The 57,098-nt window shown below is 75.5% G+C and carries 54 protein-coding genes and 3 pseudogenes (1 of these 57 running past the window's edge); 29 read left to right on the top strand and 28 right to left on the bottom strand.

The window, feature by feature from the left end:
* The 4 genes from LN037_RS13670 to LN037_RS13655 form a co-directional block, all read right to left on the bottom strand.
* Positions 1-30, bottom strand: partial view of a hypothetical protein gene (locus LN037_RS13670; RefSeq protein WP_230753333.1) — the 5' portion only. 1,179 nt of this gene lie to the left of the window's left edge; the window shows 30 of its 1,209 coding nt (coding positions 1-30); its start codon is at positions 28-30; its stop codon lies off the left edge, out of view.
* The gene (locus tag LN037_RS13665; RefSeq protein WP_230753331.1) at positions 30-635 is read right to left on the bottom strand and encodes a hypothetical protein; all 606 of its coding nucleotides are present in this window, start codon (positions 633-635) and stop codon (positions 30-32) included. The genes LN037_RS13670 and LN037_RS13665 overlap by 1 nt, the downstream gene beginning before the upstream one ends.
* Positions 632-2,860, bottom strand: coding sequence for an ArnT family glycosyltransferase (locus tag LN037_RS13660; RefSeq protein WP_230753328.1), 2,229 nt, complete (start codon positions 2,858-2,860; stop codon positions 632-634). Before LN037_RS13660 ends, LN037_RS13665 begins: the two co-directional genes overlap by 4 nt.
* Before the next feature lie 86 nt (positions 2,861-2,946).
* Positions 2,947-3,375, bottom strand: a complete 429-nt coding sequence (locus tag LN037_RS13655) for a hypothetical protein (protein WP_230753325.1) — start codon at positions 3,373-3,375, stop codon at positions 2,947-2,949.
* A 65-nt stretch (positions 3,376-3,440) separates the two neighbouring features.
* Between LN037_RS13655 and LN037_RS32525 the strand changes: the two are divergent.
* A pseudogene (locus LN037_RS32525) lies at positions 3,441-4,460 on the top strand (GNAT family N-acetyltransferase); the annotation flags it as partial.
* Positions 4,461-4,522: 62 nt separating this feature from the next.
* On the opposite strand, the gene LN037_RS13645 reads toward LN037_RS32525, so the two are convergent.
* Genes LN037_RS13645 through LN037_RS13630 form a run of 4 tightly spaced genes read right to left on the bottom strand, consistent with a single transcriptional unit; the run spans position 4,523 to position 10,134 of the window.
* Positions 4,523-5,737 carry a glycosyltransferase family 4 protein gene (locus tag LN037_RS13645; protein ID WP_230753322.1) on the bottom strand — a complete coding sequence of 405 codons (1,215 nt, stop codon included), beginning with the start codon at positions 5,735-5,737 and terminating at the stop codon, positions 4,523-4,525.
* Complete coding sequence (locus LN037_RS13640) at positions 5,734-6,771, bottom strand: GNAT family N-acetyltransferase (RefSeq protein WP_230753319.1); 1,038 nt, start codon at positions 6,769-6,771, stop codon at positions 5,734-5,736. Before LN037_RS13640 ends, LN037_RS13645 begins: the two co-directional genes overlap by 4 nt.
* Complete coding sequence (locus LN037_RS13635; RefSeq protein WP_230753317.1) at positions 6,768-8,279, bottom strand: oligosaccharide flippase family protein; 1,512 nt, start codon at positions 8,277-8,279, stop codon at positions 6,768-6,770. Before LN037_RS13635 ends, LN037_RS13640 begins: the two co-directional genes overlap by 4 nt.
* 7 nt (positions 8,280-8,286) lie before the next feature.
* The gene (locus tag LN037_RS13630) at positions 8,287-10,134 is read right to left on the bottom strand and encodes a glycosyltransferase (protein WP_230753314.1); all 1,848 of its coding nucleotides are present in this window, start codon (positions 10,132-10,134) and stop codon (positions 8,287-8,289) included.
* A gap of 182 nt (positions 10,135-10,316) precedes the next feature.
* Here LN037_RS13630 and LN037_RS13625 point away from each other — a divergent pair, with 182 nt between their 5' ends.
* From LN037_RS13625 to LN037_RS13615, 3 genes are all read left to right on the top strand, one after another.
* On the top strand, positions 10,317-11,342 hold the full coding sequence (locus tag LN037_RS13625) for a methylenetetrahydrofolate reductase C-terminal domain-containing protein (RefSeq protein ID WP_230753312.1): 1,026 nt from the start codon (positions 10,317-10,319) through the stop codon (positions 11,340-11,342).
* An 11-nt stretch (positions 11,343-11,353) separates the two neighbouring features.
* Positions 11,354-12,118: a class I SAM-dependent methyltransferase gene (locus LN037_RS13620; RefSeq protein ID WP_230753310.1), complete on the top strand. Its 765-nt coding sequence runs from the start codon at positions 11,354-11,356 to the stop codon at positions 12,116-12,118.
* Positions 12,119-12,292: 174 nt separating this feature from the next.
* A complete protein-coding gene (locus LN037_RS13615) occupies positions 12,293-12,628 on the top strand; it encodes a hypothetical protein (RefSeq protein WP_230753307.1) in 336 nt (111 codons plus the stop codon).
* 77 nt (positions 12,629-12,705) lie between these two features.
* Here the strand turns inward: LN037_RS13615 and LN037_RS13610 are convergent, their stop codons facing one another.
* Positions 12,706-14,169: a glutamate synthase subunit beta gene (locus LN037_RS13610; RefSeq protein ID WP_230753305.1), complete on the bottom strand. Its 1,464-nt coding sequence runs from the start codon at positions 14,167-14,169 to the stop codon at positions 12,706-12,708.
* Complete coding sequence (gene gltB, locus LN037_RS13605) at positions 14,162-18,844, bottom strand: glutamate synthase large subunit (RefSeq protein WP_230753303.1); 4,683 nt, start codon at positions 18,842-18,844, stop codon at positions 14,162-14,164. The genes LN037_RS13610 and gltB overlap by 8 nt, the downstream gene beginning before the upstream one ends.
* A gap of 715 nt (positions 18,845-19,559) precedes the next feature.
* Here gltB and LN037_RS13600 point away from each other — a divergent pair.
* The 14 genes and pseudogenes from LN037_RS13600 to LN037_RS13535 form a co-directional block, all read left to right on the top strand.
* A pseudogene (locus tag LN037_RS13600) lies at positions 19,560-19,739 on the top strand (DUF3072 domain-containing protein); the annotation flags it as partial.
* Positions 19,725-19,931: a DUF3072 domain-containing protein gene (locus LN037_RS13595; protein WP_372460448.1), complete on the top strand. Its 207-nt coding sequence runs from the start codon at positions 19,725-19,727 to the stop codon at positions 19,929-19,931. The pseudogene LN037_RS13600 and the gene LN037_RS13595, both read left to right, overlap by 15 nt.
* Before the next feature lie 7 nt (positions 19,932-19,938).
* A complete protein-coding gene (locus LN037_RS13590; RefSeq protein WP_230753301.1) occupies positions 19,939-20,697 on the top strand; it encodes a pyrimidine reductase family protein in 759 nt (252 codons plus the stop codon).
* A 112-nt stretch (positions 20,698-20,809) separates the two neighbouring features.
* The gene (locus tag LN037_RS13585; protein WP_230753300.1) at positions 20,810-21,295 is read left to right on the top strand and encodes an Asp23/Gls24 family envelope stress response protein; all 486 of its coding nucleotides are present in this window, start codon (positions 20,810-20,812) and stop codon (positions 21,293-21,295) included.
* The gene (locus LN037_RS13580; protein ID WP_230753297.1) at positions 21,292-21,729 is read left to right on the top strand and encodes a hypothetical protein; all 438 of its coding nucleotides are present in this window, start codon (positions 21,292-21,294) and stop codon (positions 21,727-21,729) included. The genes LN037_RS13585 and LN037_RS13580 overlap by 4 nt, the downstream gene beginning before the upstream one ends.
* Positions 21,726-22,076: a hypothetical protein gene (locus tag LN037_RS13575; RefSeq protein WP_230753295.1), complete on the top strand. Its 351-nt coding sequence runs from the start codon at positions 21,726-21,728 to the stop codon at positions 22,074-22,076. The genes LN037_RS13580 and LN037_RS13575 overlap by 4 nt, the downstream gene beginning before the upstream one ends.
* Positions 22,077-22,111: 35 nt before the next feature.
* Positions 22,112-22,291, top strand: coding sequence for a hypothetical protein (locus tag LN037_RS13570; protein ID WP_018334428.1), 180 nt, complete (start codon positions 22,112-22,114; stop codon positions 22,289-22,291).
* A complete protein-coding gene (locus LN037_RS13565; RefSeq protein ID WP_230753291.1) occupies positions 22,288-22,713 on the top strand; it encodes an Asp23/Gls24 family envelope stress response protein in 426 nt (141 codons plus the stop codon). Before LN037_RS13570 ends, LN037_RS13565 begins: the two co-directional genes overlap by 4 nt.
* Positions 22,713-23,246, top strand: a complete 534-nt coding sequence (locus LN037_RS13560; protein ID WP_230753289.1) for a DUF6286 domain-containing protein — start codon at positions 22,713-22,715, stop codon at positions 23,244-23,246. Before LN037_RS13565 ends, LN037_RS13560 begins: the two co-directional genes overlap by 1 nt.
* Positions 23,243-23,845 (top strand): Asp23/Gls24 family envelope stress response protein, encoded by a 603-nt coding sequence (locus LN037_RS13555; RefSeq protein ID WP_230753287.1) that lies wholly within the window; start codon positions 23,243-23,245, stop codon positions 23,843-23,845. Before LN037_RS13560 ends, LN037_RS13555 begins: the two co-directional genes overlap by 4 nt.
* A 27-nt stretch (positions 23,846-23,872) precedes the next feature.
* Positions 23,873-24,937 carry an ATP-dependent DNA ligase gene (locus LN037_RS13550; protein WP_230753285.1) on the top strand — a complete coding sequence of 355 codons (1,065 nt, stop codon included), beginning with the start codon at positions 23,873-23,875 and terminating at the stop codon, positions 24,935-24,937.
* A gap of 145 nt (positions 24,938-25,082) precedes the next feature.
* Positions 25,083-26,648, top strand: coding sequence for an alpha/beta hydrolase (locus LN037_RS13545; protein ID WP_230753283.1), 1,566 nt, complete (start codon positions 25,083-25,085; stop codon positions 26,646-26,648).
* Between the two features lie 47 nt (positions 26,649-26,695).
* Positions 26,696-27,688, top strand: coding sequence for an SDR family NAD(P)-dependent oxidoreductase (locus LN037_RS13540; protein WP_230753281.1), 993 nt, complete (start codon positions 26,696-26,698; stop codon positions 27,686-27,688).
* A 127-nt stretch (positions 27,689-27,815) separates the two neighbouring features.
* Positions 27,816-28,313, top strand: a complete 498-nt coding sequence (locus LN037_RS13535) for a hypothetical protein (protein ID WP_230753278.1) — start codon at positions 27,816-27,818, stop codon at positions 28,311-28,313.
* 4 nt (positions 28,314-28,317) lie between these two features.
* Here the strand turns inward: LN037_RS13535 and LN037_RS13530 are convergent, their stop codons facing one another.
* Positions 28,318-29,268, bottom strand: a complete 951-nt coding sequence (locus tag LN037_RS13530; protein ID WP_230753276.1) for an NADP-dependent oxidoreductase — start codon at positions 29,266-29,268, stop codon at positions 28,318-28,320.
* A 91-nt stretch (positions 29,269-29,359) separates the two neighbouring features.
* Here LN037_RS13530 and LN037_RS13525 point away from each other — a divergent pair, with 91 nt between their 5' ends.
* Together LN037_RS13525 and LN037_RS13520 are read left to right on the top strand one after the other, a co-directional pair.
* Positions 29,360-29,563: a hypothetical protein gene (locus LN037_RS13525; RefSeq protein ID WP_230753273.1), complete on the top strand. Its 204-nt coding sequence runs from the start codon at positions 29,360-29,362 to the stop codon at positions 29,561-29,563.
* A gap of 25 nt (positions 29,564-29,588) precedes the next feature.
* The gene (locus LN037_RS13520) at positions 29,589-30,314 is read left to right on the top strand and encodes a TetR family transcriptional regulator (protein ID WP_230753270.1); all 726 of its coding nucleotides are present in this window, start codon (positions 29,589-29,591) and stop codon (positions 30,312-30,314) included.
* 64 nt (positions 30,315-30,378) lie between these two features.
* On the opposite strand, the gene LN037_RS33565 is transcribed toward LN037_RS13520, so the two are convergent.
* Both LN037_RS33565 and LN037_RS13510 read right to left on the bottom strand, forming a co-directional pair.
* Positions 30,379-31,236 (bottom strand): DUF2127 domain-containing protein, encoded by an 858-nt coding sequence (locus LN037_RS33565; protein WP_230753268.1) that lies wholly within the window; start codon positions 31,234-31,236, stop codon positions 30,379-30,381.
* Between the two features lie 37 nt (positions 31,237-31,273).
* Positions 31,274-31,609 (bottom strand): bifunctional 3-phenylpropionate/cinnamic acid dioxygenase ferredoxin subunit, encoded by a 336-nt coding sequence (locus LN037_RS13510; protein WP_230753267.1) that lies wholly within the window; start codon positions 31,607-31,609, stop codon positions 31,274-31,276.
* A gap of 233 nt (positions 31,610-31,842) precedes the next feature.
* Here LN037_RS13510 and LN037_RS13505 point away from each other — a divergent pair, with 233 nt between their 5' ends.
* Positions 31,843-33,279 (top strand): MFS transporter, encoded by a 1,437-nt coding sequence (locus LN037_RS13505; RefSeq protein WP_230753265.1) that lies wholly within the window; start codon positions 31,843-31,845, stop codon positions 33,277-33,279.
* Between the two features lie 15 nt (positions 33,280-33,294).
* On the opposite strand, the gene LN037_RS13500 is transcribed toward LN037_RS13505, so the two are convergent.
* A complete protein-coding gene (locus LN037_RS13500; RefSeq protein ID WP_230753263.1) occupies positions 33,295-34,476 on the bottom strand; it encodes an NAD(P)/FAD-dependent oxidoreductase in 1,182 nt (393 codons plus the stop codon).
* Positions 34,477-34,803: 327 nt separating this feature from the next.
* Between LN037_RS13500 and LN037_RS13495 the strand changes: the two genes are divergently transcribed.
* On the top strand, positions 34,804-35,949 hold the full coding sequence (locus LN037_RS13495; protein ID WP_230753261.1) for an aromatic ring-hydroxylating oxygenase subunit alpha: 1,146 nt from the start codon (positions 34,804-34,806) through the stop codon (positions 35,947-35,949).
* A 41-nt stretch (positions 35,950-35,990) separates the two neighbouring features.
* Positions 35,991-36,179 (top strand): hypothetical protein, encoded by a 189-nt coding sequence (locus LN037_RS13490; RefSeq protein WP_230753259.1) that lies wholly within the window; start codon positions 35,991-35,993, stop codon positions 36,177-36,179.
* A 187-nt stretch (positions 36,180-36,366) separates the two neighbouring features.
* On the opposite strand, the gene purU is transcribed toward LN037_RS13490, so the two are convergent.
* Positions 36,367-37,215, bottom strand: a complete 849-nt coding sequence (gene purU, locus LN037_RS13485) for a formyltetrahydrofolate deformylase (RefSeq protein ID WP_230753255.1) — start codon at positions 37,213-37,215, stop codon at positions 36,367-36,369.
* A 10-nt stretch (positions 37,216-37,225) separates the two neighbouring features.
* Positions 37,226-38,599, bottom strand: a complete 1,374-nt coding sequence (locus LN037_RS13480) for an L-serine ammonia-lyase (protein ID WP_230753253.1) — start codon at positions 38,597-38,599, stop codon at positions 37,226-37,228.
* A gap of 97 nt (positions 38,600-38,696) precedes the next feature.
* Here LN037_RS13480 and LN037_RS13475 point away from each other — a divergent pair, with 97 nt between their 5' ends.
* Positions 38,697-39,365 (top strand): GntR family transcriptional regulator, encoded by a 669-nt coding sequence (locus LN037_RS13475; RefSeq protein ID WP_230753251.1) that lies wholly within the window; start codon positions 38,697-38,699, stop codon positions 39,363-39,365.
* On the opposite strand, the gene LN037_RS13470 is transcribed toward LN037_RS13475, so the two are convergent.
* From LN037_RS13470 to glyA, 7 genes are read right to left on the bottom strand one after another with little or no spacing between them, the layout of a single operon-like run.
* Complete coding sequence (locus LN037_RS13470) at positions 39,358-39,858, bottom strand: cyclodeaminase/cyclohydrolase family protein (RefSeq protein WP_230753249.1); 501 nt, start codon at positions 39,856-39,858, stop codon at positions 39,358-39,360. The two genes, LN037_RS13475 and LN037_RS13470, sit on opposite strands and share 8 nt — an antisense overlap.
* 27 nt (positions 39,859-39,885) lie before the next feature.
* Complete coding sequence (locus LN037_RS13465) at positions 39,886-42,357, bottom strand: GcvT family protein (protein WP_230753247.1); 2,472 nt, start codon at positions 42,355-42,357, stop codon at positions 39,886-39,888.
* 25 nt (positions 42,358-42,382) lie between these two features.
* The gene (locus LN037_RS13460; RefSeq protein WP_230753245.1) at positions 42,383-42,961 is read right to left on the bottom strand and encodes a sarcosine oxidase subunit gamma; all 579 of its coding nucleotides are present in this window, start codon (positions 42,959-42,961) and stop codon (positions 42,383-42,385) included.
* On the bottom strand, positions 42,954-45,719 hold the full coding sequence (locus tag LN037_RS13455) for an FAD-dependent oxidoreductase (RefSeq protein WP_230753243.1): 2,766 nt from the start codon (positions 45,717-45,719) through the stop codon (positions 42,954-42,956). Before LN037_RS13455 ends, LN037_RS13460 begins: the two co-directional genes overlap by 8 nt.
* On the bottom strand, positions 45,716-45,982 hold the full coding sequence (locus tag LN037_RS13450; RefSeq protein ID WP_230753241.1) for a sarcosine oxidase subunit delta: 267 nt from the start codon (positions 45,980-45,982) through the stop codon (positions 45,716-45,718). Before LN037_RS13450 ends, LN037_RS13455 begins: the two co-directional genes overlap by 4 nt.
* A gap of 32 nt (positions 45,983-46,014) precedes the next feature.
* Positions 46,015-47,226 (bottom strand): sarcosine oxidase subunit beta family protein, encoded by a 1,212-nt coding sequence (locus LN037_RS13445; RefSeq protein WP_230753240.1) that lies wholly within the window; start codon positions 47,224-47,226, stop codon positions 46,015-46,017.
* The gene (gene glyA / locus LN037_RS13440) at positions 47,223-48,518 is read right to left on the bottom strand and encodes a serine hydroxymethyltransferase (protein ID WP_230753238.1); all 1,296 of its coding nucleotides are present in this window, start codon (positions 48,516-48,518) and stop codon (positions 47,223-47,225) included. The genes LN037_RS13445 and glyA overlap by 4 nt, the downstream gene beginning before the upstream one ends.
* Before the next feature lie 115 nt (positions 48,519-48,633).
* Between glyA and LN037_RS13435 the strand changes: the two genes are divergently transcribed.
* Both LN037_RS13435 and LN037_RS13430 read left to right on the top strand, forming a co-directional pair.
* Positions 48,634-48,906, top strand: coding sequence for a hypothetical protein (locus LN037_RS13435; RefSeq protein WP_230753236.1), 273 nt, complete (start codon positions 48,634-48,636; stop codon positions 48,904-48,906).
* Complete coding sequence (locus tag LN037_RS13430; RefSeq protein ID WP_230753234.1) at positions 48,903-50,267, top strand: PQQ-dependent sugar dehydrogenase; 1,365 nt, start codon at positions 48,903-48,905, stop codon at positions 50,265-50,267. The genes LN037_RS13435 and LN037_RS13430 overlap by 4 nt, the downstream gene beginning before the upstream one ends.
* Here the strand turns inward: LN037_RS13430 and LN037_RS13425 are convergent.
* Positions 50,243-51,334, bottom strand: a complete 1,092-nt coding sequence (locus LN037_RS13425) for a glycerate kinase (protein ID WP_230753233.1) — start codon at positions 51,332-51,334, stop codon at positions 50,243-50,245. The genes LN037_RS13430 and LN037_RS13425 overlap by 25 nt on opposite strands.
* A 124-nt stretch (positions 51,335-51,458) precedes the next feature.
* Here LN037_RS13425 and LN037_RS13420 point away from each other — a divergent pair, with 124 nt between their 5' ends.
* Positions 51,459-52,751, top strand: coding sequence for an MFS transporter (locus LN037_RS13420; protein WP_230753231.1), 1,293 nt, complete (start codon positions 51,459-51,461; stop codon positions 52,749-52,751).
* Here LN037_RS13420 and LN037_RS13415 read toward each other — a convergent pair.
* A complete protein-coding gene (locus LN037_RS13415) occupies positions 52,655-53,359 on the bottom strand; it encodes an FAD-dependent oxidoreductase (protein WP_230753229.1) in 705 nt (234 codons plus the stop codon). The genes LN037_RS13420 and LN037_RS13415 overlap by 97 nt on opposite strands.
* Positions 53,360-53,792: 433 nt before the next feature.
* On the opposite strand from LN037_RS13415, the gene LN037_RS13410 reads away from it, so the two are divergent.
* Both LN037_RS13410 and LN037_RS13405 read left to right on the top strand, forming a co-directional pair.
* A complete protein-coding gene (locus LN037_RS13410; protein ID WP_230753228.1) occupies positions 53,793-54,176 on the top strand; it encodes a hypothetical protein in 384 nt (127 codons plus the stop codon).
* Between the two features lie 11 nt (positions 54,177-54,187).
* A complete protein-coding gene (locus LN037_RS13405; RefSeq protein ID WP_230753226.1) occupies positions 54,188-54,940 on the top strand; it encodes an MBL fold metallo-hydrolase in 753 nt (250 codons plus the stop codon).
* A gap of 131 nt (positions 54,941-55,071) precedes the next feature.
* Here the strand turns inward: LN037_RS13405 and LN037_RS34045 are convergent.
* The 3 genes and pseudogenes from LN037_RS34045 to LN037_RS13395 form a co-directional block, all read right to left on the bottom strand.
* Positions 55,072-55,938 (bottom strand): annotated as a pseudogene (locus LN037_RS34045) (hypothetical protein); the annotation flags it as partial.
* Between the two features lie 394 nt (positions 55,939-56,332).
* Complete coding sequence (locus LN037_RS13400; RefSeq protein WP_230753225.1) at positions 56,333-56,569, bottom strand: hypothetical protein; 237 nt, start codon at positions 56,567-56,569, stop codon at positions 56,333-56,335.
* Positions 56,570-56,797: 228 nt separating this feature from the next.
* Complete coding sequence (locus LN037_RS13395) at positions 56,798-56,962, bottom strand: hypothetical protein (protein WP_230753224.1); 165 nt, start codon at positions 56,960-56,962, stop codon at positions 56,798-56,800.
* Positions 56,963-57,098 lie beyond the last annotated feature (136 nt).

Here is a 57,098-nt window from a genome sequence, read left to right as displayed (position 1 = left end):
CGCGAGCAGCCCGGCGAGCAGCGGGCGCATCACCGCCCCCGCAGCCCGGCGTAGGGGCTCGCGGGCCGCGACCCGTCGACGGCGCCGGCCACCTCGGCGAGCGCGCGGCGCTGTTCGGGGGTGAGGCGAGCCGCCTCCGCCGGCGTCAGCCCGGCGGCGACGTCGGTCGCGGGGATCCCGCGCACGAGCTGCACCATGCCGGCCAGGACGGCCACCGGGCCGTCGCCGGTGTCGTCGTGCAGGAACACCGGGCCGGGCAGCCCGAGGACGGTCGCGACCTGCGCCGGGGTGGGCACCCCGTCGGCCCCGACCCCGAGCTCCACGAGACGCAGGCCGAGGGCGCGGGCGGTCGCCCGCTCCTCGACGCCCGCCCGGGTGACCGCGACGACCGTCCGGACCCCGAACGTGTCGCGCAGCAGCACCAGGTCGGACTCCCCCGGGGCCGTCGCCCGCAGCAGGCCGGGTACGACGACCGCGCCGCCGGGCATCGGGGGCGCCTCGGGCGGGGGCGAGGACAGCAGGCCGCCGGCCTTCACGACGACGACCAGGACGGCCAGGGCCGCGAGCAGCGCCCCGCGCAGCAGCACCGTGCGGCGGGGCGGGCGGGCGACGACCCCGAGGGCGGGCGGACTCACGGCTGCTCCTCCTGGCGGTGCGGTGCGGCGCCGGACGGGCGCCGGCGGGCGAGGACGACGACGGCGGGCACCCCGGCCACGCCCACGAGCAGGACCAGCAGCGCCCCGGCGAAGCCGCGCAGGCTCGACGGCTGGTCGGGGGCCGTCTCCCCCGCCAGCGGCGGCGGGGCGACGGGGACGGTCGACTCCGGCGGCAGCGCCACGAGGCCCGCACGCACGGCGAGGTCGCCGACCGGGGCCGCGCGGACGACGTCGGAGCCGGCCGCCCGGGTGAGGACGACGGCGGCGAAGGGCTGGGACACCGACCCGTCCGGACCCGTCGTCGGGGGCCCGAGCGGGGCACCGAGGCGGTTCGCGGCCGAGGTGAACGCCCCGGGTGTGCCCTCCGGGGCCCGGAGGTAGGCGGCGCGGATCGCGGGGTCGGTGAGGGCGCCGTCGTCGAGACCGCCCGGGGCGGTGACCGGGGGCAGGCCCGCGGCGGCGTACGCGGCGGGGTCGGTGGCGGCGAGCTCGCGGACGACGGGGCGGGCGCCGGCGTCGGTGAGGACGGCCCCGGCGAACACCTGGGTCGTCCCTGACGCGGAGCCGCGGGGCGGGCCGAGCACGCCCTTGCCGCCGCGCTCCTCCCACCGGGCGGCGAGGGCACCGAGGACCGGGTAGCCGCCGCAGCGCGACCCGACGGTCGTCACGAACACCCCGTCGCGGGTCGGTTCGACGTCGGCGAGCGGGTCGAACGGGTCCGCGGGGACCTCCCAGAGCTCGAGGCCGCCGTAGGTCGCGCTCGGGAAGCTCGCGAGGCGGGTGCCGTGCGCGGTGATCCACGCGGGCAGCTCCGGCAGCGCGTTCCCGACGGCGGGGTCCTTGCCGGAGACGAAGAACAGGTGCACCCCGTGGCTGGCCGCGGCCTGCCCGGTGCCGAAGTCGGTGAGCTCGCGGCCGGGCAGCAGGGGCGCCCACTTGCCGGAGTCGCCGATGCCGTTGACGACGTCGCAGGCGGGACGGGTGTCGCGCAGGTGGGCGGCCGAGCGGAACACGCCGTCGCCGTCGACGGCGTCGTTGCGGACCCAGCCGCCGAGCGAGAAGCCGACCGCGACCACGACGAGCCCCAGGGCGACCGCGCGGGCCGGGCGGGCCCGGGCGACGAGCGCGTCGCCGACGAGGACAGTCCCGACGACCGCGGCGGGCACGAGGTAGACGAAGAGGTGCTCGTTGAGGCTGCCGAACGCCACCATGTAGCCGCCGAAGCCGTAGCTGGTGAGCAGCCAGGCCAGCAGCCACCGCGCCCCGCCGTCGGGAACGCACAGGAGCAGCCGGACCAGCGCGAGGCCGCCGCCGAGCAGCACGAGGTAGGAGGTGCCGTAGTCCCGGCCGGCGATCGCGGTCGCCTCGAGCAGCGAGCGCGAGGAGAAGCCGGGGCGGTTCCAGCCCGTGGTCTGGACGATGCCGAGCAGCCGGTAGAACAGCAGCAGCTTCTCGTCGGCGAACTCCTTCCCGAGGCCGAGGCCGATCGCCCAGGCCGGGAAGGCGAGCCACACCACGCCGCCCACCGCGAGCGCGCCGAGCGACCGCTTCACGCGCGGGACGTCCCGGGCGAGGACGGCCGCCACGAGCGGGGTCGCCACGAGGAAGACCGACATCTCCTTCGTGAGCAGCGCGAGGCCGGTCGAGGTGCCGATCAGCGGGACGTACACGGCGGGCCGGTGGGCGTCGAGGCGCATCGCGACGAGGAGCACGAACAGCGAGAGGGCCACCGCGAACGGCTCGATGATCGCCATCCGCAGGTAGCGCAGCAGGATCGGGTCGGTGGCCGCCAGCGCGACGATCACCACGGTGAGCACCGCGCGACGACGCGGGGTGGCGGCGGTCATGAGGCGCCGGGCGATCAGGACCGTGAGCACGACGACGGCGACGGTCGCGAGCCCCGCGAACACCCGGGCGCCGCGCACGGAGGTCTCGAGGTCGGCGTCGGCGAGGCCCCACAGCCACTGCCAGCCCGCCTGGAGCACGAACGACAGGGGCGGGTGGACGAACACCGGCTGGTTCGACCAGGTGTAGTCCCCGCCGAGGGCGATGTTCCGCATCGCCATGACGTAGGAGACCTCGTCGAACATCGTGTCCGGCGCGGAGCCGATGTTCCACAGGACCGGCACGGCCGACACCACGGCGACCACGAGCGCGACGAGCCACTCGGGCGCGGGCCCGCGGCGTCCGAGGCTGGCGCGCACGGCGGTCAGCCTCGACGGCATCCGGCCGGTGCCGGGAGGGGGCGCACCCCCCTGTGACGGAACCGGACGCAGGGCGGTACGCGCGGTCACCGGGCACCGTCCACGACGGCGCCCGTGGAGTACGCGGGGCCGACGCTGAAGCCGACCCAGGCGGCGATCCCGCCGCCGACGAGCAGGACGGCCACGAGGAGGACGACCAGGACCGCAGTCGCGGGACGGCGGGGGCGCGCCGGCGGGGCGACCGGGAGCGGTCCCGACGGCGGGCCCCACGGCACCGGTGCGCCCGCGAGCCCCGCGGGGCCGTGCGGCGCGGCGAGCGGTGGGACCGGATAGGCGCGAGGACCGGGATAGCCGAGCGGTCGCGGGCCACCTGGAGGGAGCGGAGGGAACGGCAGGGGCGGAGCGAACGGCACCGGGCGGCGGACCGGGAGCGGCACCGTGGCCTCGGGATCCCGGACCGGCACCGACACGGTGGGCGCGTCGAGGGCGGAGGGTCGGGGGGCGATGACGGTCACGGCGGGCTCCAGGCTCCTCGGGCGGTGCGGCCCCTGAAGCGTCGCGCCGCGCGCCCTGCCGGCCGATGGTGCGGACCCTCCGACCGAGGTGGGGACGGCCCTACCCCCGCGGCGCGGTCACGCTCCTCGTCCGTCCCACCACGCACGGCAACGCCGCTGGTCAGGGGCCTGCACGGCCGCTAGCGTCCCGGCGGGTGAGCCGTGCGGTGCGTGTCCCGGACCCGGACCTCACCGCGCGCTGGGACGCCCTCGCCGTCGCGACCGGGGCGCCGCCCTTCGTCCGGCCGGGCTGGCTCGACGCCTGGACGCACGCCTTCGGCCGCGCGGACGCGTTGCGGCTGCTGACCGTCGAGCGCGACGGTGAGCTGGTCGCGGTGCTGCCCCTGACCGCCCGCCCCTGGGGGTGGCGCTCCCCCACGAACCACGAGACCGCGCGGTTCGCCCCGGTCGTCGCCGACGCGGACGCCGCCGCCGAGCTGGCCGACCGGCTCGCCCGGCTCGGCAGGCCGGTCGACCTGTCCGCCCTCCCGGCCGACGACGCCGGCACCGCGGCGCTGCGCGCCACCGGGCTGCCGACCCTCGAACGACCGGTCTGCCGGTCGCCCTGGATCGACACCACCGGCACGGCCGAGGCGTTCCTGCGCCGACTCTCGAAGAACCGGCGCCACGGGCTGCGGCGCCTGCGCCACCGGATGGCCGACGCCGGCACGGTCACGCTCGATCTCGACGACGGGTCGGGGGACCTGGCGGCGCGGCTCGACGAGGGGTTCCGCCTCGAGGCCCGCGCGTGGAAGCTCGCCGCCGGGTCGGCGATCCTGTCCTCCCCCGAGACCGTGCGGTTCTACTCCGAGGGCGCCCGCTGGGCCGCCGGAGCGGGCCTGCTGCGACTCGCGTTCCTGCGCATCGACGGGCGGGCGGTGGCCTTCGGCTACTGCCTGCGCGCCCACCGCACCCTGCACTTCCTCAAGCTCGGCATGGCCGACGACGCCGCGCGGCTCGGGCCGGGAGTGGTCCTCACCCACCACCTGGTCGACCACTGCTGCACCGACCCGGAGCTCGACGACCTCGACCTGCTCGGCGACGCCGAGTCCTACAAGGCCGACCTCGCGAGCGGGGTCCGCGCGCAGGTCCGGCTGCAGCTCTTCGGTCACCGCCTCACCGGCCCGGCCCACCGCACCGCCCTGGCCACGGCCGCCCGGGCCCGCACCGGGATCGTCGCGCGGCTGACGCCGGAGACCCGCGACCGGCTCTCGACCGCCCGCAACCGGCTCCGCTCGGCCGCGGTGCGGTCCACGAGCTCCCCCGCCAGCGCCGACCAGCGTTCCTCGGTGAACCGCCGGTCGTAGGCGAGGCTGCGCTCCCGCGCCGCCCGCCCCGCCGCGACCCGGCGCTCCGGGTCCGCGAGCAGGTCGGTGATCGCGGTCCGCAGCGCCGGCACCGAGAACGCCGGCACCGCGACCCCGGCCTCGTCGCCGATCCACCCGAGCCGGTCGAGGTCGAAGTGCACCACCGGGCGGCCGTGCGCCATCGCCTCGAGCGCGGTGAGGCAGAACGTCTCGTACCGCGAGGGCACCACCATCACCGCGCACCGGCGCAGCGCCGCCTCCTTCGCCGGCCCGTCCACCCGGCCCAGCCGCCGCACGCGCGGGTCGTCGGCGACGAGCGCGGCCAGCCGGGCCTCCTCGGCCGGGGTGCCGGTGCCCGCGATCTCGAGCCACCCGTCGTCGGGAAGGGCCTCGAGCAGCAGGTCGAGGCCCTTCTGCCGCACGTCGATCCGGCCGAGGAAGAGCAGGCCGGTCCCGACGGCGGGCGTGGTCGCGTCCGGCAGGTCGATGCCGTTGGGCAGCACGGTCACGGACGCGCGGGGCGCGGCGGCCCCGACCAGCGCGGCGTCGACGTCGTTGAGCACCACGAGGTGGCGGTAGAGCGCGAGGCCGCGGCGCTCGACGGCCTCGAACGGCAGGTGGTAGCGGCGCGCCATGTCCGCGCCGCACAGCATCTGCACCAGGCCCACCACCGGGCAGCGCGCCGTCAGCGGCAGCAGGCTCGCCGACACCGGCGGGGTGAGGCTCTCGATCCACACGTCCGGGCGCACCACGAGCGCGACCAGCGGGACGAGCAGCGAGAACACCAGCTGACCGCCGCGCGGGCCCGCCCAGCCGACGGGCAGGTGGACGTAGCGCACACCGTCGCGGCGCCCGGAGCGCGCGCCGCGGTAGGAGCCGCAGTACACGGTGACGTCGTGCCCGTCGGCGTGCAGGCGCGCCGCGATCCGGGCGACGACCACGGCCCCGCCCCCGCCGTAGTGCGGGTTGCCGACGTCGTCGTAGATCGACAGCACCACCCGCCCCGCACGGTTCACGACGCCCTCCGCCACCGCGACACCGCGCCGAGGGCCGAGCGGGCGGCCTGCTCGGCGCGGGAGAACGGCAGCCGCTCGAAGCGCAGCGCCGCGTAGGGGACGGCCACGGCGCCGAAGTAGCGCTTGAAGTGCTCGGGGCCCGACCCGGCGTCGGACTCGCCCATGTGGAACCAGCGGGCGCCCGCCGCGCAGGCGTCCCGGATGGCGAGCGAGTGCAGGAGGTAGGTCGCCAGGGTCTCGCGCGCGATGCCGGTCGTGTCCATCGCGCACATCCAGCCGAGCGCGTGGCGGGTGCCGGGCTCGTGGAGCACGACGTTGGCCGCGACCGGCTCGCCGTCGCGCAGCACCGACCAGACGACGCACCGCTCGCCGAGCGCGCGGGCCGCGGCGGCGACCTGGCCGGGCCGGTCGCGGCGGGCGGCCAGGGCGCGCGCGAGCGGGAGGGGCTGGCCGCGGTCGGCGGCCCAGCGGTCGACCGACTGCGCGTAGAGCGTGCGGAAGACGTCGAGGCCGCGGGCGTCGGGGTCGGCACCGGTCTCGCGGCGCACGTCGAGGTCGAACCGCTCGGCCTTGCGCACCGAGTTGCGGGCCTGCCGGCGGAAGCCGCGGGCCCAGAGCTCGTCCCAGCCGGGCGCGAGGTCGACGACCTGCGCGGTGTACGGGACGCGCCGGGCGTCGGCGCCGGCGGCCTCCGCCCACACGGCGCCGCGCAGCGGCATGGGGACCACCGAGCGGAGCAGGGCGGGGCGGCGGCGGAGGTCGTCGAGGACGAGCCGGGCGTCGGCGACGGTGAGCTCCCCGCCCTCGACGACCGCGCCGCCGTAGCCCCACGCGTAGGGCCACGACTCCTCGCTCAGCCCGGCGCGGCCGACCAGCGGCAGCACGAGGCGGCGGCCGTCGGGCAGCGTGTAGAGCCGTGAGACGTCGCGGTGGCCGCGGCCGGCCAGGGCGTCGGACCAGGCCGGGGACTGCGTGACGACGGCGTCCGGGTCGGCGTCGTACACCTCCTGGCGGACGGTGCGGGGGACGGTCATCGGGTCACCTCGGTCGGGCGGGTCGGGCTGCTGGTCGGGCGGGTCGGGCGGGCGAGCAGGAGCGGGAGGACGAGCAGGGCGTAGGCGAGCAGGCCCGCCACGACGACGGCGAGGGCGGCCGGGGTGGGCAGGCCGGCGGCGAGCAGGAGGACGACGACGAGGACCGCCACCGCTCCGCCCCACCGCGCCGAACCCGCTGTCGGGACCGTGGGGCGCAGCTCCCGGACCCCGACCGCGCCGAGCAGCGCGACCGTGCTCCAGGTGCCGACCGTGAAGGCCCACGCGGCGCCGAGGGCGCCGTGCGCGGGGACGAGCAGGAGCAGCGCGGCGACCTGGGCGGCGACCGCGACGGGCACGCGCCGCGCCACCGCGACCGCGTGGCCGCGGGCGAACAGCGCCTTGAGCAGCATGTCGGCGAGCAGCAGGCCGGTGGTGCCGAGGGTCAGCACGCGGACGGGGCCGGCGGCGGCCGCGTAGGCGCCGGGGAGGACGACGCCGAGCACCGGGCCCGGGGCCACGAGCAGCACGAGCTGCGCCGGGACGAGCACCAGCGGCACCCAGCGCAGGGCGCCGAGCAGGGCGCTCCGGGCGGCCGCGGCGCTGGGGGCCGCGGCGATGAACGGGAAGGCGGCGTCGGAGAGGGCGGAGCCGACGAAGAACGGGGCGCGCGCCAGCACGGCCGCGGCCTGGTAGACCCCGACGACCGCCAGCGGGACGCCGGCGGCGCCGAGCGCGAGCACGTCGAGGGTGCCCAGCAGGCCAAAGCCGGTGGTGCTGACCGCCATCGGCACGGCGGCCGCGACCACCCCGGGCCGGCGGCGGGGCGAGGCGTACCCGGCGGGACGGCGCAGCCGGTCCGCGCCGGCGACGGTCGCGACCAGCGCGGCGGCGACGGCCGCGGCGAGCAGCGCGGCGGCGACCCCGCCGACGCCGTACCCGGCGAGCCCGACCGCACCGAGGGCGGCGAGGACCTTGACCACGATCTCGGTGACCCGCGTCGCCCCGACGGCGTCGAAGCGGCGGGCGCCCTGGAGGGCGCCGACCAGTACGGCGACCACGGCGAGGACCACGATCGTGGCCGCGGCGAGCAGCGTGGGCACCGGTCCGACGCCCGGCAGGACGACGCCGGTGGTCAGCTGGACGGCGGCGAACGCGCCGGCGAGCACGGTGCCGAGGACGACGTTGCCGGTCAGGGCGGCGCGGACGGCGGCGGGGTCGGGGCCCGTGTCCGCGCCGCGGGCCGTCGCGCGGGCCAGGGCCCACGGGAAGCCGGCGGCGAGTACCGAGGTGGCGAGCAGGAGCAGGTTGAGCAGGACCCCGACGGCGCCGAAGCCCTCGGTCGGCAGGAGCCACGCCAGGGCGAGCCCGAGCCCGTAGTTCAGCGCCGCGGTGGCGGCGACGGCGCCGAGCAGGACGACGCTGCCGCCGCCCGCCCCGCGCTCCGTACGGAGCAGGCGGAGCGCGGTCGGGGTCGTGGTCGTGGTCGTGGTCGTGGTCGTGGTGGACATCGCCGTCTCACCCGGCCCGGCTCAGCGTCGGGGCGGCGGTGCGGCTGCGGCGGCCGCGGGCCCGGAGGGTGGCCGTCACGGCGGCCTCGTAGCGCTCAACGCAGGCGTCCCAGCCCAGGCCCTCGGCGCGGCGGCGGGCGCGGCGGGAGAGCACCGCGAGCCGGGCGCGGTCCCCGGCGAGGGCGAGCAGGGCGGCGCCGAGGGCGTCGGCGTCGCGGGCCGGGACCACCTCTCCGGCGTGGTCGACGAGGTCGCGGACCCCGGGCAGGTCGGACACCACCGGGACGCAGCCGGCCGCCATCCCCTCGAGCACGACGAGGCCGAACGCCTCCGCCCGGGTGACCGAGGGCAGGACGACCACGTCGTGGGTGTCGTAGGCACGGTGCAGATCGTCGTCGCTGACCCGCCCGAGGAACAGCACGTTGTCACTCGGATCGGCGAGTCGCTCGTAGTCGGCCCGATGCGCTCCGTCACCGATGAGGGTGAGCTGCAGCTCGGGGCGGCCGACCACGGCCGGGATGAGCCACTCCAGGCCCTTGTACGGGCGCATCTGGCCGACGAACAGGACCTTGAGCGGGCCCTCGGTGCGGGGACGCGCCGGCAGCGGGCGCAGGTCGACCCCCCACGGCACGACCTCCACCGGCGGTCCGCCGGGCCGGCGCTCGGCGTCCGCGTAGTACTGCGAGGTGGTGAGGATGCGGTCGGCGCGGCCGGACAGGACCCGGTGCAGGCGGTTGTAGACGTCGGACAGGGTCTCCGCGCCGCGGACGGCCAGGGCGCTGTGGTGGGTGTAGACCACCGGGACGCCGCGCCGGGCGCCGGCGAGGAGCAGGACGACGTCGCTCATCGTGGGGACCGGCCCGTGCAGGTTGACCACGTCGTACCGCGCGATCGTGCGGGACACCCGGCGCCAGTGCGCCAGCAGCGGGCTGAAGCGGTACTCGCCGAGCATCAGGCGGGGCATCTGCACCGAGGACAGGACGTCGACGGTGTGCCCGCGCCCGCGCAGGCCGACGGTGAGCCGCTCCACGCACCGCGAGATGCCGGAGACGATCGGCGGTGCCTCGCTGGTGATCACGAGGATCCGCAGGGGGCCGTCGACCGGGGCCCCGACGGCCGGGGCGCGGCGCAGGGCGGCGAGGTGGCGCAGGAAGCGCAGCCCCTCGCGGGCGGTCGACTTCGAGGCCTCGGCGTGGCGCGGCGCGAAGGTGAACGGCACCTCGGCGATGCGGGTGAGCCCGGAGCGAACGACCAGCTCGAGCAGGATCTTGTAGCCGATGGGGTCGACGGCGTCGAGGTCCAGCGCGGCCCGGCGCACCGCGAAGAAGCCCGAGAGCGGGTCGCTCATCGCGCCGACGGCCCCGCCGAGCAGCCGCGCGGCGAGCGCCTTCGACGCCCGCGACACCGCGTGCCGGTACGTCGAGCCCAGGCCCGACCCGTCGCCGTCCCCGGCGTAGCGGGTCGCGACGACGACGTCGTGGCCGGGGGCCGCGGCGAGCAGCCGGCCGATCGTCGCCGGCGGGTGCTGGAGGTCGCCGTCCATGACGACCGCCCAGTCGGCCCGCGCGGCGCGCAGGCCGACCACGACGGCGCCGCCGAGGCCGCCGGTCGGGGCCTCCCGGTGGATCACCGTGAGGCGGAACGGGACCCGGGCGGCGGCGGCGCGGGCCCGGGCGGCGGTGTCGTCGCGGGAGTCGTCGACGACGATCACCTCGGCGCCGGCGGGCAGGGCCGCGGCGAGCCGGTCCATCAGCTCGTCGACGTTGCCCGCCTCGTCGAAGGTGGGGACGACGACGGACACGACCGGGTGGCCGACGGCGGGGGTGGCGGGGTGCGGTGCGGTCGCGGTGAGCATGGTGTCGGGCCTCCTCGGTGGTCGTCGCGATCCGGCGGTGACGAGGAGAACTCTGCTGGTCAGCGGCCTGCGGGCCGATCGGGTCGACCCCCGGGCGGCCGGGGCGGGCCCCCGGATCCGAGGTAGGGACCGCCCCCTGTCGCGCAGGGGTGCGACGTGCCGGGACGGGGCACCCCCGCGCGGTGATCAGCTGTCCGAAGCGGATGCGGTTCGGGCCGTGCGGCGGGGTCCGTCCCTCCGGCGCCTGCGAGCTCGACGAGGCGCTCCCCTGCCCGTGGACCGCCGGGTCGCCGGTGCTCGCCTGGGACGGTCCGGAGCCGGACGCCCCGGCCGTCGCCGACCCGCCGCTCGTGCTCTCCGACCTCTCGGTGCCGGCCCGCGACCCCGCGACCCTGCGGGCGGTGGCCGACCGTCTCGCCACCGGCTCGGACGCCGTGCTCGTGGCCGACCTGCACGACCGCGCCGACTTCCCGCCGACGATGCTCGCCGCGCAGCTGCTCGAGGCCGACGTCCGGCCGTGGGTGACGCTCACCTGCCGGGACCGCAACCGGGTGGTGCTCGAGCAGGAGGTCGTCGGGCTCGCGGCGCTCGGCGTGGGTGGCGTGCTGTGCGTGACCGGGGACAGCCGGCCCGGCAGCGGCGCGGGCACCACGGTCGGCGCGGGCGCCACCCAGGTGTTCGACCTCGACGCGACCCGGCTCGCGCACCTCGCGGCGTCCGCCGGGCTGGTCGCGACCGTCACCGCCGCCCCGGCCGCCCCGCCCCACGCCGGACGGGCCGCGGGTCTCGCGGCCAAGCAGGCCGCCGGGGCCCGGCTCGTCGTCACGAACCACGTCGCCTCCCCGGCGGCGCTCGCCGACTTCCTGACGGCGGGTCGCGCGGCCGGGGTGGACATCCCGGTGATCGCGGGGGTCGCCGTGTTCACCGACGCCCGCACCGCCCGCGGGCTGGCCGACCTGCCCGGGCTGGACCTGGACCCGGCGGCGGTCGCGACCGTGCTCGACGCCGACGACCCCGTCGAGGCCGGTATCGCGGTGGCGGTCGCCGAGGCCCGGGCGCTGCTCGCGCTCGACGGGGTGGTCGGGGTGAATCTCTCCGGTGTCGGCTCGAGCGCGGGCTGGGTACCAGCCGCCGAACTGAAGGCCGAGGTGGGGCGCCGCGTGCGCGCGGCCCACCAGGCGGAGAGCGCGGCCCTCCGCCCCGGGTGAGGGAGCGTGGGGTGCAGGAGGCGCTGGAGGTCGAGTTCGACACCGTCGCGGCGTGGACCGAGGAGGCGGTCGCCGAGCTCGGGTCCGACTACGCGATCCCGGCCGCGTGCCGGGGGTCCGGGCGGCCCGCGGACCTCGCGTGGCTCGCGGACGGCCTCGAGCTGACCGACGGCGACCGCTTCCTGGACGCCGGCGCCGGCCTCGGCGGCCCGACGGCGTGGCTGGTCACCGAGTACTCCTGGCGCTGGCGGGGCCCGGTGCTGCTCGCCGAGCCGATGGTGCACGCCGCGACGGCCTCGGTGCAGCTCTTCGGGCACCCCGCCGTGGCGGCGTGGACCGAACAGCTGCCCCTGCCCGACGACGGCGTGGACGCCGCGTGGGCCCTCGGTGTGCTCGACACGGTCCCGGACCGGCGGGCGGTGCTCACCGAGCTGCGTCGCGTGCTGCGCCCCGGCGGGCGGCTGGGGCTCCTCGTGCCCGTGGCCCGTGGGGAGCGCGCCGCCGAGCTGGAGTCGAACACCTTCCCCACCGACGTCGACCTGCACCGCGATCTCGCCGCCACCGGCTTCCGGGTGCACGACCGGGTGGAGGCCTCGACGCTGCCCGACGCCCCGTCGCCGTGGACCGAGCGCGCCGACACCGTGGAGCGCTTCCTGGCCGACCGGCACGCCGACGACCCGGCCTGGCACCAGGCGCAGGAGCAGACGGCCGTGCTCGGGGGGCTCCTGGACTCCCGCGACGTCGTCATCGTCCTGCTGCGCTGCTCGGCGGAGTGAGGGCCGCCTCCCGCCCGGCGGTACGGCCGGTCGAGTGACCGCCGCTGGAGTGGACCGTCGGACGCGGAATCGGTTCAGCCCGGCGCGGGTACCTGCGTGTCGGCTGGCCTGCGGGGGCGTCCGGCCGTTGTGCTGGACAGGCCGCTCCCACCCCGGGGGCAGGAGGAGGAATCCGTGACGTACGACGCGGTCAGCGCCTACACCGTGCTGCTCGGGGACGGGGTCGGCCCGACCACGGTGAGCGTGCACGGCAGCGCCGTGGACGCCTGGGCGGCCCTCGCGGCCGCCGTCGGGGTGGCCCCGGCCGCGCCCCCGCGGCGCCGGTTCGGCTTCCGTCCGGCCGTGGCGGTCGTGCCGAGCGACGGGCTCGCGCAGGAGGAGGTGCACTCCGCCGCCGAGGCGTGGCGCACCGTCGACCCGGAGCGCCGGTTCTGGCAGGTCACCTCGCACCGGCTGCAGGTCACGGTGCCGGCGATCAACACCGAGCCGCTGGTCAGCCGGACCGCGTAGCCCCGGAACGGACGAACGGGCCGTCCGTCACGGTCCACCGTGAGGGACGGCCCGTTCGTGGCGGCCGGGTGAGGAGATCAGGCGAACGCCCGGTCCCCCGGGTTGATCGGGCGCGGCAGCACGGTGCGGCCGGTCAGCTTCTCGTCGACCCCGCGGGCGGCCGAGCGGCCCTCCGCGATGGCCCACACGATGAGCGACTGCCCGCGCCCGGCGTCGCCGGCCACGAACACGTCCGGCACCGAGGTCTCGTAGGACGCGTCGCGGCGCACGTTGCCGCGCTCGTCCAGCTCGACGCCGAGCGCCTCGACCAGGCCCTCGCGCTGCGGGCCGAGGAAGCCCATCGCGAGGAACACCAGGTCGGCCGGGATCTCGCGCTCGCTGCCCTCGACGGGCTCGAACCGCCCGCCGACCCGTTGCACGTCGACGAGCTTGAGCGCCCGCAGGTTCCCCTGCCCGTCGCCGAGGAACTCCTCGGTGTTGACCGAGAACAGCCGCTCGCCGCCCTCCTCGTGCGCCGAGGACACCCGGAAGATCGCCGGGTAGGTCGGCCACGGGTTGGTGGCGGGCCGCTCGGACGGCGGGATCGGCATGATCTCGAGCTGCGTCACCGACGCGGCGCCCTGGCGGTGGGCGGTGCCGACGCAGTCCGCGCCGGTGTCCCCGCCGCCGATCACGACGACGTGCTTGCCCGCCGCGTCGATGTCCGAGCGCGCGTAGTCGCCCTGCTGCACCCGGTTCGACGGGGGCAGGTACTCCATGGCCTGGTGCACGCCGTGGTTCTCCCGGCCCGGGATGGGCAGGTCGCGCCAGGCGGTCGCCCCGACGGCGAGCACGATCGCGTCGAAGCGCTCCTGCAGCTCGGCGACGGAGATGTCGTGCTCCCCCGAGCCGCCGACCTCGACGCCCGCGACGAACCGGGTGCCCTCGGCGGCCATCTGCCCGAGGCGCCGGTCGAGCCGCCGCTTCTCCATCTTGAACTCGGGGATGCCGTAGCGGAGGAGGCCGCCGATGCGGTCGGCCTTCTCGTAGACGGTGACGTCGTGCCCGGCGCGGGTCAGCTGCTGGGCGGTGGCGAGGCCCGAGGGCCCGGAGCCGATGACGGCGACCGAGAACCCGGTCTTCGTCTCGGCGGGCTGCGGGCGGACCCAGCCCTCCTCCCAGGCACGGTCGATGATCTCGATCTCGACCTGCTTGATGGTGACCGGGTCGTTGTTGATCCCGAGCACGCACGCCGCCTCGCACGGGGCGGGGCACAGCGTCCCGGTGAACTCCGGGAAGTTGTTGGTGGCGTGCAGGCGCTCGATGGCCTCCGACCAGTCGTCGCGCCAGACCAGGTCGTTCCACTCCGGGATCATGTTCCCGAGCGGACAGCCCTGGTGGCAGAACGGGATGCCGCAGTCCATGCAGCGCCCCGCCTGCTTCTTCAGCGTCGTCTCGTTGAGCTCCTCGTAGACCTCGTGCCAGTCCTTCAGGCGCAGGTCGACGGGCCGGCGGCGCGGGAGTTCGCGCCCGGTGGTCATGAATCCGCGGGGGTCAGCCACGAGCCGCCTCCATGATCGCGTCGTTGACGTCCCGGCCGTCGCGCTCGGCGTCGGCGGTCGCTTCCAGGACCCGCTTGAAGTCCACGGGCATCACCTTGGTGAACCGCATCGCCGCGGTCGCCCAGTCGGTGAGCAGCCCGTGCGCGACGGCGGAGTCGGTCGCCGCGTAGTGCTTCTCCACCAGGGCGCGCAGCTCGTCGAGGTCGGCGGCGCCCGGCACCTCCAGCTCCACCATCTGGTGGTTCACCCGCTGCTCGGGCAGGTCGAGCACGTAGGCCACGCCGCCGGACATGCCGGCCGCGAAGTTCCGCCCGATCGGCCCGAGGATCACCGCGCGGCCGCCGGTCATGTACTCGCAGCCGTGGTCGCCCACGCCCTCGACGACCGCGTGCGCCCCGGAGTTGCGGACGCAGAAGCGCTCGCCGACCTTGCCGCGCAGGAAGATCTCGCCCTCGGTGGCGCCGTAGGCGATGACGTTGCCCGCGACGATGTTCTCCTCGGCGACCAGCGGGGCGTCCGGGTGCGGCCGCACGCTGATGCGCCCGCCGGAGAGGCCCTTGCCGCAGAAGTCGTTCGTGTCGCCCACCAGACGCAGCGTCACCCCGCGTGGCAGGAAGGCGCCGAACGACTGTCCGCCGGAGCCGGTGAAGGTGACGTCGATGGTGTCGTCGGGCAGGCCCGCGCCACCCCAGCGCTTCGTCACCTCGCTGCCGAGCATCGTGCCGACGGTGCGGTTCACGTTGCGCACCGGCAGCTCGAGGCGCACCGGCGACCCGTCGGCCAGCGCGCCCTCGGCGAGCTGGATCAGGGTGTGGTCGAGCGCCTTCTCGAGGCCGTGGTCCTGGGACTTCGAGCAGTACAGCGTCTGCTCGGCGTAGGACCCGGTCAGCTCGGGGCGGTGCAGGACCGGCGCCAGGTCGAGGCCCTCGGCCTTCCAGTGCGACTCGGCCGCCCGGGTGTCGAGCACCTCGGTGTGCCCGATGGCCTCCTCGAGCGACCGGAAGCCCAGCGCCGCGAGGTGCTCGCGCACCTCCTGCGCGACGAACTCCATGAAGGCGACCACGTAGTCGGCCTTGCCGTCGAACTTCGCGCGCAGCTTGGGGTTCTGCGTCGCGACGCCGACCGGGCAGGTGTCGAGGTGGCAGACGCGCATCATGATGCAGCCCGAGACCACCAGCGGCGCCGTCGCGAAGCCGTACTCCTCGGCCCCGAGCAGCGCGGCGATCATGACGTCGCGGCCGGTCTTCAGCTGGCCGTCGGTCTGCACGACGATCCGGTCGCGCAGCCCGTTGAGCAGCAGCGTCTGCTGGGTCTCGGCGAGGCCGAGCTCCCACGGACCGCCCGCGTGCTTGATCGAGGACAGCGGCGAGGCGCCGGTCCCGCCGTCGTGCCCGGAGATGAGCACGACGTCGGCCTTGGCCTTGGACACGCCGGCCGCGACCGTCCCGACCCCGACCTGGCTGACGAGCTTCACGTGGACCCGCGCCGCCGGGTTGGCGTTCTTCAGGTCGTGGATCAGCTGGGCGATGTCCTCGATCGAGTAGATGTCGTGGTGCGGCGGCGGGCTGATCAGGCCCACACCCGGCGTCGAGAACCGGGTCTTCGCGATCCAGGGGTAGACCTTGTGGCCGGGCAGCTGCCCGCCCTCGCCGGGCTTCGCGCCCTGCGCGATCTTGATCTGGATGTCGTCGGCGTTGACGAGGTACTCGCTCGTCACGCCGAAGCGCCCGGAGGCCACCTGCTTGACGGCGGACCGGCGCGAGTCCCCGCTCGGGTCGCGGGTGAAGCGCGACGGGTCCTCCCCGCCCTCCCCGGTGTTCGAGCGGCCGCCGAGGCGGTTCATCGCGATCGCGAGGACCTCGTGCATCTCCTGCGAGATCGACCCGTAGGAGATGGCGCCGGTGTTGAACCGCTTGACGATCGCGGAGACCGGCTCGACCTCCTCGATCGGCACCGGGGTCCGCTCGCCGTCCTTGAACCCGAACAGGCCGCGCAGCGTCAGCAGCGAGCTCGACTGCTCGTCGACGGCGCGGGTGTACTCCTTGAACGTGTCGTAGTTCTGGGTGCGGGTGGAGTGCTGCAGCTTGAACACCGTGTGCGGGTTGAACACGTGCAGCTCGCCCTCGCGGCGCCACTGGTACTCGCCGCCGACCACGAGCTCGCGGTGCGCGGCGTGCACGCCGTCGGCCGGCCACGCCACCCGGTGCCGCTGCGCGACCTCCTCGGCGAGGACCTCGTAGGAGATCCCGCCCAGCCGCGAGGTGGTGCCCGCGAAGCAGTCCTCGACGACCTCGTCGCCGAGACCGATCGCCTCGAAGATCTGCGCGCCGATGTAGGACGCGACCGTCGAGACACCCATCTTGCTCATGATCTTGCGGACGCCCTTGGCCAGCGCCTCGACCACGTTGCGGGTGGCGGTGGGGACGCCGACGCCGGTGATGACGCCGCGGTCGATGAGGTCGGCGACCGAGTCGAGCGCGAGGTAGGGGTTCACCGCGGAGGCGCCGTAGCCCAGCAGCAGCGAGACGTGGTGGGTCTCGCGCACGTCGCCGGCCTCGACGACGAGGTCGACCCGGGTGCGGGTCTTCTCCCGGACGAGGTGCTGGTGCACCGCGCCGGTCAGCAGCAGCGACGGGATCGGCGCGAACCGGGCGTCGGAGTTGCGGTCCGACAGGATGATCACGCGGGCGCCCTCGGCGATCGCGGACGACACCTCGGCGCGGATCTCGGCCAGCCGGGCGCGCAGGGCGTCGCCGTCGCCGGCGACCTCGTAGAGCCCGGAGACCACGTGCGGCGCGAATCCGGGCAGGTTGCCGTCGTCGTTGATCCCGACCAGCTGCGCGAGCTCGTCGTCGTCGATCACCGGCAGCGGCAGCACCACCCGGCGACAGGACGCGGGCGAGACCTCGAGCAGGTTGGTCTCGGAGCCGAGCTGGACCTGCAGCGAGGTGACGAGCTCCTCGCGGTAGGCGTCCAGCGGCGGGTTGGTCACCTGCGCGAAGAGCTGGGTGAAGTAGTCGAACAGCGACCGGCTGCGGCTGGAGAAGGCCGCGAGCGGCGCGTCGTTGCCCATGGAGCCGGTGGCCTCGGCGCCGCCGGTGGCCATCGGGCGCAGGAGCAGGGTGAGCTCCTCGCCGGTGTAGCCGAAGGTCTGCTGGCGGCGGACCAGGACGTCGTGGTCGAACGGCACGCGGTGACGCGCCGGCAGGTCGGCCAGCTCGATCATCCCGGCGTGCAGCCACTCGCCGTACGGGTGCTCGGCGGCCAGCTCGCCCTTGATCTCGTCGTCGTCGACGATGCGCCGCCCGACGGTGTCGACGAGGAACATGCGACCCGGCTCCAGCCGACCCTTCCGGACGATCGCCGAGGGCTCGATGTCGAGGACGCCGACCTCGGAGCCGAGCACGACCAGGCCGTCCTCGGTGACCCAGTACCGCGCGGGGCGCAGGCCGTTGCGGTCGAGCACCGCGCCGATCACGGAGCCGTCGGTGAAGGCCGCGAGCGCGGGGCCGTCCCAGGCCTCCATGAGCGTGGAGTGGTACCGGTAGAAGGCCCGGCGGGCCGGGTCCATCTCGGTGTGGTTCTCCCACGCCTCCGGGATCATCATGAGCACCGCGTGCGGCAGCGAGCGCCCGCCGAGGTGCAGCAGCTCCAGGACCTCGTCGAAGCTCGCCGAGTCGCTCGCGCCGGGCGTGACGATCGGGAAGAGCCGGTCCATGTCGTACTTGGAGAACGCGCCGGTGGCGAGCATCGACTCGCGGGCCCGCATCCAGTTGCGGTTGCCGCGCAGCGTGTTGATCTCGCCGTTGTGGGCGAGGTACCGGTACGGGTGCGCGAGGCCCCACGCCGGGAACGTGTTCGTGGAGAACCGGCTGTGGACCAGGGCGATCGAGCTGGTGGTCCGCTCGTCGGTCAGGTCGGCGTAGAACGGGCCGAGCTGCTCCTCGGCGAGCATGCCCTTGTAGACCACGGTGCGGCTCGACAGCGAGGGGAAGTAGGTCTCGCAGCCCGCGGCGCGGGTCTCGTGCTCGGCGCGCTTGCGCAGCGCGAAGGCACGGCGCTCCATCGTGAGCTCGATCCCGGCCTCGTCGTCACCCGCGTTCGGGGTGTCGACGACGCTGTCCACGTCGGCCGGGAGCCCGACGAACAGCTGGCGGAAGGTCGGCATGACCTTCCGGGCGGTCGGTCCGATCCCCGCACCGTCCGGGTCGACCGGCAGGTCGCGCCAGGCGAGGACGTCGACGCCCTCCTCGGCGGCGAGCCGCTCGACGATCGCCGTCGCCGCGGCGGCCTGCTCCGGGTCGCCGGGCAGGAACGCGACGCCCGCGGCGTAGCGGCCGACCTCGGGCAGGGTGACGCCCTGCTCGGCGAGCACCGGACGGTAGAGCCCGTCCGGGAGCTGGATGAGGATGCCCGCGCCGTCACCGGTCGCGTGCTCGGCGCCGCGGGCGCCGCGGTGCTCGAGGTTGATCAGGGCGGTCAGGCCCTTCGCGACGATCCCGTGGTCCCGGCGGCCGGCGATGTCCGCGACGAAGGAGACCCCGCACGCGTCGTGCTCGTGGGCCGGGTCGTAGAGGCCCTGGGCGGTGGCGCCGCTGGTGGGGCCGGTGGCAGGGGTCGCAGGGGTCGTGGTGGCGGCGGTGCCGTCGGCGGCAGCCCCGGAGGTGATGGTCACGGCCTCGTGCCCTCCCGTCGTCGTCGTGTGGTGGTCCCGGCCCGGTCCGGGCACGGAGGATGCGGCGCCGGGGTGTCCCCGGGGTGGGTCGGTGGGCGGCACGCGTGTGCCGCCCGGCGGCGGGCGGTGGTCAGCAGGTCCGGGTGGGGTTCGGGCCGGCTCCGGCGGCCGGGACGCGTCCGTGCGGCCCGCGCCGGACGTCGTGGCCGTGTGGTGGCCGAAGCAACCTGACGTTAACGGTGGTGATCGCCCGGCGCACGCATGCGTCGCTGATTCGAATCGTGCTGATCGCCACGTTCCGGCAACGGTCCCGTCGCCCGGTGGTCCCCCGGCCGTGACGACGCTGTCACGCGGGACGGTGGTGCCTGGTGGAGGGCGGCTGCCGGCGCGCCGCGCGGGGTCACCGCGGCGGGCGGCCGGTCCCGGTCGTCCGACGGTGCCTGCCGCAGCCCGATCTGCGGGGTCCGTCGGGTATCGGGGCCCCGGTGTCGGGGTATGCCGCTACCGTGTCGAACGGGTGTTCGACCGTGCGGCGGGTCTGTGCCGACCCGCGGTGCGATCGTCGCCCGTCACCAGCCGACCACGCCGCACGACGGCCGAGACCTCGGGAGCCATCATGAGCGAGACCGACACGCGGGACAGTCTGCCGGGCGACACGCCGTCCGGCCAAGACCCCTCCCGTCACGCGGGCGTCACACCTCCGGATCCGCACGAGGTGAAGCAGCAGGGCGAGGGGTCCGCCGCGGAGAAGGACCCGGCGAACTGGGTCACCGGCGACGAGCCGATGACCGGCCCGCAGGCCAGCTACCTGGAGACACTCGCCCAGCAGGCGGGCGAGGAGCCGCCCACCGAGCTGACCAAGGCGCAGGCCTCCGACGAGATCGAGCGCCTGCAGGGCTCGGCCGACTCGGACCGCCAGGAGCGGCCCACGGGCGAGTGGGTCACCGGCGACGAGCCGATGACCGGCCCGCAGGCGAGCTACCTGGAGACGCTCGCCCAGCGGGCCGGGGAGGAGCCGCCGGCCGACCTGACGAAGTCGCAGGCCTCCCGCGCGATCGACGACCTGCAGAAGCGCACGCAGCAGTGAGGCGGGGGTGAGGCACGTCTGGCCGCCCGGCGGGCCCGACGGCGAGCTCGACCGGGACGCCCTCGCGGCCCTCTACGCGCATCCGGCGCCGACGGGCCGCCCGTTCGTCCGGGTGAACTTCGCCGCCAGCGCCGACGGCGCGGTCAGCGTCGACGGGCGCTCCGCGGGCCTGGACGCGCCCGGCGACCGCACGGTGTTCGGCCTGCTCCGGGAGCTCGCCGACGTGATCGTGGCCGGGTCGGGCACGGTGCGCGCGGAGGACTACCGCGGGGCCCGGACGTCGGAGGCGATGCGGGCACGCCGTCGTGGGCGCGGCCAGGCCGCGGTCCCGCCCGTCGCGGTGGTCACCGCCTCGCCCGCCCTCGACCCGGGGGCGGCGTTGTTCACCGACACCAGGGTCCCCCCGCTGATCGTGACGACCACCGCGGCGGCCCCGGCGGCCGCGCGCCGCTACGGGTCGGTGGCCGACGTCCTCGACGCGGGCGACCTCTCCCCCGCGGCGGTGCTCGACGCCCTCGCCGCCCGCGGCCTGGCGCGCGTGCTGTGCGAGGGCGGGCCCGTGCTGTTCGGCTCGTTCGCCGCGGCCGGGCTGGTCGACGAGCTCTGTCTCTCGGTGGCGCCGTCGCTGGTCGGGGGCGGACCGGGGCGCATCCTGGCCGGCCCCGGGCTGCCGACGCCGCTCCCCCTGCGCCTCGCCGCGGCCCTCGCGCACGACGACGGGCTCCTGCTCCGGTACACGTTCGTCCGTTCGGGTGACAATCCGTGACGGTTCCCCGGCGCCCGCCGTCCGACGGGTAGTCGGCCGCGAACACGCGGCCGCACCGTCCGGCAGGACACGGACCGTCCCCGCCCCCCCCCCGCGCAGAGGAGCGCCCCTCATGACGACCCCTTCCGACTCGGCCACGACCACGCCGGCCGCGCCGCGGACCGGCGGCGCCACCCCCTCCCGCCTCGCGGACGACTCGGGGCAGGGCAAGACCACGATCGCCTCCGGCGTGGTGCAGAAGATCGCCGGCATCGCCGCGCGCGAGGTCTCGGGCGTCTACTCGATGGGCGGCGGCGTCTCGCGGGCCTTCGGCGCCATCCGGGAGCGCATCCCCGGCGGCACCGGCACCTCGCAGGCCGCGGGCGTGCAGGTGGAGGTCGGCGAGAAGCAGGCCGCGATCGACCTCGACATCGTCGTCGAGTACGGCGCCGGCATCGTCGAGCTGGCCCGCGCGGTCCGCCGCAACGTCATCGGTGCCGTCGAGCAGATGACCGGCCTCGAGGTCATCGAGGTCAACATCGCCGTCAACGACATCCACATGCCCGGCGACGAGGACGACTCGCAGCCCGCGCCGGCCCCGACCTCGCGGGTCGAGTGAGCGGGCCCGCCGGGCCGGGCCCGGCCGCCGGCGCCGTGCCGCCCCGCGGACCGCAGCTGGACACGGCCGCGGCCGCCGGCGTGCGCGCCGTGTCGCCCGGATCGGCCGACGCCCCCGGACGCGGCTCGCTCTCCGAGCGGGTCGCGGGGGCGTTGCTCGCCCACCCCGACGTGGTCCGGCTCTCCGGCGGCACCTTCGGGGCCGTCGCCACCTACCTGCCGGGGCGTCGGCTCGTCGGCGTCGCCCTCGGCGACGGTGACGAGCCCGCCCGGGTCAGCGTGGTGCTCCGGCTCGGCGCACGGGTGCGGCCGACCGCCGAGGCCCTCCGGGCGCTGGTGGCGGCCGAGACCGGCGCCCGCCGGGTCGACGTCGTCGTCACCGACCTCGCCGACCCGACCGACCCGACCGATCCCGCCGGGGCGCCCGCACCGTGAGCGCCGCCCCGACCCCGGCCGGCGAGTTCCGGGCCTTCGTCCGCCGGCACCACCCCGACGTGGGCGGCGACCCGGAGGTCTTCCGGCGGGGTCTGGCGGCGTTCCGCGCCGGGCGCTCCCCGTTCGAGGCCGTCGGGACCGCACCCGACGGCACCGGCACCGCCGCCGGCGGCCCCGGGGCCCGCACCGACGCCCCGCCCCGCTGGCGGATCGCCGACGACGACCCGCGGCTCGACGCCCCGATCGTCGCGGTCTCCGGCCACGTCGTCCCCCGCACCCTGCGGGCCGGCCGTCGTTGGCTGGGCCGCGCCCCCCTCAACCCGGTCCGTACCCGCCGGGTCGTCTGACCCCGCCCCACCCTCGATCTCGGGAGCTCCATCTCATGAGCGCCACCACGGCCGGCCTGTTCGTCGGCCTCCTGCTCGGCGTCGCCGCCGCCGCCGGCGGTCTCGTCGGATTCTTCATCGCCCTCGTGCTCGGCATCCTGGGCCTCGTCGTCGGCCGCGTGCTCGACGGCGAGCTCGACATCACGCAGTTCACCGGCCGCGGTCGCGACCGATGAGCACGCCGTCCTCGGACGCCACCACGCCCGTCCCGGTCGTCGGGTCCACGCCCGCGGCCGACGACGAGCCCGGCGGCCGCGGCAGCCTCGACATCTCCTTCGGGGTGGTGCGCCGCATCGCCGAGCACGCCGCCGACTCGACGGAGGGCACGGTGCGCACCGAGCGCCGCGTCGCCGGGCTGGGCTTCGGCGAGGCCGGGGCGTCGGCGAAGGTCTCCGGCTACGGCGACCAGGTCGACCTGCGCCTCGAGGTCCCGCTGGCCTACCCCGCGCCGATCGCGCTCACCGTCGACGCGGTCCGCGGCAACGTCCGCGAGCGCGTGCAGACCCTCACCGGGTACGCGGTGCGCTCGCTCGACGTCTCCGTGTCCGCCCTGTCCGTCCCGGCCGGTCCCGCGGCCCCCACCTCCCGGGTGCAGTGATGCGTGTCCTCCTGCGGCTGCTCTCGCCGCTGCTCGGCCTGCTCGTCGCCGGCGTCGGCGTGCTCACCGCCCTCGAGGTGATCGTCGCCTGGGTGGCGCCGACGTCCTCGCCGCTGGTGGTGCCGTGGCCCACGTGGCAGGCCGCCGTCGCGGGCCTGACCTGGTCCTCGGGGACCGTGCGCGGCATCGCGATCGGCGTCGCGGTCGTCGGGCTGCTCGTGCTGCTCGTCGGCCTGGTGGCCCGCCGCCACGACGTCACGCTCACCGAGCCCGTCCCCGAGGTCACCGTCACCACCTCGCCGCGCTCGCTCGCCCGCGCCGTCGGCCACGAGGTCCGCTCGCACGCCGAGGTCGTCTCCGCCTCGGTGGTGGCCTCGCAGAAGAAGGTCGTCGTGCGCGCCGGGACCCTCGACACCCCGGAGGAGGTGCGCACCGCCGTGCGGGAACGGGTCGACGAGGTCCTCGGCCGCCTGCCCCTCGCCCGCCGCCCGCGCGTCTCCGTCACCGTCGCCGCCACCAAGGGGGTCAAGTGAGCCGCCGCTCCCGGGCCGCCGTCGCCCGCTCCGCCGCGGGCGACCGCACGCTCGTCGTCCTCTCCGGGCTCGTCCTGCTCGCCCTCGGCGTCCTGGTGGTGCTGCTCGGCACCGGGGTGTTCGGGTCCAACCGGGCCCAGCGCCCGCTGTTCGACCCGGTCGTCACGGGCTGGGTGACCCAGAACGCCGACCTGTCCCGCTGGATCGCGATCGCGGCCGGGGTCGTCCTGCTCGTCGTCGGGCTGACCTGGGCGGTGCGCTCGCTGCGCCCCGAGCCGCGACCCGACGTCGTGCTCTCCGAGACCCCGGGCGAGCGCCTGACGGTGGACCACTCGGCCATCGCCGACGCCGTCCGCCACGACGCCGAGGCCATCGACGGGGTGAGCCGGGCGCGCGTGCGGATGGTCGGCACCGAGCGCAGGCCCGCGCTGCGCATGTCGCTGTGGCTGGTCGAGGGCACCGACGTCCGCGACGTCTGGGCCGACATCGACGGCCGGGTCCTCGCCCGTGCCCGGCAGGCGTTCTCGGTGGACGCGCTGCCCACCGCGGTCCGCCTCGAGCTCGACGCCGCGGCCTCGCGCAGCCCGCGCGTGCAGTAGCGGGCCGGCGTTCGGGAGACTGTCGCGGTGGACCTGCCCGTGATGCCGCCGGTGCTCCCGATGCTGGCCAAGCCCGTGAAGTCGATCCCGGACGGCCAGTGCTTCGAGCCCAAGTGGGACGGCTTCCGGGCCGTGGTCTTCCGCGACGGCGACGAGGTGGAGATCGGCAGCCGGAACACCAAGCCGATGACGCGGTACTTCCCCGAGGTCGTGGCGGCCCTCAAGGAGCACCTGCCCCCGCGGTGCGTGGTCGACGGCGAGATCATCGTCGCCACCGCCGACGGGCACGGCCTGGACTTCGAGGCGCTCCAGCAGCGCATCCACCCCGCCGTCTCGCGGGTCACCCTGCTCTCCGGGCAGACCCCGGCGTCGTTCGTGGCCTTCGACCTGCTCGCCGTCGACGACGAGGACCTCACCCGGCGGCCCTTCGCCGAGCGCCGCGCCCGGCTCGTCGAGGTGGTCGACGACCGCGCCCCGGTGCACGTCACCCCGATGACCACCGACCACGACCAGGCGCAGGACTGGTTCGTCCGGTTCGAGGGCGCCGGCCTGGACGGGCTCATCGCGAAGAAGCCCGACCTGACCTACCAGCCCGACAAGCGCGTCATGAGCAAGATCAAGCACGAGCGCACCGCCGACTGCGTCGTCGCGGGCTACCGCGTGCACAAGTCGGGGCCCGACGCGCTCGGGTCGCTGTTGCTCGGACTGCACACCGCCGACGGGACGCTCGCGAGCGTCGGCGTCGTCGGGGCCTTCACCATGGCCCGTCGTCGCGAGCTGATGGCCGAGCTGCAGCCGCTCGTCACCACCTTCGACGAGCACCCCTGGAACTGGGCCGCCCACGAGCAGGGCGAACGGACGCCGCGCAAGAACGAGACCAGCCGGTGGAACGCCGGCAAGGACCTGTCGTTCGTCCCGCTGCGCCCCGAGCGGGTGGTCGAGGTGCGCTACGACTACCTCGAGGGCGACCGTTTCCGGCACACCACGCAGTTCGTCCGCTGGCGCCCGGACCGCGACCCGTCGTCGTGCACCTACGACCAGCTCGAGCGGCCCACCAGCTTCGACCTCGCCGACATCCTGCCGCCCGCCTGACGCCGCCCCGGCCCGCCCCGACCCCGCGCCGGGCGCGCCCCGGGCCCTCACCGCGGGTCGACCCGGCCCCGGGCATCATGGGCGCGCCCGTCCCCCCGCCCCGTCGAGAGGTCACGCCATCCGTCGTCCCAGGTGGTTGCTCCTCGTGCTGCTCGCGGTGCTCCTCGCCGGCTGTGCGGTCGGCCCGAGCCGCCGCCCGCCGGTCGCCACCGTCAACAGCGACGAGCCGGCCGCCCCGGCCCCGAGCAGCGTGGCGCCGCCGCCCCCGCCGCCGTCCCTGCTGCCCCCGCTGATCGCGTCCACCCCGCAGCTCGACTTCACCGAGTGCACCGCCGGACAGGTCGCCCGGCTCGGCGGCGCCGCGGTGCTCGGCGGCCGGGACCTGCGGCTGGGTTGCGCGACGGTGCCGGTCGGCGGCGGCTACGCGAGCGGGTCCGCCACGAGCGCGGCCGAGGTCGACGTCACGCGCGTGACGCTCGGGCCCGCCCCGGCGGCCCCGACCGTGCCGATCGCGGTGCTCGGCGACCCGGGCCGGCGTACCGGGACCGACCAGGCCGTGCGGCTCGCGGCGCGCGCCCCGGCCGACCTCCTCGACGGGCGGACGCTCTACGGCGTCGACGTCCGCGGCGCGGCCGCGGGGGGCGTCGACTGCATCACCCCCACCACCCGAGCCGCCCTGGACGACGCCGACCCCACGGCCGCCGACCCGGCCGCGCTCGCGCCGCTGGCCACCGCGGCGGCGACGGCCGCCCGGACCTGCTCCCAGCTGCTCGAGGACTCCCTCACCGAGTACGGCACGGCCACCGACGCCGACGACCTCGACGAGGTCCGGCGGGCGCTCGGGGCCGTCCGACTGCACGCCGTCGGCCTCGGCGGCGGGGCCGCCACCCTCGCCCGCTGGGCCCAGGGTCACCCCGACCAGCAGGGTCGGCTCGTCCTCGACGCCCTCCCCGACCCGACCGCCGCGGTCGGCCTCACCGCCGACCAGCGCGCCGACGCCGCCCGCCGCGCGCTCGACGCGTTCGCGCAGAACTGCGTCGCGACCGGGTGCGCGCTCGGGGCGGACCCGCGGGGCGCGGTGACCGACCTCGTGACGCGGCTGCGGACGGCGCCCCTGCCCGCCTCCCCGAGCGCGACCGGCTCGGTGCCCGGCCGGGAGGTCACCGCGGGCACCGTGGTCAGCGTCCTCGTGCCGCGCCTGGCCGACCCCGACACGTGGCCCGGCCTCGCCGCGGCGCTCGCGGCGGCGCGGTCCGGGGACCCGGCCGGGGTGCTGGGGCTCGCCGAGGAGTCCGAGAACGACGGCGGGTTCGACCTCGGCCTGGTCTCCGCCTGCAACGACCAGGCCGAGCGACCGACGGTCGACCAGGTCGCGCAGGCCGCCGCCCGCGCCCGCGGGGTCGACCCCGTCTTCGGCGGCTGGTTCGCCCAGCGGGCGCTGGTGTGCTCCTCCTGGCCGGTCCCGACCGACCCGCCGGCACCGCTCGCGGGCACCGCGGTCCCCACGCTGCTGCTCGGCACCTCCGCGGACCCGCTCGTGCCGCTGGCCGAGAGCCAGCGCGTGGCCGCGGGGATGCAGGGCTCGGCGCTCGTCGCCTGGCTGGGTGCCGGGCACGGCGCCTACCCGGCGACGCCGTGCATCAGCGGGGTGGTGGACGACTACCTGCTGCGCGAGGACGTCCCCCGGGAGGGCACCGTCTGCCCGCCGTAGATGATCACGGCCTGCCGGGGCGCGGTCACGCCCGTAGGGTCGGCGCCGTGCCGCTCCCGCGACTCCCGCGCCTCGTCGACGCCGTCCTCGACCGCCTCGTCGTCCCCGGGTACTCCCGGCTGGGCTACCTCGCGCGCTCCGCCGGGTGGCCCGACCTCCCCGCCGACGCGCTCGCGGGCCGGACGATCGCCGTCACCGGGGCCAGCTCGGGCCTGGGGACCGCCACCGCGGTCGGGCTCGCCGGGCTCGGGGCCGCCGTGGAGCTCGTCGTCCGGGACCGGGGCCGTGGGGAGGCCGCCCGCGACACCGTGCTCGCGGCGCACCCCGGCGCGCAGGTGACCGTGGCGCGCTGCGACCTGTCCGACCTCGCCGACGTGCGCCGCTACGCCCTGGACGCCCGCGACCGCCTGCTGGCCCTGCACGGCCTCGTCCACAACGCCGGGGTGCTCCCGGCCGCGCGGACCGAGACCGCGCAGGGCCACGAGCTCTGCCTCGCCACGCACGTCCTGGCACCGTTCCTGCTCACCCGCGAGCTGCTCCCGCTGCTGCGCGCCGGGTCCCCGCCGGACCGCCCCGGCGCTCCCGCACGGGTGGTGTTCGTGTCCTCCGGCGGGATGTACACGGCCTCGCTGCACACCGACGACCCGGAGTACGCCGAGGGGCGGTACTCCGGGGGCGCGGCCTACGCCCGGACCAAGCGCATGCAGGTCGTGCTGGCCGAACTGCTGGCCGACGACCTCGCCGCCGCCGGGGTAATCGTCCACAGCATGCACCCGGGGTGGGCGGACACCCCCGGCGTCGCCGACTCGCTGCCCGGCTTCCACCGCGTCACCGGCCCGCTGCTGCGCACCGCCGAGCAGGGCGCCGACACGGCGGTGTGGCTGCAGACGGCCGTCGAGCCCGGGCACTGCAGCGGCCTGTTCTGGCACGACCGCGCCCCGCGCCCCACGCACTACCTCTTCGGCGAGGAGACCGCCGCGCAGCGCGCGGCGCTGTGGGCGCTGTGCGTCGACGCGACGCACGACGCCGAGGCCCGCTGAACCGCTCTCGCCGAGGGTCCGTTCACCCGATCCGGCGTCCCGCGTTAACGCCGACGGCCCCACCGACGATGCGCCGGTCGAGGGCCCCGTGACGGAGCGGGGCCGCCGGCGCCATCGGGGGCGAGGCATGAGTCAGGGGACACCGCAGCAGCCGGGACCGGACGAGCGGGACGGCGCGGTGCTCGACCGTCGCCCGCCGCAGCCCGGCCCGCGCCCGACGGGCGGCGGACCGCGGTACGCCCCGCATCCGGCCCCGCCGTTCCCGCCGTCCGGGCTGCCCCGGCAGGCCCCGCCCGGCTACGGCGGCTGGCCGCCGCCGACCGGCGGGTGGGCACCGATCGCCGAGGACCCCTACGACGTCGAGGACCCCCGCGGTCCCGGTAACCCGGCGGCCGCCCTCTCCGCGGTCCTCGGCGTGCTGGCCCTGCTCGTGAGCCTCCGGCCGCTCGCCTTCGGCAGCATGGCGCTCGCGTGGGACGGCGTCGCCGGGATCGCGGTCGCGCTCGTCGGCGTCCTCGCCGGCGCGATCGGGCTGCGCACCCCGGTCCGGCGCCCGGTCGCGGTCGTCGGGATGGTGCTGGCCGTCCTCGCGCTGCTCGTGGTGGCGGTGCTCCCGACCCTCTAGCGCGTCAGAAGGTGATGACGAGCCGCCCGCGCACGCCGCCCGCCTCGAGCCGGCGGTGGGTCTCGGCGGCCTCGTCGGCGGGCACCGTGCCCGCGACGCGCAGCGTCACCTGCCCGGCCTCCACCTGCTCGCGCAGGCGGTCGAGCGCGGCCCGGTTGCGGGCGTAGTCCCGCACCCACACCGGGTGCCAGGTGATGCCGCGCCCGCTGCCGCCCTCGGGTCCGCCGTAGCCGCGCACGGTCGCGATGCGGCCCCCGTCGGCGAGCGCGGGCACGAGCTCGTCGGTCTGCAGCGACCCGTCCGCGATCCCGGCGACGCCCCCGCCCGCGGCCGCACGCATCCGCTCGGCCACGCCGTCGCCGCGCCGCACCACGAGGTCCGCCCCGAGGTCCCGGACCAGCTGCTCGTCCGTCTCCGAGGCGTCGGCCACCACCCGCAGCCCGTCCGCCCGGGCGAGCTGGACCACGTAGCCCCCGAACGCCCCGGCCGCGCCGGTCACCGCGATCGTCGCACCCGCGGGCAGCGCCAGGAGGTCGAGCGCGAGCCGGGCGGTGAGCCCGTTCATCGGCAGCGTGGCGGCCGCGGCGTGGTCGGTCCCGGCGGGGGCCGGCGCCACCGAGTCGGCCGGGAGCGCGATCCGCGAGGAGTACCCGCCGTGCGACCCGGACGGCACGACGATGCCCATGACGCGGTCGCCGACCGCGAGCCCGGCGTCCCCGGTCCCCTCCCCGAGCGCCGCCACCGTCCCGGCGACGTCCATCCCCGGCACGTAGGGCGGCGGGTCCTTCCGCAGCGCCTCGGCCCGGGCCCCGTTGCGCAGGAGGGTGTCGGTGGGGCTGACGGCGGCCGCGGCCACCTCCACGACGACCTCGCCCGGCCCCGGTTGCGGGTCGGGCAGCTCGACGACGTGCAGGGCCTCCGGCCCTCCGAACTCGGTCACTCCGATGGCGCGCACGCCCCGGGTGTCCCCCGACGGGCGGACCGCCACGCCCCGTTGTGATGACGGCGCTGGGTGCCGGCGCGCGACGGTGGCAGCGTCGTCGGACATGTCCTCCGACGTCGGCACGTTCCGGACCACCCCGATCTTCGACGAGGTCGACCGCTGGGCCCACGGCCCGGCCGGGGCGGGTCCGACGATGCTGTCGTTCGACCGCGCGCGGGCGACGCCCGGGACGGCTCGGACCGTGCTCGCCCTGCTCGCGGCCGCGCGGGAGGAGCACACGCCGCGTCACGCCCTGCGACGGTCATGATCGTCCGTGGTCGTACGATGCGCGCGTGACGCCGTCCGAGCCCGCGCCGCCGGTCCCGGACCTGCCCGTCCCCGTCTCGGCGTGGGCCGACGGGGAGATCGGTGAACGGACCCGTCGGACCCGCCGCCGGCTGCTGCTCGCGGCCGCGACGGTGTTCGACACCCACGGCTACAGCGGTGCCGCGCTGAGCGACATCCTCGCCGTCGCCGGCCTCACCAAGGGCGCGCTGTACTTCCACTTCCGGTCGAAGCAGGCGCTGGCGGAGGCACTGCTCGTCGAGGTCTGCGACTCGTGGCTGCTGCTCGTGGAGGAGATCGGCCGCCTCGGGGTCGACCCGATGTGGCAGTTGCTGCTCGAGACCGACGCGTACGTGGCCCGGTGGATGTACGACCCGCTGGTCCGCGGCATCAGCCGCGCCATCTCCGAGCCCGACCTGCGGGAGCACCGTCTGGCGTGGCTCGCCGGGTGGGAGCACGCGACGGCCGACCGGCTGCGCGGGGCCGAGGCCGCGGGGCTGCTCGCCGCCGGCGTCGACCCGGTACGGGCGGCCCGCGCGGTCGTGGCCGTGGCCTCGGGCAACTACAGCGTCGCCGACGGCCCGGACGACCTGTGGACGCGCATGTCCGAGTCGTGGGAGGGCCTCGTCCCGATCATGACCGCGCCGGCCTGGGCCGCGGCCTGGCGGGCGTCGGGCTGGCAGGACCGGCCGCGTCCGGACGCCGAGCGCTACCGGGCCTCCCGCGAACCCTGATCCGCCCGACCGGCGACCGGGTCGGAGCAGTCAGGCGGGTGGGGTGGCCAGGCGGGCGCGGTGGTCAGGCGGGCGCGGTCCGGGCGAGGGCGTCCCAGCCCTGGTCGGCCGCGCGGGCGTCCTGTTCGGCCCTCGCCCCGCCACGCAGGCCGAACAGGCGCTTCGCGACGAGCAGGTAGATCACGACCGCGACGTTGACGACGAGGGCCACCACTTTCGTCGGGGTCACCCGCACCGTCAGTTCGTAGATCTCGGGGATCAGCAGCACCGAGGTCGCGACGAGCGTGAGGTACTCCGCCCACCGCCGGCCGCGCCACAGCCCGATCGCCTCGACGCCCTCCAGCAGGGCGTACGCGGCCAGGGCGGTCCCGACGAGGACGATGGTCCGGTCCTGGGCGGTGAAGGCGCTGGTCAGCTCGCCGAGGATGCCGTCGCGCAGCGAGTCGCCGAACCCGAGGGTGGTCCGCAGCGTGTCGAGCACGGCGAAGAACGGCGTGCGCAGGGCCTCGCGGTCGGCGAGGAAGACGAACACCGCCACGGCGGCGAGGGCGAGACCGAGGAAGTGCAGCAGGCGGTCGATCGCGATCAGGCGCAGGACGAAGCGGTCGCGCAGGGCCCGGCCGCGCAGCGGGAGGTCGACCTCGCGACGCGCGGGCAGCCGGTCGGTCGTGGGGGCCTCCGGCGGGGGCAGGGGCACCCAGGAGTCGCACCGCAGGCAGCGGTGCCAGCGGCACCCGTCGCCCGCCCGGACGACCAGGGCGACGTCGAACCCGTCGTCGTCGGAGGCGAGGGTGGCCGCGTCGGTCCCGAGCAGGGCGTGCCCCCGGAGCCCGCAGGTGATGAGCTCGTAGTGGAAGCGCGGTCGGAACCGCGCCGGGGGGACCGTGCCGGGCGGACGGGGCACCACGACCTTCGTCGTCACCCCGTGATGGTAGGACCGCGGCGGGCGCGGCCCGACCTCAGACGGCGGGCGCCATCTCCGCGGCGGGGACCCCCACCGTCTCCTGCACCCACACCTGGCCGTCGGCGACGGACACGGCGTGCGTGCGGACCGGCTTCTTCGCCGGCGGCCCGTCCGGGCGCCCGGTGCGCAGGTCGAAGCACGCCGCGTGCAGCGGGCACTCGACCGCGCACCCCTCGAGGAACCCGTCGGAGAGCGACGCGTCCTGATGGGTGCAGGTGTCGTCGATGGCGAAGAACTCGCCCTCGACGTGGAAGACGGCGATCGCCACCGTCCCCTCGACCCGCACCGACTCGCCGTCGGGGATGTCCGCGAGCTCACCCACGTAGATCATGATGTCTCCTGTTGCGTATTACGCACTGCGTCCTGCTATCCGCAACATGAGAGTGACGATTCGCGAAACCGCCGTCAAGAGGCCCGCGCAACGATTCGCGGCTCGTCTGTTGCCATTGGATGACACGGCTGGTACTCGACTGATATGTCAGTGCGCCGGACACCCGTGCGCAATCCGGGTGACACACTGCCCGCGCACGGCCGTGTCCGTCTCGTGCCCGTCGGGGGAGCCGCATGATCGACCCACCGCCCCCGTGGCACCGGGGCGGGGCCCACGCCCCTGCCGTCGAGGGCGAGCACGTGCTGCGTCGGGCCGCGGCCGCCGCCGCCGTCGGCAACGTCGCGGAGTGGTACGACTTCGGCCTCTACTCCTACCTCGCGGGCACGGTGCTGAGCCGGGTGTTCTTCCCCGACGCGGGGCCCTGGGCGTCCGTCTACACCCTGGGGGCGTTCGCCGCGGCCTTCGTCATGCGCCCGCTGGGCGGCCTCGTCTTCGGCCCGCTGGGCGACCGGATCGGACGCACCAGGGTCCTCTCCGCGACCGTCGTGCTCATGGCGGCCGCCACGCTGCTGCTCGGGCTCGTGCCGGGCCACGGGACGATCGGCGTCGCCGCACCGATCCTCGTCCTGGCCATCCGCATGCTGCAGGGCTTCTCGGCGGGCGGGGAGTACGTCGGGGCCCTCACCCTCATCGCCGAGTACGCCCCGGACCGCCGGCGGGGCTTCTTCGGCAGCTGGCTGGAGTTCGGCACGCTGACCGGCTACACGCTCGGGGCGGGGGCGAGCGCCCTGGTCATCGCCCTCCTTCCCGACGACGCCCTGCTCGCCTGGGGCTGGCGCATCCCGTTCATGCTCGCGCTGCCGCTCGGGATCACCGGTATCTACCTGCGCCTGCGCCTGGAGGACACCCCGGCCTTCCGCCAGCTCCTCGACCGCTCCCCCGCCGTCTCCGGGATGCCGCTGCGCCGGGCCCTGACGATCGTGCTGGTGCGCTACCGGCGCGGGGTGCTGGTCGCGGGCGGGCTCGTCGTCGCCTGGAACGTGGCGAACTACGTGATGACGAGCTGGGTGCCGACCTACCTCACCAGCACGCTCGTCGAGTACGGCGAGGCGGGGACGGGCACCGCCGGGGCCACCGGGCTGCAGGTGGCCGTCATGCTGTTCATGCTCCTGGCGATCACCGGCGTCGGTCGGCTCAGCGACCGCATCGGTCGCCGGCCCCTCCTGTTCGCGGGCAGCATCGCCCTGGTGGTCACCGGGCTGCCCTCGGTCTGGCTGCTCCGCCAGGGCCTCGCCGGCCAGGTCGGCGGCCTGCTGCTGATGGGGACGTGCCTGCTCTGCTTCGCCGCCGTCGCCCCCTCGACGCTGCCCGCCGTGTTCCCGACGCTGGTGCGCTACGGCGGCCTCGCGCTGACCTTCAACGTCGCGGTGTCGGTCTTCGCCGGCACCTCCCCCACCGCCATCGCGGCGCTCACGACGTGGACCGGGAACCTGGACTGGGCCGGCTGGTTCCTCGTCGGGGCCGGGGTGGTCGGCATCGTCAGCGTGGCGTTCCTCGAGGAGAGCGCCGGGCGCCCCCTCGCGGGCGCCCGCCCGCTCGCCTCGAGCGCGGAGCTGCCGCCGCCCGAGCGCTCCCCGGACGGCGTCTTCCTCGAGCACCCCCGGGACTGACCCCGGCGGGCCCGCTCAGCGCGTGCGGGGCAGCTCGGAGCGCCGCAGCCGCCCGAACGCCCGCGGCTCGCCCAGGCCGCACAGACCCGTCGTCGTGCCGTCGGCGCCGCGGTAGCGGGCCACGAACCGTCCGGCGTCCAGCTCGCCGTGCAGCACCTCGACCGCGTCACCGGGGTCGGGGTGCCCGGCGAGCTGGAGCATCCGGCCGTACTGCTCGGACCAGACGTAGCCCGAGGGCGCGACCCGCCGCACCGTGGTGCCGGCCAGCAGGTTGGCCGCGGCGACCTCCGCCTGCTCCCCCGCGCTCGTCCAGTGCTCGTGGCGGTGCGAGGACGTTCCGCGGCTCCAGCGGGCGACGTCGCCGACCGCCACGACGGTGGGCACGTCGGTGACCAGGCCGTCGTCGGTGCGGGCGCCGTCGTCCACCTTGACCCCCGACCCCTGCAGCCACGCGGTGTTCGGGGTGATCCCGACGCCCACGACGACGACCTCGGCCGGGACCTCCCGCCCGTCGCGCAGCCGCACGCCGGTGACCCGCCTGCTCCCGTCGCCCGTCGCGGCGGCGGCGAACCCGTCGACGGCGGCGCCGGTGTGCAGCGTCGTGCCGTGCTCGGCGTGCAGCGCGACGCAGGACGCGGCGAGGGTGGGACCGAGCACCGGGGCCAGCGGCGTCGCGAGCCCGTCGAGCACCGTGACGTCGAGCCCGAGGGCCCGGCAGGTGGAGGCCACCTCGGCCCCGATGAACCCGCCGCCCACGACGACGACCCGGGCGCCCGGCACCAGCTCGGCCCGCAGCGCCCGGGCGTCGTCGAGGGTGCGCAGGGTGTGCACGCCCGCCAGCTCCGCGGTCCCGGGAAGGCGCCGCGCGGACCCGCCGGTGGCGAGCACGACGCCGTCCGCGGCGAGGTCCGTGCCGTCGGCGAGGCGCAGCGCGCCCGCCGCGGTGTCGAGGGCCGTGGCCCGGACCCCGGGACGCAGGTCGAGGTCGAGGTCGGCGAGGTCCTCGGCGTCGAGGAGCGCGATCCCGGCCTCGTCGGTGGTCCCGGCGAGGAACGCCTTGGACAGCGGCGGCCGGTCGTAGGGGGCGTGCGGATCGTCCCCGAGCAGCGTGAGCCGGCCGTCGAACCCGGCCGACCGCAGGGCGTGGGCGGACCGCACCCCGGCCACGGAGGCCCCCACGATGGCGATCGTCTGCATGCGCGCTCCTCGGTACGCGAGAGGACCGCCGGGCGTCGTGGCCCTCGCGGGTCCGTTCCCTTGTTGCGTTCTCCGCGCACGTGATCCTTCATGCGCAACTCAGACCGTGGGAGACGCCCTCGGCGTTGTCAAGCGGCGATTCGGATTGCGAGATCGGCGACCGGACCCGCCCGGCCCTTGACACGGGTCGTTCGGACCGTGGACCGTTTTCGTTGCGCGATGAGCAATGGTGTTCAACATAGCGCAACACGCGGGAGTCGATGTCCGAAGTGTCGGGCGTCGACGGTCCGCTCGCCACGGCCGGGCACCACGTCGAGGAGCAGTACGATGACCACTGGCGAGTACGTCGGCGCGATCGCCGACCCCCAGCTCCCGGCGAGCCTGCGGGAGACCCTGCCGGGGCGGTACTACACCGACCCCACGATCTTCGCCGCCGAACAGGCCCTCATCCTCGAGGAGGGCTGGTTCTGCGCGGTCCTCGCGGCGGACATCCCCACCGCCGGGGACTTCGAGACCGTGCAGGTCGGCCGGGAGAGCGTGATCGTCGCGCGCGGGCGCACCGGCGACGTGCACGCCTACCTCAACGTGTGCCGCCACCGCGGTGCCCGGCTGTGTACCGAGGAGAAGGGCTCCGTCCGGCGGTCCTTCCAGTGCCCGTATCACGCGTGGACCTACGGGCTCGACGGCAAGCTGATCTCCGCGCCGAACATCGCGTCGATGCCGGACATCGACCGCCGGGCCTACGGGCTGAACCGCGTCGCGGTCCGCGAGTGGCTCGGCTACGTCTGGGTCTGCCTCGCCGACGAGCCGCCGTCGTTCGCCGACACCGTGATCGGCGACGTCACCGCCCGGCTCGGCTCCCCGGACGCGATCGTCGGCTACGACGTCGCCGGACTGAAGCTCGGCCGCCGCATCTCCTACGACGTGCGGGCGAACTGGAAGCAGATCGTCGAGAACTTCATGGAGTGCTACCACTGCGGGACGATCCATCCCGAGCTCACCGAGGTGCTCCCCGAGTTCGCCGACGGCCTCGCCGCGCAGTACTTCGTCGGCCACGGCGCGGAGTTCGGCGAGGACGTCCAGGGCTTCACCGTCGACGGTTCGGCCGGGCTCGCCCCGCTGCCCGGCGTCGGCGCCGAGCAGGACCGTCGGTACTACGCCATCACCGTCCGGCCGCAGGTGTTCGTCAACCTCGTGCCCGACCACGTGGTCTTCCACCGCATGTTCCCGCTGGCGCCGGACCGGACCCTGGTCCTCTGCGACTGGCTCTACCTCCCCGAGGTCGTCGACTCGGGCGCCGACCTGGACCGCTCGGTGGAGCTCTTCCACCGCGTCAACCAGCAGGACTTCGACGCCTGCGAGCGCTGCCAGGTGTCGATGGACTCGCGCTCCTACGCCCGCGGCGGGGTGCTGGTGCCCAGCGAGCACCACATCGGCGAGTTCCACGACTGGGTGCGCGAGCGCATCGGCTGACCGTTCCCCCGTCCCCCACCCCTCCGCCGAGACGAGCCGCCATGCCCCACCACCCTGACCCCGCCCCGCACCCGGTCGCCCCCGAGCCGCTGGCCGACGCCTTCGCGGTCGCCGACCAGCTCGCCGTGCACGGCAGCGACTGCGTCTGCCCGCGCTGCGCGGGCCGGCTGCCGTTCCTGCTGCGCGACCTCGCGCGCGCCCTCGACGCCGAGGACGACGCCCGGGCCTGAGCAGCGCACGTTCGCGGGGTCCGGCCACCGGCCGGGCCCCGCATCGGCGCGCCCGCACCACTCCCGCCCATGCCGCGAGGTGTACGTGAAGCAGGCCGCGGGCCTCGTCGGGATGCCTGGTGTCCCTCTCGCGCCCCGGCACGAGCGCCGGCCGAGCCCGACCCGGGAGCTCGACCGACGCCCCGAGTCAGCGCAGGACGACGGTGCTGTGCCCGTCGAGCAGGACCCGGTGCTGGCAGTGCCAGCGCACGGCGCGCGAGAGCGCGAGCGCCTCGGCGTCCCGGCCCACCAGCTGCAGGGCGTGCGGGTCGTAGGAGTGGTCGATCCGGATCACCTCCTGCTCGATGATCGGGCCCTCGTCGAGGTCGGCGGTCACGTAGTGCGCGGTGGCGCCGACGAGCTTCACGCCGCGGTCGTAGGCCTGGTGGTAGGGCTTCGCGCCCTTGAAGCCGGGCAGGAACGAGTGGTGGATGTTGATCGCCCGGCCGCGCAGCGCGGTGCACGTCGCGTCGGAGAGGATCTGCATGTAGCGCGCGAGCACCACGAGCTCCGCGTCGAACCGGTCGACCACGGCGAGCAGCTCGGCCTCCGCGTCGGCCTTCGTCGCGGGCGTCACCGGCAGGTGCACGAACGGCAGCCCCGCCGCCTCGGCCATCGGGCGCAGGTCCTCGTGGTTGGACACCACCCCGACGAGCTTCGCCGACAGCCCGCCGGAGCGCCACCGGAAGATCAGGTCGTTCAGGCAGTGCCCGAGCTTCGACACCATGACGAGCACGCGGACGTCCCGCGCCGGGTGGAACTCGTACTCCATCCCGAACTCCGTGGCGACCTCGGCGAAGCCGTCGGCGACCTCGTCCACCCCGGTGCCGTCGGGCACCGCGATCGCCGTGCGCAGGAAGAGCCGCCGACGCACCGCGTCGTCGAACTGCTGGTGCTCCACGATGTCGCAGCCCCGCGCGGCGAGGTGCCGCGACACGGCGTGCACGATGCCGCTGCGGTTCGGGCAGCTCAGGGTGAGGGTCAGGGTCTCGCTCACGTTCGCCTCCTCAGCACTCGACCACGGTGAGGGCGAGACCCCCGCGGGCCGTCTCCTTGTACTTGACCTTCATGTCGGCCCCGGTCTCGCGCATCGTCCGGATGGCCTTGTCGAGCGACACGTGGTGCGCGCCGTCCCCGCGGACGGCCATCCGGGCCGCGGTGATGGCCTTGACCGACGCCACCGCGTTGCGCTCGATGCACGGGATCTGGACGAGGCCGCCCACCGGGTCGCAGGTGAGCCCGAGGTTGTGCTCGATCCCGATCTCGGCGGCGTTCTCCACCTGCTCCGGTGTGCCCCCGAGCAGCTCCGCGAGGGCGGCCGCGGCCATCGAGCAGGCCGACCCGACCTCTCCCTGGCAGCCGACCTCCGCGCCGGAGATCGAGGCGTTGCGCTTGAACAGCATGCCGATCGCGCCCGCGGTGAGCAGGAAGCGCACGACGTGGTCGTCGGAGAACCCCGGCAGGACCGCCGCGGCGTGGTGCAGGACGGCGGGCACGATGCCGGCCGCGCCGTTGGTCGGGGCGGTGACCACCCGACCGCCCGCGGCGTTCTCCTCGTTCACCGCGAGCGCCCACAGCGCGACGTGGTCCGTCGGCTGGGTGTCCGCGCCCGCGGCCGCGTCCTGCTCGAGGCGTCGGCGCATCGCCGCGGCGCGGCGCCGCACCCGCAGGCTGCCGGGCAGCACGCCCTCGGCGGTGCTGCCGCGCTCGACGCACTCCCGCATCACGGCCCAGAGGTGCAGCAGGCGGGCCCGGGTCTCCGCCTCCGGGCGGTACGCGGCCTCGTTCGCGAGCATCACGTCGCTGATCCGCAGCCCGGCCGCACTCGCGCGGGCCACGAGTTCGTCGCCGCTCGCGAAGGGGTGCGGCACGGGGACCTGCGCCTCGCGCAGCACCGGCCGGCCGGTCTCGTCCTCGTCGACGACGAAGCCGCCGCCGACCGAGTAGTACTCGCGGCGCTCGACGAGCGCACCGTCGTCGTCGTGGGCGGTGAACACCATGCCGTTGCTGTGGAACGGCAGCGTCGCCCGGCGGTGCAGGACGACGTCGTCGTCGACGTCGAAGGCGATCGGGTGCTTGCCCGCGAGCAGGAGGGAGGCGTCGGCCCGCACCGCCTCGACGAGCGGACCGGTCGCGGCCGGGTCGGCCAGGTGCGGCTGCTCCCCGAGCAGACCGAGGACGACGGCGGGCACGCTGCCGTGCCCGTGGCCGGTGGCCCCGAGGGAGCCGTACAGCTCGCACCGCACGCGCCCGACCCGCGCCAGCGCCCCGGACTCGCGGAGCCGGGTGGCGAACAGGAACGCCGCGCGCATCGGCCCGACGGTGTGCGAGGAGGACGGCCCGATCCCCACCGTGAACAGGTCGAACACCGAGATGCTCATCAGGGGCTCCCACCCGCCGGGCGACTTCGTACCCAACTAGTATATTAGTCTTCGGCAACGAGGTGAAGACTTCGCGACGACGGGGTATGATCAGCGGGTGACCGCTCTCCCGGAAGCGCCGACCACGCGTGGCCCGCTGTCGCTGTCCGAGCAGGCCTACGCCGCCATCCAGGACAAGCTGATCATGCTGGACATCCCCCCGATGTCCCCGATCGACGAGGTCGGCCTCGTCGCCTCCCTCGGGGTCGGCCGCACTCCGGTGCGCGAGGCGTTGAAGCGGCTCGAGGTGGACCGGCTCGTCGTCTCCTACGCCCGCCGGGGCACCTTCGCCACGGCCGTCGACATCACCGACCTCGCCTACATCTCCGAGATCCGGGTCCAGCTCGAGCCCCTGGCCGCCCGTCGGGCCGCGGACGGCAGCAGCGCGGACCTCCGGGACGAGCTGCGCGAGCTCGCCGACGCGACCGAGCGCCTCGACGTGCCGACCCTGACCCGCGACGAGCTGATGCGGTGGGACCTGCGGGTGCACCGCGCGATCTACCGCGCGGCGGGGAACCCGCACCTCGAGGACACCCTCGTGCGCTACGACAACCTCGCGACCCGCATCTTCTGCCTGTTCCTCGACCGCATGCCGGACTTCGTCTCGCACGTCGAGGAGCACGCCGGCCTCCTGCGCACCATCGCCGACGGGGACGGCGACGGTGCCGCCCGCCGCGCCCGCCAACACGTGCAGGGCTTCGAGAAGGCGGTCCGGGCGGTCATCTGACCAGCTGCTCCCGCACGGCGGCCGTCACCTTGGCCGCCCGCAGCACGAGGTCGTCGACGTGGTCGGCGACCTCGAGCAGGTCCGCACGCTCCGCCGCGTCGGTGACGCCCGGCAGGGCCGCCTCGATCCGCACGCGCGCGGTGCCGGCCGCCGCGCGCAGCACCTCGGCGGCGGCCGCGACATCGCCGAGCACCGCCCGCCGGGCCACCGGACGCAGCGTCTCCGCCAGGGCGAGGACCTGCCCGACGAGGGTGACCACGCGGACCGGGTCGGCCGCGTCGACCAGCTCCAGCGCCGAACCCCGGAGCTCGTCGGCGCGCCGCCGGACCGTCGCCGCGACCTCGTCGGGCCCCTCCCCCGCGCCCAGCCGCGCCGCCAGCGCGACGAGCGCCGCCCCGTGGGCGGCGTGCAGCGCGGCGGCGGCGCCCCCGCCGGCGGCGGGGGCGCGCGTCGCCAGGTCCTCCAGGAACCCCTCGACGGTCCGGTTGCGCACGGATGGCCTCTCGACGGCGGGTCCGGGTCAGCGCCGGATGCGGGTCATCTCGGGGTCGACGAGCGGCTCGGCGGCGACGGTGGCCCGCACGGGCGCCCCGAAGTACCGGATGTCGACCGCGTCGCCCGACACGAGCCCCGCGGGCAGCCAGGCGTAGGCGATCGGTCGGCCGATCGTGTGCCCGAAGGCCGCCGAGGTCACGTAGCCGGCGGGCTCGCCGTCGACGTACACCGGCTCGTGGCCGAGGACGACGCTGCGGCCGTCGTCGACGGTGAGGCAGGTGAGCCGGCGCCGCACGGTGTCCGGCCCGCGTCCCTCGAGCGCTGCGCGGCCGACGAAGTCGCCCTTGGTCTGCGGCCGGACCGCGAAACCGACCCCGGCCTCGTACGGGTCGTGCTCCGTGGTCATGTCCGTGCCCCAGCTGCGGTAGCCCTTCTCCAGGCGCAGGCTGTTGAAGGCGGCGCGGCCGGCCGCGATCACACCGAGCGGCTGCCCGGCCGCCCAGAGCGCGTCCCAGAGCCGCTGCCCGTACTCGGCGCTCGTGTAGATCTCCCACCCGAGCTCGCCGACGTAGGACAGGCGCATGGCGACGACGGGCACCCCGGCGATCGTCGCGCGGACCGACCGGAAGTACTTCAGGCCCTCGTGCGAGAGGTCGGCCGACGTCAGCGGCTGGACGAGGTCGCGGGCCAGCGGGCCCCAGACGCCGATGCAGCAGGTCCCGCCGGTGACGTCGCGGACCCGGACGCCCGGGTGGTCGGCCGCGACGCGCTGCAGGTACTCGACGTCGAGCGGGCCGTTCGCGCCGACCTGGAACTCCTCGGCCCCGAGCCGGGCGACGGTGAGGTCGCTGCGGACCCCGCCCGCCGCGTCGAGGGCGAGCGTGTAGGTCACCGACCCGACCGACTTGTCCATCTTCCCGGTGGTGACGTGGTCGAGCATCGCCACGGCGCCGGGTCCGCTGACCTCGACGCGGGTCAGCGGCGTCATGTCGTACATCGCGACGGCGGTGCGCGTCCTCCACGCCTCGACCGCGGCGATCGGCGAGTGGAAGCGCGCTGCCCACGGGTCGCGCTGCGGCGGTGCCCACTCGGCCGGCAGCTCGGCGACCAGCGGCGCGTTGGCCTCGTACCAGTGCGGCCGTTCCCAGCCGTGGGCCTGGAGGAACACCGCGCCGAGTTCCTTCTGGCGCGTGTGGAAGGGGCTGACCCTGACGTCACGCGGCGAGAGCCGCGGCTGCAGCGGGTGCACGATGTCGTAGATCTCGACGAAGTTCTGCTGGGCGGTCTCGGAGACGAACTCGTCGGTCGTCTCGAACTCCTCGAAGCGGTGCACCGAGCAGCCGTGCAGCTCGGTCTCGCTGCGCCCGTCGACGAGCAGCTGCGCGACGCTGCGCGCGACGCCCGCGGAGTGCGTCACCCACACCGCCTCGGCGATCCAGAAGCCGGCGACGTCGCGGGACTCCCCGATCAGCGGCCCGCCGTCGGGGGTGAAGGAGAAGATGCCGTTGAAGCCCTGGTCGACCTTCGAGTCGCGCAGCGAGGGCAGCAGCGCCTGGCTGTGCTCCCACTGCGGGGCGAAGTCCTCCTCGGTGAACGGCAGCATCGACGGCTGCCGGGACTCGCTGACGTCGACCCCGACGTCGGGCAGCTCGTCCAGCGACACCGGCATCGGCCGGTGGGCGTAGGAGCCGATGCCCAGGCGGTCGTCGTGCTCGCGGAAGTAGAGGTCCTGGTCCTGGTGGCGCAGGATCGGCAGCCGCGCCTCGACGTCGGCGTCGTTGCGCCCGACGAGCGCGGGGACCTGGCCGGTGTAGACGTACTGGTGGGCGAGCGGGAGCAGCGGCACCCGCATCCCGACGAGCTCGCCGAGCGCCCGGCCCCAGAACCCGCCGCAGGACACCACGACGTCCGCCGGCACCTCGCCGGCGTCGGTCTGCACCCCCGTCACCCGCCCGCCCTGCTGCGAGACGCCCGTGACCCGGGTGGACCCGCGGAAGACCGCGCCCCGCGCCTGCGCGCGCCGGATGAGGGCGGTGACCGTGCGCGAGGCCTTCGCCAACCCGTCGGTGGGGGTGTGCAGGCCGCCGAGGACGAGCTCGGGGTCGATCAGCGGGTGCAGCTCGAGGCAGCGCGCGGTGTCGACGACCTCGGCCTGCACCCCCCAGGAGGTGGCCCACCCCTGCTTACGGTGCAGGTCGGCGAGCCGCTCGGGGGTCGTCGCGAGCTCGAGGCCGCCGACCGGGTTGAAGCACCAGGCCCCGTCGACGTCCAGCGTCGAGAGCTTCTGCTTGGTGTAGGTGGCGAACTCGGTCATGGTCTTCGACGCGTTGGTGGCGAAGACCAGGCCGGGGGCGTGCGAGGTGGACCCGCCGGCCAGGGGCAGCGGTCCCTGGTCGAGGACGGTGACGTCGGTCCAGCCGCGCTCGGTCAGCTCGTCGGCGAGGTTGGCGCCGACGATGCCGGCGCCGATGACGACGACGCGGGGGGTGGTGCTCATGGCGTCCCTCTTCAGGTCGGGCGGATCAGCGGAGCGCGGCGGCGTCGACGAGGCGGTCGGCGACGTAGCCGGAGAAGGAGCTGCGGACGAACAGGTGCAGGTCGTCGTCGGCGTGGGCGACGAGCAGGACGGGCGCCTGGCCGAACAGGGTCTGCGCGCACCGGCCGCGGCCGAACCGGCCCGGGCGCAGGTCGATCGAGCAGCCCGAGGCGAGCAGCTCGCGGGCGTGCGCGCCGTGCAGCCGCAGCGCGACGCGCTGGGCCGAGACGTCCACGGCCATGCCGCCGAACGGGGCGGCCAGGGAGTCGACCCGGTCCTCCCAGCGGTGCGGGTCCGTGCCCGCGCTGGTGAGCAGCCACTCGTCGGGGCCGAGGCGCAGGGCCTCGCCGTCGCCGATCCCGGTCCAGGTGTCCACGGCGGTCGGCAGTGGGCCGCCGAGCGCCGCGGCGAGGGCGTCGAGCGCCCCGCCGTCCGGGTCGACGCGCAGGTCGACGGCGCTGACCAGCGGTTCGAGGGTGATCGCCGGGTCGCCGACGAGGGCCTCGAGCGCGGCCCGCCGGCTCTCCAGCGGGTGGCGTCGGGTGAGGACGCTGGTGTCAGCCATCACGGCGGGCTCCTTCGGGGTCGACCAGGACGGTGTCGCCGATCTCCACGGCCACGAGCTGGTCGCCGACGGGGACGGCCACGACCTCGCCGACGCGGTCGCGTCCGCCGCGGACGAGGGCGAGCGCGAACGGGCGGCCGAGCTCGGCGCTGCGGTAGCTCGAGGTGACGTGGCCGAGCATCGCCACGGGCGGCGGCGGTAGGAGGCCGTCGTCGGGAAGATCGACGATCTGCGAGCCCTCCGGCAGCATCGTCGCCGCGTCGGTGGGCAGCAGGGACACCAGGTGCTTGCGCTGCGGGTCGGCGTTGAGGGGGCGGGCGAAGGACCGCTTCCCGACGAAGTCGGTCTTCTTCTTCGATACCGCCCACGCCATGCCGAGGTCGTGCGGGGTGACGGTGCCGTCGGTGTCCTGCCCGATGATCGGGTAGCCCTTCTCGGCCCGGAGCACGTGCATCGTCTCGGTGCCGTAGGGCGTGATCCCCCACGGCTCGCCGGCGGCCAGGAGCCGGTCCCAGAGGTCGGCGGCGTACCAGGAGGCGACGGTGACCTCGACGGCGAGCTCGCCGGAGAACGAGATGCGCGCCAGGCGCACCGGCACCCCGTCGAGCTCGGTGTCCTGCCAGGTCATGAAGCCGAAGGCCTCGTTCGAGACGTCGACGTCGGCGAACACGCGCCCGATCACGTCCCGGGACCGGGGGCCGGCGACCGCGAGGATCGACCACTGCTCGGTGACCGAGGTCAGCCGCACGCGCAGGTCGGGCCACTCGGTCTGAACCCACTCCTCCATCCAGTCGAGGACGTGGGCGGCGTTGCCGGTCGTCGTCGTGACGAGGAAGCGGTCCTCGGCGAGCCGGAGCACGGTGCCGTCGTCGAACACCATGCCGTCGTTGCCGCACATCACGCCGTAGCGCACGCGGCCGACCTTCAGGGTGCTCATCAGGTTCGTGTAGAGGTGGTCGAGCAGCACCCCGGCGTCCGGACCGCGGACGTCGATCTTGCCCAGCGTCGAGCCGTCCATCATGCCGACCGCCCCCCGCACCGCCGCGCACTCGCGGAGCACGGCGGCGGCCATGTCCTCGCCGGGCCGCGGGTAGTGCCGGGCGCGCTTCCACTGCCCGACGTCCTCGAACTCGGCGCCGAGGGCGACGTGCCGGTCGTGCACCGGGGTGGTGCGGACCGGGTCGTACAGGTCGCCGCGGTCGCGCCCGGCCAGGGCGGCGAACGGGACCGGCGTGTACGGCGGGCGGAACGTCGTCGTGCCGAGGGCGCCGACGGGGCGGCCCAGCAGCTCGGCGGTGATGCCGGAGGCCAGGATGCCGGAGGTCTTGCCCTGGTCGTGCGCGGTGCCGATCGTGGTGTACCGCTTGACGTGCTCGACCGAGGTCATCCCGGCGCCCACGGCGCGGGCGATGTCGGCGACGGTCGCGTCGCGGGCGATGTCGACGAACTGGCGGGCCGGGTCGCCCGGCGTGCGCCAGAGCGTGCCGCGCGGCGTGATCTCCTCCGGCTCGGCGTGCGGGGCGTCGGTGGCCGACCCGGTGGCCGCGGCGCCCTCGCGCAGGACGTCGGCGAGGGCGTAGGTGCCGTGGGCGGCGCCGACGACGGCGGTGCCCGGCAGGTCGCCGGCGGGCCGGAAGCCGACCAGCTCGTCGTCGAACGCGAGGCGCCCGCCGACGTGGCTGAACAGGTGCGCGGTGGGGTTCCACCCACCGCTGACGAGCAGGAGGTCGCAGGGCACCTCGCGCCGGGCCTCCCCGACGAGCGCGGCACGGACCCGGTCGTCGCCGAGCGTGCCGCGGACGTCGGTGCCGGGCTCGACGACGATGCCGGCGTCGGCGCAGCGCCGCGCCCAGCCCGCCGGGGCCTCGGCGCGGGCGTCGACCACCCGGACCGCGGCGCCCGCCCGGTGCAGGTCCAGCGCCGCCGCGTACGCGGAGTCGTCGACGGTGAACACGACGACCACGCGGCCGGCGAGCACGCCGTGGCGGTGCAGCAGGTCGCGGGCCGCGGACGCGAGCATCACGCCGGGGCGGTCGGCGTCCTCGAACACGATCGGGCGCTCGAAGGCGCCCGCCGCGACGACGACCCGGCCGGCCCGGATGCGGTGCACCCGCTGCCGCGGGTCGCTCCCCTCCCCGCACCGCTCGAGGGCGAGCACGAAGCCGTCGTCGTAGTGCCCGAAGGCCGTGGTGGCCTGCAGGTGGGTGACGTGCGGGGCCGCCGCGAGCTCGGCGGCGACGGCGTCGACGAACTCGAGCGCCGGGCGCCCGTCGATCATCTCGGTGCCGGTGAGGGTGCCGCCCGGGGTGGGACGGTCATCGACGAGCACGACGTCCTGCCCGGCGCGGGCCGCCTCGCGGGCGGCGACGAGACCGGCCGGGCCCGCCCCGACGACAAGCACGTCACAGTGGAGGTGGCGGTGGTCGTAGCGGGCGGTGTCGGCGACCTCGGCCAGGCGACCCCGCCCGGGCACCCCGCGGGCGACGAGACCGTCGACGACGTCGACGGTCGTGGCGAGCAGCATCGGCTCGGGGAACGGCTCCTCGATCTGGACGAGGCCGCAGGGGTCCTCGGTCCACGAGCCCAGGACGCCGCGGGGACGGCCGAGCCGGACGCTCGTGCCGAGCGTGGTGACGCCCTGGGCGAGCAGCGCCGAGGCGAGCGTGTCGCCGGGGTGGGCGGTGCGGACGATCCCGTCGAAGGTGAAGGACAGGGTCCGGGTGCGGTCGATGCGGCCGTAGCCGTCCACGCGGGTCATGCGGTCCTCCCGTACGGACGCGTCTCGGCGAAGACGTAGGTGCGGGTGTCGCGGACGGCGCGCAGCCAGCGGCGGCACCCGGCGTCGTGGCACCAGCGCTCCGCGAAGGCGCCCTCGGGGTTGTCGCGGAAGAACACGAACCGGGCCCACTGCTCGTCGTCGAGGGCGGACGGGTCGGCCGGGTAGGCGAGGTCGGCCTGGCCGCCGTAGCGGAACTCGGTCTCCTCGCGGGGCCCGCACCAGGGGCAGGTGATGAGTTGCACGGGGGTCTCCGGGGTCGGTGCGGGTGGTGGGCTCAGTGCGCGACGCCGGCGGCGCCGTGCTCGTCGACGAGGGCGCCGGTGACGAACCGGTCGAGGGCGAACGGGGCGACCAGCGGGTGCGGGCGGCCGTGGGCGACGGTGTCGGCGAAGGCCCACCCGATCCCGGGTGTCGCCTTGAACCCGCCGGTGCCCCAGCCCGCGTTGACCAGCACGTTCTCGTAGGGGGTGTGCCCGACGACCGGGCTGGCGTCCGGGGTGACGTCGACGATCCCGGCCCAGCTGCGCAGCAGGTGCGCGCGGGCGAAGACGGGGAAGAGCTCGACCGCGGCGGCCATCTGGCGCTCGATGACGTGGAAGGCACCACGGCGGCCGTAGCCGTTGTAGCCGTCGACGCCGGCGCCCATCACCAGCTCGCCCTTGTGGGCCTGGGAGACGTACACGTGCACCGCGTTCGACATGACGATCGTGGGGTGCACGGGCTCGAGCAGCTCCGAGACCAGCGCCTGCAGCGGGTGGGACTGCAGCGGGGTGCGGACGCCGAGCCGGTCGAGCAGCACCGAGGTGTGCCCGGCCGCGCAGAGGGCGACGGTGCCGCAGGCGATGTCGCCGCGGGAGGTGCGCACCGAGGTGACCCGGTCACCGTCGACGACGAAGTCGGTGACCTCGCAGTTCTGGATGATGTCGATGCCGGCCTCGTCGGCGCGGCGGGCGAAGCCCCAGGCCACGTAGTCGTGCTTCGCGATGCCGGCCCGCGGCTGGTAGGTCGCGCCCTGGACGGGATAGCGGATGCCGTCCGAGACGTTGACGATCGGGCAGATCTTCGCGACCTCGTCGGGGCCGAGCCACTCCGCGTCGATCCCGTTGAGCCGGTTGGCCTCGACGCGGCGCACCGAGTCGCGGACGTCCTGCTCGGTGTGCGCGAGGTTGAGCACGCCGCGCTGGCTGAACAGGATCGGGTAGTCGAGGTCCTCCTCGAGGCCCTCCCAGAGCTTGAGGGAGTGCTCGTAGATCGCGGCCGACTCGTCCCACAGGTAGTTCGAGCGGATCAGCGTCGTGTTGCGGGCCATGTTCCCGCCGGCGAGCCAGCCCCGCTCGAGGACCGCGACGTTCGTGATGCCGTGGTTGCGGGCCAGGTAGTGCGCAGTGGCGAGGCCGTGCCCGCCGCCGCCGACGATGACGACGTCGTAGTGCCGCTTCGGCTCGGGCGTGCGCCAGAGGAAGTCCGGGTGCTCGGGAGTGCTCATGGCTGCAGCTCCGGGTAGAGGGGGTGGCGGTCGGCCAGCGCGGCCACGCGGTAGGCCAGGGCGTCGAGCTCGATCTCGGTGACCTCGGGGCGCAGGGCGCGGGCGATCACCTCGGCGACGTCGCGGAAGTCCTCGGTGGTGAACCCGCGGGTGGCGAGGGCGGCGGTGCCGATCCGGACCCCAGAGCTGACCATCGGCGGGCGGGGGTCGAACGGGACGGCGTTGCGGTTGACCGTGATGCCGACGCGGTGCAGCCGGTCCTCGGCCTGCCTGCCGTCGAGCGTGTGGTCCCGGAGGTCGACGAGCACGAGGTGCACGTCGGTGCCGCCGGAGACGACCCCGACGTCGGGTTCGACCACCAGGCGCTCGGCGAGGACGCGGGCGCCCGCGAGGGTCCGCTCGCACCGCTCCCGGAACTCCGGCGTGCCCGCGAGCTTGAAGGCCACGGCCTTCGCGGCGATCACGTGCTCCAGCGGCCCGCCCTGCTGCCCGGGGAAGACGCTCGAGTTCAGCTGCTTGGCGAGCGTGCGGTCCGCCGCGAGGATCACGCCGCCGCGGGGGCCGCCGAGGGTCTTGTGGGTGGTCGAGGTGACGACGTGGGCGTGCGGCACGGGCGAGGGGTGCAGCCCGGCGGCGACGAGGCCCGCGAAGTGCGCCATGTCGACCATGAGGTAGGCGCCCACCTCGTCGGCGATCCGTCGGAACGCCGCGAAGTCCTGCTGCCGCGGGTACGCCGACCAGCCCGCGATGATCAGCTTCGGCCGGTGCTCCCGGGCGAGGCGCTCGACCTCGTCCATGTCGACCCGGTGGTCGTCGGCGCGCACGTGGTAGGCGGCGACCTCGTAGAGCCGGCCGGAGAAGTTCAGCCGCATGCCGTGGGTGAGGTGGCCGCCGTGGGCGAGGTCGAGGCCGAGGATCGTGTCGCCGGGCGTGAGCAGCGCGGCCATGGCCGCGGCGTTCGCCTGGGCCCCGGAGTGCGGCTGGACGTTGGCGTACTCGGCGCCGAACAGGTCCTTGAGCCGCTCGATCGCGAGGGTCTCGACGACGTCGACGTGCTCGCACCCGCCGTAGTAGCGCCGGCCCGGGTAGCCCTCCGCGTACTTGTTGGTGAGGACCGAGCCCTGCGCCTCCATCACCGCGACCGGCGCGAAGTTCTCGCTGGCGATCATCTCGAGGGTGCGGTGCTGGCGGTCGAGCTCGCGCGTCACCGCGGCGTGCACCTCGGGATCGACCTCGGCCAGGGACCCGTCGAGGACCGGGCGGGTGGCCTCCCGCGCCGTCGTCGTGCTCATCGCCGCTCCAGATCGCCGACTGATATATCAACTGCCGAGGACTGTAGACACGCGTGTCGACGAGGGTCAACACTCGTCTCGCAGTGAGCGCCCGACGACGCGAGGAGGAGTCCCCATGACGACCGGGACGCAGCAGGAGGTCCGCGACGAGGTCGCACGGCTGGACGGCTGGTTGCGCGCCCGCGCGGTGCCCGACCGCCCGCTGGGGTGCACGATCCGCGCGAGCGACCGGGACGCCGTGGAGGCGGTGGCGGACCGGTACGGCTACGCGCTCCTCGTGCGTGCGGTCGAGGAGCCCGACGCGCTGTGGGCGGAGTTCCGGCCGGTGGGCTGGCCCGCCCCGAGTGGTGATCGCGGCCGGCACGGGTCACGCTGGCGGGTGCCATGACCGCACCCCGTCACGCGCGCGCCCGCCGTCTCGGCCTGGCCGGTGCCGCCGCCCTGCTCCTGCTCGTGTCCGCCTGCTCGTCCGACGGCGGCGGCTCCTCCCCCGGCAGCCCGCCCTCGCCGGTGGCCGCGACCGCGCCGGTCGCCGCCACCCCGGACGGGCTCGTGCAGACATCCGTCACCGTGCCGTCCGGGATGGGTGACGCGCCCTTCGACACCCCGCGCTCGGTGCTGACCCCGCCGGGGTGGACGGTCTCGGTGTGGGCGCGCGTGCCGAAGGCGCGCCTCGAGACGTGGGCGCCGGACGGGTCGATGCTGGTGTCGCTGCCGGGCAGCGGCGAGGTGATCCGGCTCGTCCCCGGCGCGAACGGCGCGGCGCCGCAGCAGTCCACGCTGATCTCGGGCCTCACCCAGCCGCACGGCATGGCCTTCGACGGCAGCACGCTCTACGTGGCCGAGAGCGACCAGATCTCGGCCTTCGAGTATGCGAACGGGACAGCCACCGGGAAGCGCGTCGTCGTGCCCGGGCTGCCCGACGCCAAGAGCCCCGACCTGCGCGGCGCCTACGCGCACGCGCTGAAGACCGTGGTCGTCGGGCCGGACAAGGCGCTCTACGTCTCGGTCGGCTCCACCGCGAACGTGTCGCCCGAGGATCGGGACGCGAACCCGCAGCGGGCGGCGATCCTGCGTGTCCCGGCCGGGTCGAGCACGCCCGAGGTCTTCGCCCGCGGCGTGCGCAACGGCACCGGGCTGGCCTTCGCGCCCGACGGACGGCTCTGGACCGCGGTGAACAACCGCGACAACATCGCCTACCCCTGGCCCGGGCCGCAGTACGGCCAGGTGCTGCCGGAGTACGTCAACGACCACCCGCCGGAGGAGCTGGCCGCGCTGACGCCCGGCCGTGACCTCGGCTGGCCGTACTGCAACCCCGAGCCCGACGTGCGTCCCGGGCAGGCCGACTCGCCGATGCGCTCCGCCGACCTCCCGTTCACCCGCGACGTCGAGACCAACGCCGACGGGTCGAAGCTCGACTGCGCGTCGCTGCCGCCGCTCGAGCAGACCTTCGGGGCGCACTCGGCGCCGCTCGGTCTCGCGTTCGCCGACCTCCCGGGGCTCGGCGAGGGCGCGGTCGCCGGAGTGCACGGGTCGTGGAACCGGACGGCGCCGCGGGCGCCCGAGGTGTCCTTCTTCCCGTGGAACGGCGGCCGGATGGGCGACCAGCGCACGCTCGTCGGCGGCTTCCAGGCCCCCGACGGGTCGCGGTGGGGCCGACCGGTCGCGGCGGTCCCGGGGCCGGACGGCGCGCTCTACGTCTCCGACGACGGGGCCGGGGCGATCTACCGGGTCGCGCGCAGCAACTGATCGACGCTGCGTGTGATCAGCCCGGCCGCGTCCGCCTGCGAGCGGGCGAGGTCGGGCTCCAGGTCCGCGAGCGCCGCACTCCCGACGATGCCCGCGCCGGCCAGCTCGGTCGGGTCGAGGTCGACCCGCCCGGCCACGGCCAGCACCGGGACCCCCGCCGCGCGGGCCCGGGCGGCCACCCCGGCGGGGCCCTTCCCGCGCAGCGTCTGGGCGTCCAGCCGGCCTTCGCCCGTGACGACGAGGTCGGCGCGCGCCAGGCGCTCGTCGAACCCGAGCAGGTCGGCGACGAGGTCGAAGCCGGGGCGCAGCCGGGCGCCGAGCAGGGCCATCAGCCCGAAGCCCGCTCCCCCGGCGGCGCCGGCCCCGGGCACCTCGGCGACCTCCCGCCCGACCACGTCGGCCCAGTGCGCGAGGGCGGCGTCGAGCACCTCGACGTCCTGGGGCCCGGCGCCCTTCTGCGGGCCGTAGACGGCGGCGGCGCCGTGCGGGCCGAGGAGCGGGTTGTCGACGTCGCAGGCCACCTCGATCGTCGCGGCGAGCGCGGGCGGCGGGTCGACCCGCACCACGGCCGGTAGTCCCCCGCCGCCGATCCCGCCCGGGAGCTCCCGCCCGTCGGCGTCCCGCAGCACCACGCCGAGCGCCTGCGCGAGCCCGGCGCCGCCGTCGGTCGACGCGCTGCCGCCGAGACCGAGGACGATCCGGGTCGCCCCGGCGTCGAGCGCGGCGCGCACGACCTCGCCGAGGCCGAACGTCGAGGACGCGTACGGCTCGAGCACGCCACCGGGCAGCCGCACCAGCCCGCACACGTCGGCCAGCTCGACGACGGCCGTGTCCCCGGACCGCGCGAACGAGGTCTCGACCGGTTCGCCCGTCGGCCCGGCCGCCGTCAGCGGACGCCGCTCGAACCCGGCCGCGACCGCCGCGTCGACCGTGCCGTCCCCGCCGTCAGCGATCGGGCAGAGCTCGACGGTGTGGCCGTGGGCGGTCAGGGCGCGGGCGATCGCCTCGGCGACCCCGACGGCGTTCAGCGAGCCCTTGAACTTGTCCGGCGCGACGAGGACGTGCACGCGCCAGAGCATCCCGTGGACGCGGGCGGGACGCGAGGGCGCCGGCGTCCGATGCCTTGACTTCGACCGCGCTCGAACTCCTAGCGTCCGGCGCCGTGCGCACCGTCTCCGCCGCGACGCCCCGGTGACCGACGCCCGGGTCGACCCCGTCCCGCGCTGGGCGTTCGGCGCCCTGTCGCTGTCGCTGCTCGTCCTGGGCGCCGCCGCCGGCGTCCCGGCCCCGCTCTACGTCGTCTACCAGCACGAGTACGGGATCCTGCCGTCCGGGCTGACCGGGGCCTTCGCCATCTACATCCTCCCGTTGGCCGGCGCGCTGCTGGTCTGCGGCCGACTCTCCGACCACCTGGGCCGACGCCCGGTCGCCGTGGTGGCCCTGCTCCTCGACTCGGTCGCGTGCGGGGTCTTCACCCAGGTGGACTCGACCGGGGTGCTCCTGCTCGCTCGGAGCATCCAGGGGCTCGCCACCGGGCTCGGGCTGACCGCGATCGCCGCGTTCGTCATCGACCTGGGTCCTGCGCGACGCCCCGGGCTCGCAGGAGCCGTGACCGGCGCCGCCGCTCCGGGCGGACTCGCGGCCGGCGCCCTGGTCTCGGGCGCCCTCGTCGCCCACGGCCCGGCACCCCTCGTCCTGGTGTACGTGGTGTTCGCCGCTCTGCTCGGTCTCGCCGCCGTCGCGGTCGTCCTCGCTCCGGAGAGGGCGAGCCGCACCCCCGGCGCCCTGCGGTCGCTCCGACCGTCGGTCCGGGTGCCGGACGGGGCGTACCCGCTGTTCGCGACCGCCTGCCTCTGCTTCATCGCGAGCTGGGCGCTCGCGGGGTATTACCAGGCCCTGGGCCCGTCCGTGGCCGCCGGCGTCCTGGGCGCGACGAGCCCGCTGGCCGGCGGACTCGTCCTCGCCGCCCTCACCGGCACGTCCGGCGTCACCGGGCTGGCCGTGTCCGGGGTCGGTCACGACCGGGCCATGCTCGGTGGCCTCGCCGCCCTCCTGCTCGGGGTCCTCGGCGTCGTCGGCTCGCTGGCCGCCGGACTCACCGCGGGCTTCTTCGCGGCCACCGTCGTGGCCGGAGCCGGGTTCGGCGCCTCGTTCACCGGGGCCATGCGGTGGGTGCTGGCCGGTCGGTCGGCGGCCGAGCGGACCGGGCTCCTCGCCGCCGTCTACCTCGTCAGCTACCTCGGCTCCGCCGTGCCCAGCTACCTCGTCGGGCTGACCGTGCCCGCGTGGGGCCTGCTCGGCTCGACCGCGGCGTACGGCGGCCTCGTCGCCCTCCTCGCCCTGACCAGCGCCGCGGCCGCCGTCCTGCTGCGCCGCCGCACCCGGCGTCAGGTGTGGGCGAGCCCCGGCTCGGGCTCGACCTCCCGCAGGCCCGACCCCCGCTCCCCCGGCGCGGGGGCGGGCCCGACGATGCGGCGCCAGTAGGCCGTGAGCCGGGCGGCGTCGTCGTGGCCGGCGCGGAACGCGATGTGGCCGTCGGGCCGGACGTCGAGACCGACCGCTGTGCGGACGGCGCTGTCGGCGCCGTCGGCCCCGACGACGTAGCGGTACCGCCGCCGCGCGACGGTGCCGTCGTCGCCTCGGAGCACCACGTCGACGCCGTCGTCGTCCTGCTCGAGGGACTCGAGACGCGTGCCGCCCTGCACCGGGCGCCCCTGGTCGGCCAGGACCTCGCGGACCCGCCGTTCGATCCCCGCCTGGCTGCCGTAGAGGACCGCCGGGTACGGGCTCGCGGCGTCGGTGAACCGGACCGTGTCCACCGGACGGCCCTCGATCACGAACTCGGCGCGCACGACCTCGTGGGCGCCTCGGGCGAGCAGGTCCCGCAGCCCGACGGCGGCGAGCAACTCCTGCGGGCGGGCCCACAGGTTGTTGGCTCGCGACGAGTCCCGTGGAGCCGTGCGCCGGTCGACGACGTCGGCGCGGACGCCGTAGTGGGCGAGGGCCGCGGCGAGCACCAACCCGACGGGGCCCGCGCCGACCACCAGGACGTCGGCGGGCGTCGTCGTGAGGACCGGGTGCGTGACTGACATCTGGTTCACCTCGCTGTCTCCTCGCCGACCCGTCCGCGCGAGTCGGCGCTGCTCCAGCCGTACCCCGGGACATCCTCGATCCAGCCCCGGGAATCGCTGCGATCCTTTTCACCGCATCGCGACGGGACAGGCGTCGTCCGACCTGCTCTGCGATTCGTCGTCGAATGTGCCGCCACGGTTGACAGGCGGCCCGACGCCTGCTCGGGACGCGTCCGACACGGCGGCGACGCATTCCGGCGAGAACCGTTCGATGGCGAATTCCACGCCGATCCCGCGACCGATGGGAATGGTCGGCGTGCCCGAACCCTCCGTCGCGTCGTCGCCCTCGAGCAGCCCGAGTCGCTCGTCGAGGAGATCCTGGGCTTCCGCCTCGTCCGGTGATCGTCGGCCCGGTACGTTCTCGCGGGTCGGTTCGACGGAAGGCGGTGCAGCGGTGCGGAGACCGTCGGTCCGCGACGCACGGAACGTGTGGCTCGCCGGGTTCTCGTCGGCCGCGGTGCTCCAAGGGGTGTTCCGGCGACCCTTCGGCCGGGGCAGCGCGTGGGACTACAACGCCGGGTGGCAGCGCGAGATCGCGGTCTGGAACGTCGGGACCCTCGTGACGGCGGCCGGACTGGCGACCCTGGGGCCGGAGGCGGACCGCGCCCAGGTCCGGGGCTACGCGGTGCTGTCCACCCTGTTCGAGATCAACCACCTGGTGGCGGTCTGGCGCGCACCGCGCAGCGGGAGCGACTGGTTCGGCGCTGGGCTCAACGCGGTCGGGATCGCGGTCGGGATCGCCGCCCTCACCGGTCCCCGGGCCAGCGGCGGGGACTGAGGTCGCTCGTCGTGAGAGCTCCAGCGGTGGAGGAGGTCGAGCGCGACGTCTTCCTCGTCACGGGCACCGACGTCAACTGGGTGCTGCTGCGCGAGGGCGACGACCTGACCCTGGTCGACGGCGGCTACCCCGGGGACCTGCCGGCGGTCGAGTCCTCCGTCCGGGCCCTCGGGCGCCGCCCCGAGGACGTGGTGGCGATCCTCGTGACCCACGCCCACGTCGACCACCTCGGCGCGGTGAACACCTTCCGTGCCCGCTACGGCACCCCGGTCCTCCTGCATCCGATCGAGGTCGCCCACGCGCGCCGCGAGCGCCTCGAGCAGCTGACGCCCGCCCGCGTGGTCGCGAACCTGTGGCGTCCGCGGGTCCTGCCGTGGGCGCTGCGGGTCGCCCGTGCGGGAGCGGGCCGGGACGTCGCCGCGCCGCACGCGGAGCCCTTCCCCACCTCAGGGGCGCTCGATCTCCCGGGGGCGCCGGTCCCGGTGCTGACCGGCGGCCACACGTCCGGCCACACCGCCTTCCACCTCCCGACGGCGGGCGTCGTGCTCACCGGCGACAGCCTCGTCACCGGACACGCCCTCTCCCCGACGAGCGGGCCGCAGCTGATCGCGCCGTGGTTCGACCACGGCACCGACGCGCAGATGGACGAGGCGTTGACGGTCCTGCAGGGCCTGGACGCCGACCTGGTGCTGCCCGGGCACGGGCCGGCGCACCGCGGGTCGCTCCGGGCGGCCGTGGACGAGGCACGCGACCGGGCGAACTGACCGCCGCATGACAACCATCCGGTCGGTTTCACGGACGGGTCACGCTGATCGAGCGACGGGCGTCGGCACCGGCCGCCGTCGGCGCACGAACTGAGGCCGAGGCCGAGGACGATCCACCCCGCCCCGGCGTCGAGGGCGGTCCGCACCACCTCGCCCAGACCGAAGGTCGAGGACGCGTACGGCTCGAGCACCCCGCCGGGCAGCCTGACGAGCCCGCCACACGTCGACCAGCCCGACGACCGCCGTGTCCCCGTACCGCGGGAACGAGGTCGCGACCGGCTTTCCCCGTCGGCCCGGCCGCCGTCACCGGGCACCGCTCGACCCCGGCCGCGACCGCCACGTCGAGGGAGAGGACGACGCTGAGACAACGCTGAGACAACGCTGAGACGCCGCGCCACCTGGAAGTGTGCGGAGCTCTGGGCGCCGTGCAGCAGAGCGGCGGCCTGCAGCCCGAAGATCGCGGCATCACCCCGTGCGGCGGGGCCGAACACACGGGGTTCGCGGGCGTAGAGGTTCAGCGCGGAGTGCCGCGGACCGCGGATCGAAAGTCCGATCGACAGCAACGACCGATACCCGGCGGCGACCGCCGCGGGCGCGAACCGCGGCCAGCGAACGGCGTCATCACCGGCGAGGTCGTGCGCCACGACGACACCGGAATCGGGCGGATCGTCGGCTGCGGTGACGCACGGCCCCTCGGCCAACAGCGACTGCAGATGATCGAGCTCGGCGATCGTGATGTCGGTCGGATGGCTGGAGCTGACGACGCCCCGTTCGGTGCGGGAGATGCCGCCCCCGTCGGCGCCGGGGACCGTGGCCACCGCCGCGGCGAGCAGGCCGGACAACGTCGCGTCGACGTCGCGGATCCCGCGCCCGGCGGTGATATCGACGGCGGCACGGCGCAACGCGGCCACCAATCGGTCGGCCTCGGAGCCGCGATTGCGCTCGCGATGGTCGGGGGCGGTCGAAGGACCAGTCGTGTCATCGGCGCAGGACGCCATGAGACCCACCAGAGGTCGGGGTCGGAAACCGACCCCGAGGGCCGGGCTGGTCCGGCCGTTGTCCTCGACCGATCCGTCGACCGTACAGATCCATCAGCCCGCGAGCAGCGTCGATGCCGCCGCCGCCGTGGCGCGGTGGCCGGTGGTCATTCCCGGCGGAGCGACGATCGCCGGGGCGGGAGCGGTTCATCAGGTTCGGCAGTGTCTCAAGACCTGATCGCGGACTCCGGCCGAGCACGGCTCCGGCTCCGCCAGCCGCCGGTCTTCCTCGATGATCGCCGGCAGGAGGTGCCCGACGTCGACCTCCTCGTCGTGGTCGTGGTCGTCGCGGCGGCTCTAGGCAGCCGCCGTGGCAAGGATCTGTCGGAACGGGGTGGGTACCGGCTCCCGGCGTTCACCGCATGTCCTCGAGGTCCATCCCGTTGAGCAGTCGCCGCTCCTCCCGCCACCGCACGCCCCACCAACCGGCGCCGCCGAGCAGGAACCCAACCAGCGCGAGGACCCCGACCACCACGCCCGCCCACACCGGCTCCCACGGCAGCGTCACCAACGTGGCCACCAACACCACCAGCGACACCACCACCAAGACCCGGTAGACCGGCTTGTCTCTGCTGCGCAATCCGACGGCCACCCCCGCCACCGTACGGATCTTCATCAGTGGCCGGTGGAGCGACGCGACCGGCGCAAGCGCGCGTCACGGTCGAGTCCTCGGAGTCTCCTCGAGCCGACCCGGCACGGTCACCGACTCCGGACCGCTCAGCTCGTCGAGCAGCCCCACGGGCCTTCGGCGTCGCCTCCACACCCGTGCCGTCCGGCCCCGGCCCTCGTGCGTGCGGGGTGGAACCCCCGTCCGGGCGCACTAGTTCGCCCGGACGTCGAGCGTCGGCGGTGGACCGAAGAAGCGACGCAACGCGAGGACGACGCAGCCGCTGAGCGACGGGTCGTGCCCCGGCATCCGACGCACCCGAGCGTCGATGTCGATCTCCCGGCCGAGGTCCTCGTCGAAGCCCGCCGGGCGTTCCACGGGGGTCGGCGGGCAGTCGAAGAGAGCGAGTCTGGTGCACGTCCTACACATGGGGAACCTCCACGGGGCCGAGAAGCGATGAGTGCGTGCTCGCCCCCTGGTGTGGAGCCACAGTTGTCCTTCGTTGCGGCGCCGG

The organism is Actinomycetospora soli (assembly GCF_021026295.1).
Taxonomy (GTDB): Bacteria; Actinomycetota; Actinomycetes; order Mycobacteriales; family Pseudonocardiaceae; genus Actinomycetospora; species Actinomycetospora soli.
Note: the sequence above shows the minus strand (reverse complement) of the source record. Positions and strands in the feature narration are given on the sequence as shown.

Coding starts and splice junctions, on each gene's coding strand:
- LN037_RS13640 (WP_230753319.1), bottom strand. CDS start 6,771: ATGACCGTCCCCCGCACCGTCCGCCAGGAGGTGTACGACGCCGACCCG.
- LN037_RS13635 (WP_230753317.1), bottom strand. CDS start 8,279: ATGTCCACCACGACCACGACCACGACCACGACCACGACCCCGACCGCG.
- LN037_RS13630 (WP_230753314.1), bottom strand. CDS start 10,134: ATGCTCACCGCGACCGCACCGCACCCCGCCACCCCCGCCGTCGGCCAC.
- LN037_RS13585 (WP_230753300.1), top strand. CDS start 20,810: ATGACGACCCCTTCCGACTCGGCCACGACCACGCCGGCCGCGCCGCGG.
- LN037_RS13570 (WP_018334428.1), top strand. CDS start 22,112: ATGAGCGCCACCACGGCCGGCCTGTTCGTCGGCCTCCTGCTCGGCGTC.
- LN037_RS13565 (WP_230753291.1), top strand. CDS start 22,288: ATGAGCACGCCGTCCTCGGACGCCACCACGCCCGTCCCGGTCGTCGGG.
- LN037_RS13560 (WP_230753289.1), top strand. CDS start 22,713: ATGCGTGTCCTCCTGCGGCTGCTCTCGCCGCTGCTCGGCCTGCTCGTC.
- LN037_RS13535 (WP_230753278.1), top strand. CDS start 27,816: ATGAGTCAGGGGACACCGCAGCAGCCGGGACCGGACGAGCGGGACGGC.
- LN037_RS13525 (WP_230753273.1), top strand. CDS start 29,360: ATGTCCTCCGACGTCGGCACGTTCCGGACCACCCCGATCTTCGACGAG.
- LN037_RS13510 (WP_230753267.1), bottom strand. CDS start 31,609: ATGATCTACGTGGGTGAGCTCGCGGACATCCCCGACGGCGAGTCGGTG.
- LN037_RS13505 (WP_230753265.1), top strand. CDS start 31,843: ATGATCGACCCACCGCCCCCGTGGCACCGGGGCGGGGCCCACGCCCCT.
- LN037_RS13500 (WP_230753263.1), bottom strand. CDS start 34,476: ATGCAGACGATCGCCATCGTGGGGGCCTCCGTGGCCGGGGTGCGGTCC.
- LN037_RS13495 (WP_230753261.1), top strand. CDS start 34,804: ATGACCACTGGCGAGTACGTCGGCGCGATCGCCGACCCCCAGCTCCCG.
- LN037_RS13490 (WP_230753259.1), top strand. CDS start 35,991: ATGCCCCACCACCCTGACCCCGCCCCGCACCCGGTCGCCCCCGAGCCG.
- LN037_RS13480 (WP_230753253.1), bottom strand. CDS start 38,599: ATGAGCATCTCGGTGTTCGACCTGTTCACGGTGGGGATCGGGCCGTCC.
- LN037_RS13465 (WP_230753247.1), bottom strand. CDS start 42,357: ATGAGCACCACCCCCCGCGTCGTCGTCATCGGCGCCGGCATCGTCGGC.
- LN037_RS13460 (WP_230753245.1), bottom strand. CDS start 42,961: ATGGCTGACACCAGCGTCCTCACCCGACGCCACCCGCTGGAGAGCCGG.
- LN037_RS13455 (WP_230753243.1), bottom strand. CDS start 45,719: ATGACCCGCGTGGACGGCTACGGCCGCATCGACCGCACCCGGACCCTG.
- LN037_RS13445 (WP_230753240.1), bottom strand. CDS start 47,226: ATGAGCACTCCCGAGCACCCGGACTTCCTCTGGCGCACGCCCGAGCCG.
- glyA (WP_230753238.1), bottom strand. CDS start 48,518: ATGAGCACGACGACGGCGCGGGAGGCCACCCGCCCGGTCCTCGACGGG.
- LN037_RS13435 (WP_230753236.1), top strand. CDS start 48,634: ATGACGACCGGGACGCAGCAGGAGGTCCGCGACGAGGTCGCACGGCTG.
- LN037_RS13430 (WP_230753234.1), top strand. CDS start 48,903: ATGACCGCACCCCGTCACGCGCGCGCCCGCCGTCTCGGCCTGGCCGGT.
- LN037_RS13415 (WP_230753229.1), bottom strand. CDS start 53,359: ATGTCAGTCACGCACCCGGTCCTCACGACGACGCCCGCCGACGTCCTG.